This window comes from Rhodococcus jostii RHA1 (assembly GCF_000014565.1).
Taxonomy (GTDB): domain Bacteria; phylum Actinomycetota; class Actinomycetes; order Mycobacteriales; family Mycobacteriaceae; genus Rhodococcus_F; species Rhodococcus_F jostii_A.
Genome location: NC_008268.1, coordinates 2,288,333 through 2,346,003 on the forward strand (window position 1 = coordinate 2,288,333; position 57,671 = coordinate 2,346,003).

Here is a 57,671-nt window from a genome sequence, read left to right on the forward strand (position 1 = left end):
CCTGCCGCTACGGTTGTTCGTCTACGACTGCCCGGACGTCGACGGAGACGGCAAGGCGCTGCGTCGCCGGGGTTGCGTCGTCAACCCGGTCCTCGAAACGTCGGAACGACCCGAGACCATGCCGGATCCGGACGACGACGTCGAGGGCTGCCTGTCGGTGCCGGGCGAGCAGTTCCCCACCGGGCGGGCCGAGTGGGCGAAGGTCACCGGCACCGACGCCGACGGCAACGCCGTCGAGATCGAGGGCCACGGCTTCTTCGCACGCATGCTGCAGCACGAGGTCGGTCACCTCGACGGCTTCCTCTACGTCGACATGCTGGTCGGCCGCAACGCGCGCGCCGCCAAGAAAACCATCAAGCGCGCAGGCTGGGGCGTTCCCGGCCTCAGCTGGGTGCCGGGAACGGTCGAAGACCCGTTCGGGCATGACGACTGACATTCCGCTCGGAAGCCGGGTGGTGCTGCGATATCAGCTGCCACCCGGCCACAGCCATCCGATGACCGACGTCATCGGGGTGCTGGAGAGCGTCGAACCGGTGGTGGTCGTCCGCGCCGCGGACGGCTCGGTCGTCGAGGTGGATCCGGAGCGGGTGGTCGCGCTGAAGGCCGTCCCCGCACGACCGGTGCGCGCGAGCGAGATCCGGTCCCTCGAACTGGCCTCCGCCGACGGCTGGCCGGGTGTCGAGCACGCGTGGATCGACGGGTGGCTCGCCCGCTACGGTCACGGCTTCACCGGACGCGCCAACTCGGCGGCCCCGCTCGGCGACCGCGGGTCGGTCGGCAGCCTGGACGACGACTCCCCCGGTGGCACGCTCGACCGTCTGCGCGAGTGGTACGCCGAGCGCGACCGCCCGCTGCGGTTGCTGATCCCCGACCGTCTGGGCGAGGTACCGCTCGGCTGGAACGTCAGCGACGAAGTGGTCGTGATGGCAGCCGACATCGACAACCTGGCTCTGCCCGAGGGCCCCCGAACCACCACCGTCACCGATCACCCCGATCCGGACTGGCTCGCCCTCTATCGCTACCGCGGGTCCGCGCTCCCCGACTTCGCGGTCGACGTGCTGGATTCGGTCCGCGGCGGCACCCTCGGGTTCGGCCGGATCGGCGCCGCCGACTCGACGCTCCTCGCCGTCGCCCGCGGATCCGTCACGTCCGCGCCCGACGACCGCCGGTGGGTCGGGCTCACCGCGGTCGAGGTCGCGGAGGCTCACCGCCGCCACGGAATCGGCAGCCTCATCTGCGGCGACATGGTCAACTGGGGACGCGAACACGGCGCGACCCACGCGTGTCTGCAGGTCGCCGTCGAGAACGAAGGCGCGCAGGCGATGTACCGCAACCTCGGCTTCGTGGCGCACCACCGGTACCGCTACGCCACCGAACCTGTCGGCTGACGACCTGTCGGAGAGTGCCGCTAGGGTGGCTGCCGTGCGCATCGCAACCTGGAACGTGAACTCTGTTCGTGCCCGTACCGACCGGATCCTGGACTGGCTCCAGCGGTCCGACGTCGACGTGCTCGCGATGCAGGAAACCAAGTGCAAGGACGAGCAGTTCCCGTACGAGCGTTTCCGTGAACTGGGCTACGAGGTCGCACACGTGGGCCTCAGCCAGTGGAACGGCGTCGCGATCGCGTCCCGCGTCGGTCTCGAGGACGTGCAGATCGGGTTCGAGGATCAGCCCGGTTTCCACAAGGACCCGGAGGTCGCGCCCGCACAGGAAGCCCGCGCCATCGGCGCCACGTGCAACGGCGTCCGCATCTGGAGCCTGTACGTCCCCAACGGCCGTGAGCTGGCCGATCCGCACTACACGTACAAGCTCGACTGGCTGGCGAAGTTGCACACCGACGCGGTCGGGTGGCTGGGGCAGAACCCGGACGCGCAGATCGCGCTGGTCGGCGACTGGAACGTGGCCCCCACCGACGAGGACGTCTGGGATCCGGCGCTGTTCGAGGGCAAGACGCACACGTCCGCCCCCGAGCGTGAGGCGTTCCAGGCGTTCGTCGAATCCGGATTCGCCGACGTCGTCCGGCCGCACACCCCGGGTCCCGGTGTCTACACCTACTGGGATTACACCCAGTTGCGGTTCCCGAAGAAGCAGGGAATGCGCATCGACTTCGTGCTGGGATCGCCTGCCCTCGCCGGCCGCGTCGACAAGGCCGAGATCGACCGCAACGAACGCAAGGGCAAGGGCGCCAGCGATCATGCGCCGGTCATCGTCGACCTCGGCGACTGAGAACGCAGCACACCGAGCGCTACGACCGCGCACCCGAACCCGATCAGCACTCCGTGCCCGATGCGCAGTGGGGCGTCGACGTAGAACTGCGGGATGAACAGAGCGAATCCCACTGCCATCGGGCTCCCCGCCCAGCCGGCGATCAGCCGGGATCGGGCGATTGCGACGGCGGCCGCGGCTGCGCCGACTGCGATGAGTAGCAGTCCTGCGGCGAACAGCGTCGCCTGCGCCGCGCCCATCCGCACGCTCTCGGCGAGGGTCGTGACGGTCCCCTCGTCCAGGCCGCTGCCGCCCAGGGCGTGCAGCGCGAATGTTTCGGCCCCGTAGTACGGCAGCGTCAGCCCTGTCCCGATCCACGACGCCGCCACTGCGACCACCGCCGCCCGTTCGCCACCCGTCCGTTTCAGCACGCCGCTGAGCGCGACGAGCGCAAGCCCGAACGCGATGAACCCGCCGACGGCGGCGAGGTGTGCGACGAGCCACCACGGTGAGGCGAACTCGGCCCGTCCGTCCGGCGACCCGCCCGCCGCGTAGGGACGCACCACGGGGTAGACGACGAACAGGCCACCGGCGAGGGTGAACAGCGCCGCGGCGCAGATCCGTGCGATCCCGGTACGACTCTCGATCCGATCCGACACGGTCATGACGACTCCTTCACTGTGAGCACCGCTCTCTATACAGAGCAGTATTCACAGCAGAGTCGCAGATGGCAAGAGCAGTGCTCTCGCAAGTAGGGCTACTCGGCCACCAGAACGTCGAGATGCTCTGGATTCAGCGCCAGGTAGCGCTGGACATACGTGCAGATGGGACGCACTTTCCAGCCACGCCGACGCGCCGAGCCGAGCGCCTCGCCCACGAGGACCGCAGCCAGCCCGCGTCCACCGAACTCTTCCTTGACGACCGTGTGCATGAACGCGACCACCTCGCCCGGCTTCGCGGTGAATCCGGGAATGTCGTCCTCGTCCCGGTAGCCGAGGATGCCGATCAACTCGTCCCCCAGCCACAGATCGAATCGTTCATGGGCAGGGTTGTCGAGCACGCGAGCATCAGCGGCCGTGATGTTCCCCGACGACTCGGAACTGTTCGAAATGTGATTCATGCCACTCATCGAATCAGTAAGGCGGCATCCTCGCGAGCGGAATCGCCGCTCCCGGAACCGTTTCGTTGCCGACGGGTGCTCGATTCGTGCCCCGCCCGTCGTCAGCCCTCCACCGGGACGACGAGGTCGCGGTACTCGGGGTGCGCCGAAACGAAGCGCTGCACGTACGTGCACACGGGCCGGACCTTCCAGCCGTACCCGCGGGCGAGGTCGAGGGAGCGACCCACCATGAGGGCGGCGAGTCCGCGGTGGCCGAAGTCCTCCACGATCACGGTGTGCATGAACGAGACCACCGGCACCTGCCGCCCCCGACTCTTCGGGCCCGGCGGTCGGGCGGCCACCACGCCCACGCCGGCACCGGCGCCGGGCGGGGTGTCCGCGAGGTCGAAATACCCGAGGATGCCGACCAGGTCACCACTCAGGCGTAGCTCGAATCGGTTCTGATCGGCGTTGTCGATCACGTCCACAACCTGCGCGTCCGTCAGCATGGCTATCTCCTGGGGGTGTGTCGTAATCGAAATGTGATGTTCATCACCCTTTATACCGATGCCGGGAACCGCTGTCCAAGTTTCACCCGAATGATTGCTCACAGAGATCTCGGTTACAGTTTGTGTGACAACTACACATCCACGGGGGCTCGCACCAGCGGGCTGAGAGGACGGCTAGGGCCGTCGACCGTCGAACCTGTCCGGGTAATGCCGGCGTAGGGAGCATCATCGATGAGCACAAACGTATCTACAGCCACGTCCGTCACCACGGGACCGATCGAGGGCAGCACCAAGCAGTACCTGCTGTCGGCCGACGACGTCCGGGTGCCGGTCCGGCGCGTCCACCTCACCAACGGTGAGCACCTCGACGTGTACGACACGTCGGGTCCGTACACCGACGCGGACGCCACGATCGACCTGGAAGCGGGACTGCCGCATCTGCGCGCACCGTGGATCGCCGACCGGGAGGGCACCCAGCTCGACGCCGCCCGCGCCGGCGTCGTCACCCCCGAGATGCAGTATTGCGCTGCACGCGAGGGTGTTTCACCCGAGACGGTGCGCACCGAGGTCGCGGCGGGGCGCGCCGTGATCCCTGCCAACCGCTGCCATCCCGAACTCGAGCCGATGATCATCGGCAAGGCGTTCGCGGTGAAGATCAACGCGAACATCGGCAACAGCGCGGTCACGTCGTCGATCGCGGAAGAGGTCGAGAAGATGGTGTGGGCGACGCGGTGGGGCGCAGACACCATCATGGACCTGTCCACCGGAAAGAACATCCACGAGACCCGGGAATGGATCCTGCGCAATTCGCCCGTGCCCGTGGGAACCGTGCCGATCTACCAGGCGCTCGAAAAGGTCGGCGGCGACCCGACCGCGCTCACCTGGGAGATCTACCGCGACACCGTGATCGAACAGTGCGAGCAGGGCGTCGACTACATGACGGTCCACGCCGGTGTACTGCTTCGTTACATCCCGCTGACCGCACGCCGGGTCACCGGCATCGTCTCCCGCGGTGGGTCGATCATGGCCGCCTGGTGTCTGGCCCATCACCGGGAATCGTTCCTGTACAACCACTTCGACGAACTGTGTGAGATCCTCCACCGCTACGACGTCACGTTCTCGCTCGGTGACGGCCTGCGCCCCGGCTCCATCGCGGACGCCAACGACGAAGCCCAGTTCGCGGAACTGCGCACCCTCGGCGAGCTCACGCGGATCGCGAAATCCCATGGGGTGCAGGTGATGATCGAAGGTCCCGGGCACGTCCCGATGCACAAGATCGTGGAGAACGTGCGCCTCGAGGAGGAGTTGTGCGAGGAGGCGCCGTTCTACACGCTCGGGCCGCTCGCCACCGACATCGCGCCGGCGTACGACCACATCACGTCCGCGATCGGCGCGGCGATGATCGCGCAGGCCGGCACCGCGATGCTCTGCTACGTGACCCCCAAGGAACACCTGGGACTGCCGAATCGGGACGACGTCAAGACCGGGGTCATCACGTACAAGATCGCGGCGCACGCCGCGGACCTCGCGAAGCAGCATCCGCGGGCGCAGGAGCGGGACGACGCGCTGTCGAAGGCGCGGTTCGAATTCCGCTGGCACGACCAGTTCGCGCTGTCCCTCGACCCGGATACCGCGCGGGAGTTCCACGACGAGACGCTGCCCGCCGAGCCGGCGAAGACGGCCCACTTCTGCTCGATGTGCGGCCCGAAGTTCTGTTCGATGCGGATCTCCGCCGACGTGCGCGAGTACGCACAGCAACATGGACTCGATTCGGTAGAAGCCATCGAGGCGGGCATGGCCGAGAAGTCGAGCGAGTTCGTCGACGCAGGTGGTCGCGTGTATCTGCCCGTCGAATCCGTCACCTCAGAGAATCGGTAAGGTCCCCTTCGTGAAGCTGCTGCCCCTGACCCCCGACGGCCAGACCCCCGTCCGAGTCCTCACCATCGCCGGCACCGATTCCGGCGGTGGCGCCGGGATCCAGGCCGACTCGCGGACGATGGCCCTGTGCGGCGTCCACGCATGTGTCGCGGTCGCCGCGGTGACGGTGCAGAACTCGGTGGGCGTCAGTGGTTTCCACGAGATTCCGCCGGAGACGGTGGCCGCGCAGGTGCGGTGCGTCGTCGACGACATCGGGGTCGGGGCAGCGAAGACGGGCATGCTGGCATCGACGGCCATCATCGAGGCCGTCGCCGCCGTGTGCACGGAGGTCGGGATCGGCCGCGACCAACCGGTCCCGCTGGTCGTGGACCCGGTGTGCGCGTCGATGCACGGAGATCCACTCCTGCATGCCGAGGCACTGGACGCCGTGCGGAACACGCTGATCCCGATCGCCACAGTGGTCACCCCGAACCTCGACGAGATCCGGTTGATCACCGGCATCGAGGTGGTGGAAGACGTGACCGCGCGCCGGGCAGCCGAAGCGTTGCACGCGCTCGGGGCGCAGTGGTCGATCGTGAAGGGCGGGCATCTCCGGACATCGGCGTCGAGCACCGATCTGCTGTTCGACGGTGACAGGTTCCTCGAGTTCAGCAGTCCCCGCATCGACACCGGCAACGACCACGGCGGCGGCGACACCCTCGCTGCCGCCATCGCGAGCGCTCTCGCCCACGGGTGGTCCGTGCCCGACGCGGTGGCGTTCGGTAAGGAATGGGTCACCAAGTGCCTGGAGGCGTCGTACGACCTGGGCGCCGGTCACGGCCCCGTCTCTCCCCTGTGGCGACTTCGTCACTCGTGAGTACTTCTTGACGTCCGGGGTGGTTGAGAAGTACTCACGGGCGGCGGAGCCGCAACCGCCAGATACCGAGGTCGGAGGGCACCCCGCTGGGCGCGGGGGCGAAGAAGGCGCGTCGCCACGGCTTGACGCCGACACCCAGTTCGTCGAGGGTGCCCGGCTGCAGACTCGACAGCGTGGCGGACGACGCCATCACGTTGCCGTCGCCGCCCAGTCCCATCATGCGTGCCGCGATCGTCACGTCCACGCCGAGCCAGTCGCTGCCGATCTGCCGAGGCACACCGGTGTGGATTCCGACGCGCATGCGGGGGCGGTAGCCGTCCACCTCCACCTCCGCGAGCGCTTCCTGTGCGGCGAAGACGGCGTCGATCGCGCGGTCCGGGCTGGGGAAGACGGCCATCACGCCGTCCCCCAGGCGTTTCACCACGTGTCCTCCGCGGTCGACGATGGGGGTCTCCACGGCTCGGGCGACGTCGCGCAGCAAGGCGAGGGTGGCGCTGTCACCGGCGGGCAGCGACCAACTGGAGAAGCCGACCAGGTCGGTGAACACGATGGTCACTTCCTGCGTTCCCCGACCGCGTCCGGTGCGCTCGAGCAGCGCTTGCCACACTTGCAGCGCGCCGAGGCTCATCTCGCGGGACGCGCCGGGCTGGTGGTCGAGGAAGCGATCCGCGACGCGGGCGATGGCCCGTGCGCTCCCGGGTCCCGCCGTGGACAGCGGGTCGCCGAACGCGGGATCACCGGGCAGCGCGCGACGAAACCTGCGCAGCCCCTCGATCAGCTGCGGCTGCCGGTTGATCGATCCCACCCAGCCCAGAACCTTGTCGCCTCGTTTCGGTGTCTGCGCAGCGTCGAGTTCGGCACTGTTCTCTTCGGCCGGGTCGTCGCTCACGGGAGTAAGGGTAACCCAGCGTCACATGCACAAACTCGTGACGAATCGGACATCACTCCGCGGCCCGCGCCTTCTCCCGGTCCGCGCCGATGGGGACACCGTTCGGTCCGGCGAGGGACTCCGCGTACACCCCGACGGCATACGCGACCGCGGCGGCATTCTTGGCGAGCGCGGCCCGGTTCACGTTCTCGAGGGTGTCGGTCGCGCTGTGGTAGTTCTCGTCGTACACCACATCCGGGGTGCCGCCCCACTTCTGTGCCTGCTCGGGGGTCTTCGTCTCGTCGGCGCCGCTGAACACGCCGCCCGAGGGGATGCCGTGCTCGATGAACGGACCGTAGTCGGATCGGCCGTCGAAGTCCGTGCCGTCCGCGGCGACCCCGTTACCCTGAAGGAATTCGGTGAACGTGCGCTCGATGCCCGCGGAACCCTCCGGTCCGGGCCCCTCACCGACGTTGTCGGAGTTGTCGCCGTCGTACGCCAGATAGCCGGCGTTCTCGGAACCGAGCATGTCGAAGTTCAGGTACAGCGCGATGTCGTTCCGCTGGTCCTCGCTGAGGCTGTTCACGTAGGCCTCCGAACCGAGCAGACCCAATTCCTCGGCCCCCCAGAACGCGAAGCGCACCGCGTTGTCGACGTCGGGCGAACCGCCGAGCTGCACCGCCGTTTCGAGGGTCGCGGCGACGCCGGTGCCGTTGTCGTTGATGCCGGGACCGTCCGGGACGCTGTCCAGGTGGGCGCCGACCATCACGACGTTCTCCACCGAGCCGGTCTTCGTCTGGGCGATGACGTTGCGAGCGGTACTCGACTCGGTGGTGGTGTCGAGGGTGAGGGTGACGTCACCCCCGGCCTGCTCGAGTGCCGCGCCGTCCGCCTTGCTCACTCCGCCGGTGGGCACCTTGCCCATGTCCGGGTCGCCGAGGGTTCCGCCGCTCATCGGTCCGTCCTCGTTGTTGACGACGATCACGCCCGCGGCGCCGCGCTCGGACGCGAACTGCTGCTTGGCCGCGAACGGGCACACCCCTCGGTTGACGAGGACGATCGCCCCGGTGACGTCGAGGCCGTCGTAATCGGTGACCTCGCATCCCGGACTCTCGTCCTTGGGGGCGGGTACCAGGCGGGCGGTGATCCCCTCCGGACCGGTGGACGGCGAATACGCCAGCGCACGCACCTCGAAGTCGCGGTCGCCGGACCTGAGCGCCTCCGTCCGGACGTCGAAGTTGTGGAACTCGAATTCGGGGGTCTCGACGTCGAAGCCCTTGTCTTCCAGCACCTGTGCGACGTAATCGACGCTGGCGGCGTAGCCGGAGGTTCCGGCCGCGCGGTTGCCGTTGTTGTTCTCGGCGATCGTCTGCAGTTGCTCCAGGTGCCCCACCACACCGCCCTCGGTGACCGAGGCCGCGAGAGCGCTCGCGTCGACCGGCGGCGAATCGGGTTCGCTCGTCGACGAGCATCCGGCCACGATCATCGCACCGGCCACTCCGACTGTGAAGGCTCCCCGTAGTCGCATGTCGGGAGCCTAACGCAGAAGCACCGGTGGGCCGGCGCGAATGGATTTCGCACCGGCCCACAGGCTCCCGCCCCACCGTCACCCTCAGCCAGGTCTCCCGACGATCACCTGGCGGAGGAGCGGGGCGAAAGTACTGTATCGGGTGTCAGGCGTCGCGCTTGTTGACGACCACCAGGCCGGCCCCGAAGATCACGAAGACGAACACCGCGAAGTACACCAGGCTGCCCCACGGGCCCCAGTGGAATTCGACCCCCTGCGGCGCCCCCAGAAAGTTGTTGGCGTTGAGGAACGGCAGGAAGGGCATGATCTTCTCGCCGAACGAGCCGAACAGGTTGAACAGGCTCTCGATCAGCAGCGGCCACAGCAGGAGCAGGGCGATCGCACCGGCCGACTGACGCAGCAGCGTGCCGACACCGACGGCGAGAACCACACACAGGAACGCGTAGATCGGGACGCCGTAGATCGACCGCCACGCGTCGTCACCCGACAAGGTGAGCGCCGCTCCGGCCTCGTCACCCGCGGTCGCCTTCGCGATGGCATACGCGCCGAACGTGAGCACGAACGTCAGCACGGCGCCGAACGCGCCGATCAGACCTGCCTTCGCAATGAGGACGGACGCCCGGTTCGGGATGGCCTGGAACGTGGTGCGGATGACGCCGAACCGGTATTCGCTGGTCACGGCGAGCGCCGCGAGGATCATCAGGACCAGCACGCCGAATCCGGAGACCCCGCCGACCGCGTCCGACATCTGCGGCAGGAACGGATCGAAATCCGGTTGCTTACCGTCGGCGATCTGGTTGTTGAAGGAGTTGATGCTCGCCTTCGCGCTCAGCCCGATGACCGCGGCGAGGCCGAGGCCCAGCACGATGATGACGACCGTGCACCACCACGGCGACCTCGTCGACGTGATCTTGATCCGTTCGGCATTGAGAACAGCCATTACAGTGCACCCCTCATCACATCTTCGACGCCCTCTGCGTGGTACTGCACGTCGTCTCCGGTCAACTTCATGAAGGCGTCCTCCAGCGATCCGCGCTGAGATGCCAACTCGTGCAGGACGATGCCCTGCGAACCGGCGATCCCGCCGACGACGTCCGTCGACGAATCCACCACGACGAGCGCCTGCTGCCCGTCCGATCCGTCCTCACGCACGGTGAGCCCGTTGGACGTGAGCGCGCTACGCAGCGCGTCCAGCTGTGGGCTCCGCACGCGCACCGTCGATTCCGACGACTTGCTGACGAACTCGGACACGGTGGTGTCGGCAATCAGCCGCCCCCGGCCGATGACCACCAGATGTTCGGCGGTGAGCGCCATCTCGGACAGCAGGTGACTCGACACCAGCACGGTGCGTCCCTCCGCCGCGAGGCGCTGCATGAACTTCCGGATCCAGACGATGCCCTCCGGGTCGAGCCCGTTCACCGGCTCGTCGAACAGCAGCACCTTCGGGTCGCCGAGGAGCGTGGCGGCCAGGCCCAGACGCTGGGACATGCCCAGCGAGAACCCGCCAGCCTTCTTCCCGGCCACCTCGGTGAGCCCGACGAGGTGCAGCACCTCATCGACCCGGCTCTTCGGCAACGAGTTGGACGCCGCCATCCACTGCAGGTGGGCGCGGGCCGAGCGGTTGGGGTGCACCCATTTCGCGTCGAGCAGCGCCCCCACCGTCCGCAGCGGCTGCACCAGGTCGCTGTACGGCTTGCCGTCGATCAACGCGCTGCCCGCCGTGGGGCGGTCCAGCCCGAGGATCATGCGCATGGTCGTCGATTTGCCTGCACCGTTCGGGCCGAGGAAGCCGGTGACCATACCCGGCTTCACGTTGAACGTCAGGTTGTCCACCGCCTTCGTCGCACCGAAGGTCTTCGAAAGTCCCCTCACTTCAATCATGGTGAGAAGGATGCCCGAACCTGCGGCCGTCGCGCATCGGCCGCAGGTCTACACCCGACTCGTCCCCTGGTACCGGTCGGACCCTGAGCGAGACCCCGACGCGACCCCGAGAACTACGACGACGCCTGAGCCCAGAACCGCTTGGGAATGCGGCCTGCGTGACGTGCCTCGTAACCCGCCACCACGGCCCCGCGCATCGCCGACGCCATGAGTGCCGGGTCCTTCGCCCTGGTCACAGCCGTGGCCAGCAGTACGGCGTCGCAGCCGAGTTCCATCGCGAGGGTCGCGTCGCTGGCGGTCCCGATGCCGGCGTCGAGGATGACGGGGACCCCTGCACCGTCCACGATCATCTCGATGTTGTGCGGGTTCGCGATACCGAGCCCGGTGCCGATCGGCGAACCCAGCGGCATCACGGCCACGCAGCCGGCGTCCTCGAGCCTGCGGGCCAGCACCGGGTCGTCGGTGGTGTACGGCAGGACGACGAAACCGTCGTCGACCAGTTGCTCTGCAGCGCTGACCAACTCGATGGCGTCGGGCATCAGGGTGCGTTCGTCGGCGATGACCTCGAGCTTCACCCAGTCGGTCTCGAGTGCCTCACGGGCGAGTTGCGCCGTCAGCACCGCCTCGGCCGCACCGCGACACCCGGCGGTGTTGGGCAGCGGCGCGATGTCGAGCCGGCGCAGCAGGTCCAGCACACCGGTGCCGCCTGCGGCGTCGACGCGGCGCATCGCGACCGTGGTCAGCTCGGTGCCGGACGCGACGAGCGCCTCTTCGAGCACCGTGAGGTTGGCTGCGCCGCCGGTGCCCATGATCAACCGTGAACCGAACGTGCGGCCCGCGATCGTGAGGCCCTTCTGCACGCCGGGCGTCGCGTCAGCCACCCTGCACCGCCGTGAGGATCTCGATCTCCCAGCCCCGGACCACGAGCTCGTCCCACCGGGCGCGCGGGAACACGGCGCCGTTGACTGCCACCGCGATGCCCTTGGTGGGCAGGTTCAGCACCTCCAGCAGCCCGGTGACGGTCAACGGTTCCGTGAACTCGTGGTCCTCGCCGTTGACGCTGATGCCGATCGGCACCACTACTTGCTGCTCACTCATCTCTACCTCGCTACTTTCTCGAAACGTTCGGGGTCGGCGGCTTTCGCCTCGACCAGTGCCGAGCCCTCCAACAATGCCACCGTCGCGTCGGCGGTCACCGGGGTGAGCAGGATGCCGTTACGGCCGTGTCCCGTCGCCACCACGACCCGATCGGACACCCGACCGATCAGCGGCAGGTTGTCCGGAGTCATCGGACGCAGACCCGCCGAGGTCTCGCGCAGTTCGTACTCGCCGATGGCGGGCATCAGCGCTTCGGCATCGGCGATCAGGTCGCGCACGCCGGCCACCGTGACCTGCGTGTCGTTGCCCGACTCGTACTGGGTGGCACCGACGACGATGCCGTCGGCCCGCGGCACCAGGTAGGCGGGCCTGCCGTGCACACTGCCGCGGATGGTGCGGCCCGGCGCGGGGGTCACCCCGGGACGCGAGCGCAACCGCAGGATCTCGCCCTTCACCGGGCGAACCGGAAGCCCGGGCCACAGGGCCGGCGACGCGATGCCCGCGGTGACGACGATCTGGTCGGTGCCCAGCCGGTCGAGGCTGTGCACGGCCTCCCCGATCAGCTCCACTCCGGCGTCGACCGCGCACCGTTGCAACGCCTGCAACAGCAGCCTGTTGTCCACGGCCAGTTCGTCGACGGCCAAGAGTCCCAACCTGACTCCGCGCCCCAGCATCGGCTCGAGCGCGCGGACTTCCACACGGCTCAGGATCTGCAGTTCCCGCCCCTGGGCACCCACCCATTCGGCGATGGTCCGCAGGTCCTCCGCGTCGGCGCCGTCCAGCGCGACGGTGAGCGAACTCTGCGACGTGAACAGCTCGACGCCGGCCCCGGCCTCGAGTTCCTTCCCGAATTCGGGCCACCGGTCGAGCGACGCGCTTCCCAGTTCGAGGACGCTCTCCTCGCCGGGCCAGCCCTCGGACAACGGGGCGAGCATGCCGCCCGCCACCCAGGACGCCCCCGAACCGATCGACGGGTCGTACAGCCGAACCGACCAGCCGTTGCGGGCTGCTCGCCACGCAATGGACAGGCCGATCACTCCGCCTCCGACGACGGATACCGATCTCGCCATTGAACTCCACCTCACTTCCTGCGCCGGCATGATCCGGGTCAGGTATGACGGTCGGGCTCGGCGTGAGCCCCTCTCAGCCCCACGTTCCCCGGGACTCCCGTGTTGCACTTTCACCGTAGAGGCTACCGTCATGCCGTGACCACCTCGCATCACAGCAACCTCACGGACCGTCGGCGCCGCCTCGGAACAGCACGTTTGTACCTGTGCACCGATGCTCGGCGCGAGAAGGGCGACCTGGCGCAGTTCGCCGAGGCCGCGCTGTCCGGCGGCGTCGACATCATCCAGCTCCGCGACAAGGGCTCGGCCGGAGAGAAGAAGTTCGGCACGATGGACGCCCGGGACGAACTGGCGGCACTGTCGGTGCTCGCGGCCGCGGCCAGGCGGCACGGAGCGCTGCTCGCGGTCAACGACCGCGCCGACATGGCGCTGGCGGCCGGGGCCGACGTGCTGCACCTCGGCCAGGGCGACCTGCCCGTCCCGTACGCACGGACCGTGGTGGGTTCCGATGTCCTGATCGGCCGCTCCACCCACAGTCGCGCGCAGGCCAGTCTCGCGGCGATCGAGGACGGCGTCGACTACTTCTGCACCGGACCGGTGTGGGCCACCCCCACCAAGCCGGGGCGGACCGCGTCGGGCATCGATCTGGTGCGATCGACCGCCGACTCGGAGCCGAACCGCCCGTGGTTCGCGATCGGCGGCATCGACGAGTCCCGCGTTCCGGAGATCCTCGCCGCGGGGGCCTCCCGCATCGTCGTCGTGCGGGCCATCACCGAGGCCCGCGACCCGCAGGCCGCCGCGCGCTCGCTGTCCGCCCTGTTGCAGCAGAACGCGTAGTTACGGCTGGTCCAGCCAGTCCAGCACCGTGGCGGGCGGCAGGACGACGACGGTGGCCGGCAACTGTTCGATCAGGTCGGGGTCGGTGGTGACGACGGCCGTCACCGTTCCCAGCGTGGTGCCGTGGCCGGCCGGTTCGGCGCTGCGGCCGACCGCGTCCAGGGCTTCGAGCACCTCGACGCGCGGCAACCACCCGTAGGTGCCGTCGGGCAGGTGCACCGTGCGGGGCAGGGCCTTCGACAACTGCGCCAGCGCGCCGCGTTCGCCCAGCACGTCGTGCCGGTCGAGCAGCAAACGCACCTCCGTGGTGCGCAGTTGCGGCCACCCCGCTTCGAATCCCGGGTGCAGCGGCAGCCCGGCCACGTCGGTTTCCCGCACCCAGCGCAGTTCGGTGCTCTCGCCGTTCGCGACGGTGGGCAGCGGGCGCTCCGCGTCGGCGATCACCGTGGTGTAACTCCAGCCGCTCGCGGCCTTCATCGTGACGACCTCGGTGCGGACGCGGATGGCCGCGCTCTCGATGCCGGCTTCCTCGTGCGCTTCGCGTACCGCGGCGTGGGTGGTGGTCTCGTGGCTGTCCCGGGCACCGCCGGGCAGCGCCCACGTGCCACCCTGGTGACTCCAGGCCGCACGGTGCTGTAGCAGCACGGCCGGCGTCTCGTCCGGGAGCGGCGCACGCAGCAACAACCCGGCCGCACCGTGCTTGCCCCAATGACGACTGCCGTCCGGCCCGGTTGCCCAGCCGTCACCGTCACCACGCATCGACTACCCCTGTCCGACCTGATGGGTCTCCCTGCAGTTCCCTCACACTAACGGTTTCTTCCGGAACTGCCCGTCGGCAGTCGTGAACCGACCGCTGCTTATATGCTCCCCACAAGGTGCGGCCATGACACGGGAGGGGTGCGAGGTGGTTCTGCGTGAGGCACCGTCGATCGAACCCCACGGCAGCCGCGCATTGTCTGCCGCCGCGGACGACGACGTCGACCCCGCGGTGGCGCGCCGCAAGGAACTGCGCGCGTTCCTCGCATCGACTCCCGCCAAGCTCACCGCCCTCGGCGCCCTCCTGATTCTGCTCACACTCACAGCCGGGTTGGTGGCCGCCTCGACGGCGAACAGCAGGGAAGCCACCCTCGACAGTGTCCTCGCGGAGACCGAACCGCTGTCGTTCTCGGCGCAGAACCTCTACAGCGCCCTGTCCGTGGCGGACGCCGCGGCCACGACGGCGTTCATCTCCGGCGGTCTCGAACCTCCCGAACTCCGCGACACCTACGCGCAGGCGATCGGCACCGCCTCCGCCGACCTCGTGTACGCGTCGGGCGGTCTCGCGGCGAGCGACGTGGACAGCCGCCGACTGCTCGCCTCCATCTCCAGCGACCTCAGCGTCTACGCCGGTCTCGTCGAGACCGCACGGGCCAACAATCGCACCGGCCATCCCGTCGGCGCGGCCTACCTCAGCGAGGCGTCCACGCTGATGCAGACGAGCATGCTGCCGATGGCGCAGCAGTTGCACGCCCAGCAGGAAGCCGCCGTCGCGGACACGCAACGGGACTACTCTCGCCCACCCTGGCTGGCGCTGATCCTGATCCTCGTCGCACTCGTCGCGCTGCTCGTCGCCCAGATAGTCATCGCGAGACTCAGTCGGCGCACGTTCAATCTCGGGCTGATCGTGGCGTCGTCGTGCACGGCGATCCTCCTGGTGTGGATGCTGGTCGCCGGTCTGGTCTCCTCCGTCGACACCAAGCGGGCACTGACCGAGGGCGCCCGCCCGATGCACGAGTTGACCGCCGCCCGCATCCTCGCCCAGCAGGCCCGCACCGAGGAGACCCTCAAACTGGTCCGCCGCGACTCGAACGGCGACTACGACGCCGTCTTCGAGGACAAGTCCGGTCAGCTCGACACCCTGCTGTCGAGCTACCCCCACGACGGCGACCGCGCGGTCGGCCACGACGAGGTGGCGCGGGCGCAGGAGGCGTGGACGCTCTGGTCCTCGGCGCACGACCGCATGAACGAGATCCTCGCCAAGGGCGACTTCGCCTCGGCGGCAACGGTCGCCATCGGACCGGGACCGTCGGATTCCGCGGCGCAGTTCACCGCCGTCGACGACGCGCTCACCGACGGAATCGGCACCGCCCGCGACCGTCTGCGGTCGCATGTCGAATCCGCGGCCCGCGTGCTGACCGCGCTCGGTTCCGGTGCCCTCGTCCTGACGCTCATCGCGTTCGGCGGAATTATCATCGGGTTGTGGCCTCGGTTGCGGGAATACCAGTGAGGGGGCGCCGGATCGCGCTGGTGCTGGTGGCGGCCACGTTGCTGATCGGCGGGTGCGCCGAGTCGAGTCCGGCGCACGTCGGATCGCCGAGCGTGTCGTACACCGAGCCCCCGCTACCCGCGGCCGCGACGCCGGCGCCCGAGACGAGCGCTGCGCCACCGACCCCGGAGAAGGACTGCGGCGATCCCACCGCGAGCCTGCGCCCGTTCCCCGACACCGACGCCGCACCGCCGATGCCGACGGTCGACGCCATCCGCGCGCGGGGGCGTCTGGTCGTCGGCCTCGACACGGGCAGCAATCTGATGAGTTTCCGCGATCCGGCGACCGGGGCCGTCCAGGGCTTCGACGTCGACATCGCCCGGGAGATCGCACGGGACCTGTTCGGCGATCCCGACCGGCTGGAGTACCGCATCCTCACGTCGGCGAATCGCGAGAAGGCACTTCAGGAGTCGATGGTCGACATCGTGGCCAAGACGATGACCATCACCTGCGACCGGAAGGAACGGGTGGCGTTCTCCTCCGAGTACTTCGAGGCACAGCAGCGGGTTCTCGTCGTGAAGGGCTCCCCGATCCGCAGCGCCGCCGACCTGGACGGGAAGCGGGTCTGCGTCGTCCGCGGCACGACGTCGCTGACACGGCTGCAGCAGGTGGCGCCCACCGCGGACATCCTGACGGTCCCCATGTGGTCGGATTGCCTGGTGGTCCTGCAACAACGGCAGGTCGATGCGGTGAGCACCGACGACACCATCCTCGCCGGCCTGGCGTCCCAGGACCCGTATCTCGAGATCGTCGGAGACAGCATGGGCGCCGAGCCGTACGGCGTCGGCATCACCAAGGCGAACGAGGACCTGGTGCGGTTCGTCAACGGCACGCTCGAACGGATCCGCCGCGACGGTACCTGGACCAGGATGTACGACCACTGGCTGTCGATGCTGGGGCCGTCCCCCGCCCCGCCGTCCGCCGTGTACCAGGACTGAGGGGACGCATGCCGCAACATTCGAAGAACCCGGAGTCCACCGACCCGGACATCGCCACCCAGGCCGCCGTCCGGGAGCCGGAGGAGGAGGCCACGCAGGCCGCGGTCCGGGAAGAACCGGACGAGGGTCCGGCCACCCAGGCGACGCCGACGTCCCGGCCGTCCGGCGCGTCCGGCACCGGCCGCTCGACGCGCTCACCGCGCACCCGGTCCGGGCAGCGCCTGCGACTCGGCGGCGGTCTCGTCGAGGTTCCCGTCGTGAAGACGCTCGACCCGGCGTCCGCCGTGATGACCGACCCGAAAGTCCCCGAGAGCAAGCGCTTCTGCTGGAAATGCAACAAACCGGTCGGCCGCACCAGTGCCACGTCCGAGGGCTCCGAGTTCGGTCTGTGCCCCTCGTGCGGAGCCACGTACGACTTCCGGCCGCTTCTCGGCCCGAACGAGTTTATCGGCGGCCAGTACGAGGTGCAGGGCTGCATCGCGCACGGCGGCCTCGGCTGGATCTACCTGGCCATCGATCGCAACGTCAGCGACCGGTGGGTGGTTCTCAAGGGCCTGTTGCACTTCGGCGACGCCGAGGCTCAGGCCGTGGCCGTCGCCGAACGCCAGTTCCTCGCCGAGGTGGCCCACCCGAGCATCGTGAAGATCTTCAACTTCGTGGAGCATCCCCGATCGGACGGGACCCCGATGGGGTACATCGTCATGGAGTACGTGGGCGGTCACTCGCTGCGGGACGTCCTGTCGACGCACGAGAAGCCCGAGCGCATGCCGGTCGAGCAGGCCATCGCCTACGTGCTCGAAATCCTTCCCGCACTGGCATATCTGCACTCCACCGGCCTGGTGTACAACGACCTCAAACCGGACAACGTGATGGTCACCGAGGACGCCCTCAAATTGATCGACCTCGGGGCCGTCGCGGGCATCGAGGACTACGGCTACCTGTACGGCACACCCGGGTTTCAGGCGCCGGAGATCGTCAAGACCGGCCCGACCGTGGCGTCCGACATCTACACGGTGGGGCGCACACTCGCCGTCCTGACGCTCGACATGCCGTCCGACAAGGGCCGGTACCTCGACGGGATCCCGTCCCCCGAGCAGGCGCCGCTCCTCGCGGAATACGAGTTCTTCCACCGACTCCTGTTGCGCGCAACCGACCCCGATCCGAGCCGGCGTTTCGCGTCCGCCGAGGAGATGGCGGGTCAGCTCACAGCGGTACTGCGGGAGGTGCTCGCGCAGCAGACCGGTGAGGAGCATCCCGGACTGTCGACCGTGTTCAGCAAGCAGAGAACGACGTTCGGCACGAACGAGGCCGTCGAGCAGACCGACGTGTACGTCGACGGCGTCGAACGGGACGAGAATCTCGATCCGCACTCCGTGGCGCAGGCGTTGGCGGTGCCCCTGATCGACCCGACCGATCCCAACGCCCCACTCCTGGCCGCCGCGGTGCACAGCGAACCGCAGCAGACACTGGAGTCCATTCGGCACGCGCGCGAGAACGGTATCGAACGAGTCGTCGGCGACCTCGACGTGTCGTTCTCCCGGGAACTCACACTCGCCGAGATCAAGGCGCACCTCGATCTCGGTGACGCCGCCACCGCCACCGAACTCCTCCGCGCCGTGGAGGGCGACATGGGCGGGAACTGGCGCGTCGACTGGTACGCCGGACTCGCGACGCTCATCGACGGCGAATACGAGACGGCGTTCTCCCGCTTCGAATCCGTGCTGAAGGCGATGCCCGGGGAGACGGCTCCCAAGCTTGCTCTGGCCGCCACCGCCGAACTGATTCTGCAGCACTGGGAGAGTTCCGATCCCCATCAGTGGCGGACGTTCGCCGAGAAGTACTACCGGACGGTGTGGCGGACCGACCACAGCATGGTGAGTGCGGCATTCGGGCTGGCGCGGCAACTCACCCAACGCGGCGACCTACCCGGCGCCATCGCCGCCCTCGATCAGGTTCCCGCGACCTCCCGGCACTTCACCATGGCCCGGATGACGAGTGTGCTGATGCTGTTGTCCGGCAAGCCGATCGAGGAGATCGACGAAGCAGCCCTCCGGGAGGCCGCACTCCGTGTCGCCGCGCTCGCACCCGAGGAGAGCCGGGCACTGCAGATGCGCACGCTCGTCTTGGGCACCGCACTGGACTGGATGCGTGCCGGTCACACGTCGGCGACGGAACGCGAACAGATCCTCGGTGTGCCGTTCACCGAACGGGGCCTCCGCAAGGGTGCCGAGGCAGGCCTGCGGGCGCTGGCCCGCAACGCCCCCGAGCGCACTCACCGGTACACGCTGGTGGATCTCGCCAACGCCATCCGGCCCAAGAGCCTGCTGTAACGCTCAGGCCCCGATCAGGTCCGCCGCAGCACGGGCGATCGCGAACTCCTCGTTGGTGGGCACGACCAGCACCTCCACGTCGGACTCGTCCGCCGAGATACGTCGTGCGTCCCGGGAATCCGCGCGGTTGCGGTCGTCGTCGACGACGATGCCGAGGCGCCCCAGCCCGGCCAGGCTGTCGCGGCGGACGTCGACATTGTTCTCGCCGACTCCTCCGGTGAACGTGATGACGTCGACGCCGCCCAGTTCCACCAGGTAGGCGCCGATGTACTTGCGGAGTCGGTGCACGTACACGTCGTACGCCAACGCCGCGGCCTCGTCGCCCTCGCCGACGAGCGTCAGGAGCGCCCGGAAGTCGTTGACCCCCGACAGGCCTTTGAGTCCGGAGTGCCGGTTCAGGAGGTCGTCGATCTGATCGACACCCATCCCGCTGCGGTGCAGGTGCAGGATGACACCGGGATCGACGTCCCCGGACCGCGTGCCCATGACGAGCCCCTCGAGCGGGGTCAGCCCCATGCTCGTGTCGACGGCCCGTCCCCCGCGGATCGCGGACGCCGAGGCACCGTTCCCCAGGTGCAACACGATCTGGTTCAGCTCGGACAGATCCCTGCCGAGTAACTCGGCCGCCTGGGCCGACACGTACTGGTGCGACGTGCCGTGGAAGCCGTACCGCCGGATGGAGTGCTCCTTCGCGACCTGCCGGTCGATCGCATACGTCGACGCCTCCGCGGGCAGGGTGTGGAAGAACGCGGTGTCGAACACCGCGACGTGCGGGATGTCCGGCAGCTCCTCCCGCGCCACCTCGATCCCGATCACATTCGCCGGATTGTGCAGTGGGGCAAGGTTCGAGAGTTCCGAAATGGACTGCACCACCGCGTCGTCGATGATCGTGGGTTCGAAGAACACGTCGCCGCCGTGGACGATGCGATGACCGACCGCGACGATCCCCGCCTCCCTCAGCGGTCGGCCCACCTCGGCGACGATGTCCGACACCATCTTCAGCCCGGCCCGGTGGTCGGCGATGTGAACGTGACGCTCCGCCAATCCGGTGCGGTGGTGATAGACGATGCGCCCCTCGGGCTCCCCGATCCTCTCGACGAGACCGGACGCCGAGGCCTTACCGGTGTCCGGGTGGATCAGCTGGAACTTGATCGACGACGAACCGGAATTGACTACCAGTACGGACCCCTCAGTCACTTCTCTGCTCCCTGCGCCTGGATCGCGGTGATGGCCACGGTGTTCACGATGTCCTCGACCAGCGCCCCTCGCGACAGGTCGTTGACGGGCTTGTTGAGGCCCTGCAACACCGGACCGACGGCGATGGCGCCGGCACTGCGCTGCACGGCCTTGTAGGTGTTGTTCCCGGTGTTGAGGTCGGGGAAGATGAAGACCGTCGCCTTCCCGGCCACCGCCGAATCGGGCATCTTCTTGTCGGCCACACTCTGCTCGATGGCGGCGTCGTACTGAATGGGGCCCTCCACCAACAGGTCCGGGCGACGCTCGCGGACGAGTTTCGTCGCGGAGCGCACCTTGTCGACGTCCGCGCCGCTCCCGGAGTCGCCGGTCGAGTACGACAGCATCGCGATCCGCGGATCGATGCCGAACTGAGCCGCCGTCTGCGCCGACGAGATCGCGATGTCGGCCAACTGTTCGGCGGTGGGGTCGGGCACCACCGCGCAGTCCCCGTACGCGAGTACCCGATCGGACAGGCACATCAGGAACACGCTCGACACCGTGGACACCCCCGGTTGCGTCTTGATGATCTCGAACGACGGCCGGATGGTGTGCGCCGTGGTGTGCGCGGCACCGGAGACCATGCCGTCCGCGATTCCCAAGTGCACCATCATGGTTCCGAAGTACGAGATGTCGGCCATCACCTCGCGGGCCCGCTCCACGGTCATGCCCTTGTGGGCGCGGAGCCGCGCGTACTCCTCGGCGAACGGCCCGGCGTGGTCGGACGTCCGGGGGTCGAGAACCTGTGCGTCACCGAGGTCGACGCCGAGTTCCGCCGCGCGGCGCCGCACCTGCACCTCGTCGCCGAGAATGGTCAGCGCCGCCACCTGCCGCTGCAACAGTCTCCCCGCCGCGCGGAGGATGCGGTCGTCGTCGCCTTCCGGCAGCACGATGTGCTTGCGGTCGCGGCGGGCACGGTCGATCAGCTGGTATTCGAACATCTGCGGAGTCACCACCGAGGGGATCGGCAACTTCAAGCGCTCCAGCAGTGTGGGTGCGTCCACCCGCAGTTCCATGACGCTCAGGGCGGTGTCGATCTTGCGCTGCGAACCGACCGCCACCCGGCCACGGGTCTGCGCGGCCGCACTGGCCGTGTCGAACGTGCCCAGTCCGGTGGTGAGGATCGGCAACCGCGGCTTCAGGCCGGCCATCAGCTTCGCGATCGCCGGGTGCGGCATCAGGCCGCCGTTCATGATGATGCCCGCCAGCGACGGGAAACCTTCGGCTTCATGCGCATTCACCATCGCCAGCAGCACGTCGGAACGGTCGGCCGGGGCGATCACCACCGTGCCCTCGGTCAACCGTTCGAGAATGTGCTCCGCCGTCATTCCGCCCACCATTACCCGCAGCGCCTCGCGGTGGAGAAGCTCGGGGTCGCCGCTGAACAGGCTGCCGTCGATCGACTCGAGGAGTTCGGCCATGGTCGGCGCGACCAGCAGCGGGATCTCGGGCAGGCTCCACGCGGGCACACCGGTGGACGCCAACGCGGCGGTGACCGCATCGAGCTCATCCGGGTCGCAGCGGTTCGCGACCACAGCGAGCGGATGGGCGTGGTGAGAAGTCAGTTCACCGATCGCGAGATGGGCGAGTTGCGCGACCTCCTCGGGGGTGCGCCGCGCTCCCTTCACGGCGAGCAGCACCGGTGCGCCCAGGTTGGCGGCGATCCTCGCGTTGTAACCGAGTTCGCTCGGGCTCGCCACGTCGGTGTAATCGCTGCCGATCACCACGACGGCGTCGCACTGCGCCGCCACCTGGTGATACCGGGAGACGATCTCGCTGAGCGCCCCGTCGGGATCGGCGTGGACATGCTCGTACGTGACCCCGAGGGCCTCCTCGTAGCCGACGTCGGCCGTCGTGTGTTCGAGCAGCAACTCGAGGATGTAGTCGGTTTCCTGCGTCGATCGGGCGATGGGACGGAAGACGCCCACCCTCGCCGCCGACGCACAGAGCATCTGCAGGACACCCAGCGCGATGGTGGACTTGCCGGTGTCCCCCTCCGGTGAGGCGATGTAAACGCTCGAGGGCTGGGATCGGGCGGGCGGATTCACGGGTGAGGGTGTCGCTGGCGCAGCCATGGCCATAGCGTATCCGGCCACCGCCGCCCGTCGATTGACACCGCACCCGCCGGGCGGTCAGATGGCCTATGGCCGAATCACCCTTCCCGACGTCCGGTGGGGCAGCGCGAACAGTGTCCTCCGCGAGCGGGGTTGTGTACGGGGCGGGCGGACCATCCGTCACCTTCCTTCGCATAGTTGCTGGCCTCGCAGAGCCCGGACCCGTTGTCCGCCGTCGTGGCACCGGATTCTCGGTGTGAGCGGATGTGGTCGTGATGCCGGATCGGCGCGTCGCACCACGGGGTGCGGCACGTCTGATCCCTCAGGTCGATCAGCTGTCGCAGGCTCTTCGGGAACGTGCGGGATTGCGATTCCATCGCCGTCAACGAACCCAACTGCGGGCACGCGTACACCCGCCGCAATGCTGTCTCGGTGTCACGGTCGACGGCGTCGGCCATCAACTGCCGGCACCGGCCCGAACCCCTGCAACTGCGCGGCCTCGTGACCACCGGCCAGCAGAGTCTCGTCCGAGAGCACCAGATTCACCGCCACCGGAACACCCGACGCCACCGCCTGCCCGGTGCCGCGGTCGAACAGCAAGTCCACCATTAGCTGATTGCGGGTGCGGCCGCCACTGTTCCCGGGGCAATCAAGCTGTCCGCATTCCGTCCCAACGTCGCTGTAGACACACCGCCTGCTCCACCGGCATCAGCACGCTCAGATACGCCATCGAGTCCGGCGCCGGCCGTGTCGTCACCCGACGCTCCGACACCGTCGAGAGTGGCCGGGTCCGAGCACAACCGGCGGTCCACGATCGCCCGATCCGTCGCCGACCGACATGCAGTCTCCCGCACCAGCAGGGTGGCTCGCCATTCGTTCAACCGGCCCTACCGCAACATCGCCAGGGTGTGCGGCATCTCGTGCACCAGCGCCTGCGCGAATTCGAGATGCCGGCCGCCGCGGTTCGGGGATTCTCTGCGCGCCAACGCAATCTGCGAGGCGATGCCGCGGTCCCACTCCACCCGTGGCACCCCCGCAGCCCTGCGATCTGCACGGATAGACGTGACGACGCCGTCGGTGATCACCGCCTGCGCCGCGCACCCGACCGATTTCAACGCCTCGATCGCGTCGAGCCACTCGATCCCCAACCCCGCGTCACCGTCGACGGAAACCCTCCGCAGCCGCGCCGTGAATACACGCAACTCCTCCAGATCCTGCGCCACCAATTCCCCCACAACCAACCTCCCCCAAGGCCATTCGAAACTTTGTTCGACTCTGGCAACAGCTCGTGAACAATGGCAATAGCCGCACGCCGCAAAAGTGCGTGCAGCCCAGCGCCGTACGGCGCTATACAAGAGATCGCGCGCCCCGCGCCGAGGAATGGAGAAGTAGTTGCCCACGAATACCGCACCGGATCCGATGACCCTGCACCCAGTTTCGGGTCAGCCTCGGGTGGTCCTGCTCAAACCGCTGATCGAGAACCCGCTGATCGAGGTCGGGGAGTACAGCTACTACGACGACCCCGAGTTCACGGAGGAGTTCGAAACACGCAATGTCCTGCACCATTACGGGCCGGAGCGGCTGATCATCGGCAAGTTCTGCGCATTCGCGACCGGGACGACGTTCATCATGAACGGCGCGAATCATCGCATGAGCGGAGTCTCGACCTTCCCGTTTCCGATCATGGGAGGGTCGTGGGCCCAGCATTCCGATCTGCTCGCCGATCTACCGTCGCGCGGCGACACCGTCGTCGGTAGCGACGTGTGGATCGGAGGCAATGCGACGATCATGCCCGGGGTGCGTATCGGGCACGGCGCGATTGTGTCGACCGGTTCGGTGGTGACGCGGGACGTGCCGGACTATGCGGTCGTGGGCGGGAATCCGGCCGTCCACATCAAAGACCGCTACTCGGAATCCGAGATCGCCGCGCTGGTGCGGATCGCGTGGTGGGACTGGCCGATTTCCGTCGTCACCGATCATGTGCGAACCATCGCCGCAGGCACCGTCGAGCAACTTCAGGATGTCGGCGACGGACTCGGCTGAATCAGCCGCGCGCCGCCTGCGGTGCGTCGGCGTCGAGGTCGAGTTCGCCGTCGTCGGCGAACACGAGGCGTCCGTCGTCGAGAGCGACGGCCCAGCGGTGCACGGGCGCCCAATCACGTCCGAGGAGTCCCTCCGACTGGGACAGGTCCGCGAAATCTTCGATCACGACACCGGGCGCGGGAGCGTCGGAGTCGCGGCGGACCCGAACGCGAGCGCCGACGACGACGTCGGGGCTGTGGGGCTGGGCGGCACTCTTCTGATCAGACATGGGTTCATTCCGCTTTCTGCAGGGTGATGCCAGGGCAAGGGATCATCCGGGCCCGCTGCCGAGAACTCACTACAGACGATCGGCAAATTTTGAGCAAGCCTTGTGTCGGAGTTGTGGGGATCATCACCGAGATCTTGACGTCCGAAGAACTACCGTGATTTGTCTACTCTTTATACACCAGAGGCATTGACGTAAAGAGCTTTCTTCGACATGATTAGGTGTAACTGCTAGACACACTGACATGGAGGATTTCATGGCACGCTCGACGCTCGCTATCCGCAATCCGAAGATCACGGATCGCCAGGACACCGGCGACCGGCTCCTCCAGTCCTCCGCCCGCATGTCGTACGACCCGACGGTCGAGGTCGACTGGGACGCGCCCGTCCCCGACGACCTGTACGGCCTCACGCCCGAGTGGTCCTCGCTGTACGGCACGCCGATGTGGGACGAGATGACGTTCGAGCAGCAGATCACGCTGACGAAGCACGAGGTGTCCTCGATCATGGGCACCGGAATCTGGTTCGAGATGATCCTCCAGCAGATGGTCATCCGGGACATGTACGCCAAGGACGCGTCGCAGGCCCATTTCCAGTTCGCACTGACCGAGGTAGCCGACGAGTGCAGGCACTCGGTGATGTTCGCTCGCACCGCCGAGAAGTTCGGTTGCCCCTCCTACGTTCCCCGCAAGTCGGTAGTGACGCTGGGTCGCGGGTTCAAGGCGCTCGCCTCGGGGGAGGTCGCATACGCCGGCATTCTCGTCGCCGAGGAGATCCTCGACGTCATGCAGCGCGACTGGATGAAGGACACACGCGTCCAGCCGATCGTCCGCGTCACCAGCAAGATTCACGTGGTCGAAGAAGCCCGGCACATGCGCTTCGCCCGGGAGGAGACACTGCGACGAGCCCAGGGTATGAGCAAGGCGCACCGTGCGGCGAGTCGCGCCTGCATCGCGATCGCGTCGAATCTGATCGTCTCCAGCATGATAAATCCCGCCGTCTACGCGGCGGCCGGACTGGACACCGAACGCGCTCTGCGTGAGGCGAAGAACAACCGGTTCCGGGCGGACAAGATCCGTGAGAGTTCGCAGCCGCTCATGCGGTTCCTGGACGACGCTGATCTGCTGGGCGGTCCTTCCCGGCACCTCTTCAAGCGCGTGAACATGCTCTGAGGCCCTTCGGGCCCGTGCGTGGTTGAAGAGTCCCTGTACTCGTCAACCACGCACGGGCGGCGAAGCCGCCTACCCCCGCAGCCGCGGCGCGAGGTCCCGCTCGAAGAGTTCCAGGAACCGCTTCTGATCGTGCCCGGGAGCGTGGAACACCAGGTGGTTCAACCCGGCATCGAGATACGGGCGGATCTGCGCCACCGCCTCATCCGGATCCGACGCCACGATCCACCGCTTCGCCACCTGCTCGATCGGCAACGCATCCGCCGCCCTCTCCATCTCGATCGGATCGTCGATCGAATGCTTCTGCTCCGGTGTCAACGACAACGGCGCCCAGAACCGCGTGTTCTCCAGCGCCAACTCCGGATCCGTGTCGTACGAAATCTTGATCTCGATCATCTTGTCGATCTCCGCCACATCACGGTCGGCCTTCTCCGCCCCCTCCGCGACCGCAGGCATCAACTTCTCCGTGTACAACTCCATGCCCTTACCGGACGTGCAGATGAACCCGTCGCCGCTCCGACCGGCGTACCGGGCCACCACCGGACCACCGGCCGCGATGTACACCGGAATCCCACCCTCGGGCACGTCGTAGATCGACGCCCCCCTCGTGGTGAAGTACTCACCCTCGAAATCGACCCGATCACCGAGCCACAGCTCACGCATCAACCGGACCGCCTCCCGCAGCCGCGCGAACCGCTCCTTGAACTCCGGCCACTCCCCCGCAAAACCCGTCGCGATCTCGTTGAGCGCCTCACCGGTACCCACCCCGAGCATGATCCGCCCCGGATACAGACACCCCATCGTCGCGAACGCCTGCGCCACCACCGCCGGGTTGTACCGGAACGTCGGCGTCATCACCGACGTCCCCAACTGCAACCGTGACGTGCGCTCCCCGACCGCCGTCATCCACGCCAACGAGAACGGCGCATGACCGCCCTCGTGCCGCCACGGCTGGAAATGATCCGACACCGTCGCCGAATCCATACCGTGCGCCTCCGCCAGAACACCCAGCTCCACCAACTCCCGCGGACCGAACTGCTCCGCGGACGCCTTGTAACCGAGCTTGAGTTCGTGGGCCACCGTGTACTCCTTCGTCTTCACGTCCGGTTCGCGAGATGCAAACCTCTTCTGCAGGTTAGAGCGCGGCCACCAGGCTGGCGAGCGCCGCTCCCAGTGCCACCACCGTCAGTGTCACCGCGAACAGCCACAACTCGTGGGGCGGCGGCATCGGTGCGCCGTCACGCAGGGCCTTCTCGACCTGCGACCACCGCCGCATTCCGACGAGGGCGGCTGCCGCGGCGAGACCGATCAGGATCAGGCCGAGGGTCGTCCGCACCCACCCGGTGCTGAATTCGGGGACCAGGTGGATCATCGCGATGCCACCGGCCAGGAGCGCGAGCGAACTCCGCATCCAGGCGAGGAACGTCCGCTCGCTTGCGAGGGTGAAACGCTCGTCGGGCCGGTCGTTGTCGGTCACCGAATCATCTTTACACCGGTTCACGGGAACCGCACCAAGCAGGTGCCCCGCAGTCCTAGATTGGAAGGGCAGGCCACAGCCAGGGGGCGTCCATGCGACCGTTCGAAGCTCTGCGATCCGCGTTCTCTCTGCGTGTACTGGCGGTGATGCTGCTGGTCGTTTCCGGGTGGGCGGCGCTCGGCCCGCCGTCGGTTTCGGCGGAGCCCCGCATCACCAGGGTGGACGTGTATTCGGAGTCGATGGGCCGGTGGGTGGCCAACGACGTCATCTCTCCCGCATCTGACGGTCCGGCGCCGACCTTCTACCTACTCACCGGCATCGGCGGCGGGTCGGACGGGATCTCCTGGTTCAACAACACCGGTGTGCGGGACTTCTTCGCCGACAAGCATGTCACCGTGGTAATGCCGATCGGCGGCCAGTACAGCATGTACACCGATTGGGATGCCGACGATCCGGTCCTCGGCCGGAACAAGTGGCAGACGTACCTGACGAGCGAACTCCCCGCGGCCGTCGACAGCCGGTTCGCGACCACCGGGTCGAACGCCATCGGCGGGGTGTCGATGGCGGGCGGCGCGGTACTCGACCTCGCCGTGCAGGTTCCGGGGTTCTACCGGGCCGTCGGCTCGTACAGCGGGTGTGCCGCGACGAGCGGACTGCTGGGCCAGGCGATGGTGCGGTCGATGGTGGAATTGCGGGGCGGCGGCAATGCGGCCAACATGTGGGGCTCCGTCGTGGACCCGCGGTGGCGGGTGCACGACCCGATGCTGAACGCCGAACGTCTGCGGGGCACAGAGTTGTTCGTCTCGAGCGGCAACGGACTTCCCGGCAGCATCGACAACCACGACCCGGTGCTGGTGGTGCCTCAGACGATCGGCGGCAGCGTCGTCGAGATGGTGACCAACGTGTGTGCGGCCGCGTTCCAGTCGCGGCTGAATTCGCTGGGGATTCCCGCCACGTTCGCCTACGTCTCGCAGGGCACGCATTCGTGGGGGCTGTTCGAGACCGAGTTACGGGAGTCCTGGCCCGTCATCGGCGGTGCGATCGGGGCGTGACCCCAGGGAGCGCTCCAGGATCGGCCCGATGACCGCGAGCGCTTCCGGCGTGGTCATCCGCAGGTGGTCGCATTCCACCTTGTGCTCGACGATCACGCCGGTGATCGCGGGCTGCCACACGCTCGGCGACGGCCGTTCGCCTTCTTCCCCGTCGGCGGAATGCGCGGCGCTGAAGAACACCAGGTCGCCGTCGAACACCCGCGGCCGGTATCCGGTGGAGATCTCCTTCGAGTTCTCCAGGCCGGTGCTGATGCGACCGAGGAGGGTCGACGCGAACGCGGGGTCGCGGCCGAAGGATCGTCCGAGCATCTCGACCAACTGCTCGCGGTACGACGTGCCGGTGTCGCCGCCCTCGCCCTCGAACTCGACACCCAGCCCGTGCAGCCACTCCTCGGCGTTCACCTCGAGGTCACCGAAGTTGTCGCCCTCCGCGACGTAGCTGTCCATCATCGCGAGTGTGCCGACCTCGGCGCCGGACTCACGGAGTTCGACGGCGACGGCCTGGGCGATGACGCCGCCGAGGGACCAGCCCAGTAGGTGGTAGGGGCCGTGGGGCTGCACCGCGCGCATCTCGACGACGTACCGGTGGGCGAGCTGCGCCATCGACTCGAACGTCGTTCCGCCGCTGAGGATCGGCAGCTGCAGCCCGTACACCGGACGGTCGGGCGAGACGTACTTCATCAGTCCGGCGTATCCCAGCGCAAGCCCGCCTGCCGGGTGCACGCAGAACAGCGCGGGTTGCGCACCGGACGCCCGGAACGGAACGACGACGTTCAGCACGTCGTCCGCGGGCACGCTTCCGAGGGCTGACGGGTCGACGATGCGGCGAGCCAGGCCCTCCGGGCTGGGGTTGCGGAAGATCCACTGCAGGACGACGTCGGTGCCGAGCCGGTCGCGGAGCGCGGACGCCACCCGGGTCGCGACGAGCGAGTTCCCGCCCAATTCGAAGAAGTCGTCGTCGGCCCCGACGCGGTCGATGCCGAGGACGTCGGCGAAGACCTCCGCCACCGCCTCCTCGACCGGGGTGGCGGGTGCCCGGAACTCTCGGGGCGCGAGCACCGGTGCGGGTAGCGCTCGCCGGTCGAGCTTGCCGGTGCGGCCGACGGGCAGCCGGTCGAGCACCACCAGCTGGGCCGGCACCATGTACGGCGCGAGGTGGGATCCGGCGTACCGGAGTACCTCGGCGGTGTCGATACTTGCACCGGCTTCGGCCGTCACGTATCCCACCAGCCGGTCGCCGGTGCCGCTGTGCACGGTGACCGCCGCGCGGCCGACACCGTCGCAGCGGGCCAGCACCGATTCGATCTCGCCGAGTTCCACCCGCTGGCCACGGATCTTCACCTGGAAGTCGTTGCGTCCCACATACTCCAGCCTGCCGATCTCGCTCCACCGCACGAGGTCGCCGGTCCGGTACATGCGGGAGCCGGGTTCGCCGAACGGGTTCGCCACGAAGGATCCGGCCGTCAGCGCCGACCGCCGGTGGTAGCCGCGCGCGAGCCCCGGCCCCGCGACGTACAGTTCCCCGATCACGCCCACCGGAACGGGCTGCAACCAGGTGTTCACCACGATCACCTCGACGCCCCGCCCGGGACCTCCGACGTTCACCGGTTCGTCGGGGGACAGCACCTCGCTGACCGTGGTCTGCACTGTCGCCTCGGTGGGTCCGTATCCGTTGAAGACGAATCGTCCCAGGGTCCAGCGGTCGGCCAGTTCGGGTGGGAACCGCTCGCCCGCGACGGCGAGAATCCGCAGGGACGGGAGGTCCTCGGGACGGAGGGTGTCCAGGATCGTGGGGGTGAAGAACGCGTGCGAGACGTGTTCGCTCGCGAGGAGTTCGGCCAGTTCCCGTCCCCCGAGGACGGTCGGTGGCACGACGACCAGTGTCGCGCCGACGGCGAACGCCATCAGCAGTTCGAACAATGACGCGTCGAAGCTCGGCGACGCGAGATGCGACACCCGCGCACCGTGCATGGACGCGAACCGTTCCCGTTCCTCGACTGCGAGATTCGCGAGTCCGCCGTGCGTGAGCACGACCCCCTTCGGTGTTCCCGTCGACCCCGACGTGTAGAGCAGGAAAGCCGCGTGTTCGACCCTCAGCGGGCGGAGACGATCGGCGTCGATCACCGGGTCGCCGGAGTATCCGTTCGCCACCTCGGGATCGTCGAGCAGCAGCCACGGCACCACCCCGGGCAACCGGTCACGGTACGCCGTCACCGTCAGCCCGAGCACCGCACCCGAATCCTCGAGCATGCCGCCGGTGCGCGCGGGCGGCAGGGTGGGATCGACCGGCACGTACGCCGCCCCCGATTTCGCGACCGCCCACACCGACAGCACCCATTCGATCGATCGCGGCACGCCGATCGCGACGAACGCGTCCGGACCGGCACCTCGGCGGATCAGGGCCCTGGCCAGCCGGTTCGACCGCTCGTCGAGTTCCCGGTACGTCACGATGACGCCGTCGCACGACACTGCGGTGGCCCCCGGGGCGGGCGCGGCGCCGGCGGTGAGGACGTCCGGGAGGGTGCGTTCCGCGACCGCGGGGAAGCCGCGCACGGGCACGAGTTCGTCCCGTTCGAGGGCATCGAGGATCTCGAGGTCGCCGACCCGGATCGACGGGTCGGTGACGGCCGCATCGAGCATTCGGACGAACCGGTCGGCCAGGCCGGCGACGGTTTCGGCGTCGAAAAGGTCGGTGGCGTAGGTGAAACCGGCGGTGATGCCTGCCGGCGTTCCGTCGTCCGTGTACTCCTCGGACAACGTCAGTTGCAGGTCGAACCTGGCGATCGTGGCACCGAGGTCGATGCCCTCGACCTCGACGCCGGGCAGCGAAAGGTCGGGGCGTTCGACGTTCTGGAACTCGAGCAGCACCTGGAACAGCGGTGAATGTGCCGTCGAGCGGGGCGGATCGAGCGCTTCGACGACCTTCTCGAACGGCACCTCGGCGTGGGCGTACGCACCGAGATCGACGTCACGCACCTGCTCGAGCAGTTCGGAGAACCGGCTCGCGTCGGAGACGAGGGTCCGCAGCACCACGGTGTTGACGAACATTCCGACGACGTCGTCGAGTGCGGCCTCGCCGCGCCCGGCCACCGGGGTGCCGACGGCGATGTCCTCGGTGCCGGACATCCTCGCGAGGAAGGCGGCCAGCGCGGCGTGCGCGACCATGAACACGGTCGACTGGTGCGTGGACGCCGTCGCCAGCAGCCGGCGGTGCAGACCGGCGTCGATCTCGAATCCGACCCTGCTCCCGTCGGGCGTGCGTTGCATCGACCGCGGGCGGTCGGAGGGCAGGTCGAGGGCGGCGGGGAGACCGGCCAGCGTGGTGCGCCAGTAGTCCAGTTGCTGCGACACCATCGACTGCGGATCGTCTTCCGCCCCGAGGAGTTGGCGCTGCCAGAGCGTGAAGTCGGCGTACTGGACCGTCGGCGGATGCCACTCCGGGGCGTGCCCGGCCGCCCGCGCGGTGTACGCCACCATCATGTCGCGTGCGAGCGGGACCATCGACACGCCGTCCGCGACGATGTGGTGGACCACGACCAGCAGCACCCTGTCGGTGTCGGAGGTCTCGAACACGGCGGCCCGCAAGGGGATCTGCCCGGTGACGTCGAACCCTTCCGAGACGGCCGCCGACAGCCGTTCCTGCAACTCCGCGTCACTCGACACGGTCGCGACGGGCAGGTCCGGCACCGAATCCGCAGCCGCGAGGATCACCTGCACCGGTTCGTCGCCGGCCATCGGAAACCGGGTGCGGAGCGATTCGTGACGCTCCACCACATCGGTCATCGCGGACCGCAGTGCGTCGAGGTCGAGTGCGCCGGTGAGCCGGAACGCCATGGCGATGTTGTAGGCGGGCGAAGAGGTGTCGAACTGGTTGAGGAACCACATGCGGGTCTGGGCCAGGGACAGGGGAATACGCTCGGGGCGCGGCGCCGCCCGCAACTCCGGCCGGTGCGTCAGCACTCCTGCTTTCGCCGCGCGCTCCGCGAACCCTGTCACGGTGGGCGCCTCGAACAGAGCGTGCACGCCGACGTCGACGCCGAGAGCGGCATCGACCCGTGCAACGACCCGGGTGGCCGACAGCGAATCTCCGCCCAACCGGAAGAAGTTGTCGTCGGCACCGACGCGGTCGACACCGAGGACGTCGCCGTACACCTCGGCGATGACGGCCTCGAACGGGGTTGCCGGAGCCCGGAATCGACGCACCGGAGCGTCCGGTGCGGGGAGTGCGGCACGATCCAACTTCCCACTCGCCGTCACCGGCAACTCCCCCAACACCACCACCACCGACGGCACCACACCCCCCGGCAACACCGACCCCGCAAACTCCACCACCACACCCGGATCCACCCGCACCCCCACCTCCGGCACCACATACCCCACCAACCGACCACCCTCACCCACCACCACCACCACCGCAGCCGCCACCCCCGGACACCGCCCCAACACCGACTCCACCTCCCCCAACTCCACCCGCTGCCCCCGCACCTTCACCTGAAAATCAGCCCGCCCCACAAACACCAACGACCCCAACCCATCCCACCGCACCAAATCCCCCGTCCGATACAACCGCGAACCCACACCCCCGAACGGATCCGCCACAAACGACGCCGCCGTCAACCCCGCCCGCCCCAAATACCCCCGCGCCAACCCCGCACCCCCCACATACAACTCCCCCACCACACCCACCGGCACCGGCCGCAACCACCCATCCAGCACCACCACCTCCACCCCCACCGCCGGACCACCCACCGTCACCACACCCCCCGCCACCAACGCATCACTCACCGTCGCCTGCACCGTCACCTCAGTCGGCCCATACGCATCGAACAACTCCCGCCCCGGCGCCCACCGCGCCACCAACTCCGACCCCAACACCTCCCCCGCCACCACCAACACCCGCACCGACCCCAACGCCCCCTCCTCCACCGTCGCCAACACCGACGGCGTCACAAAACAATGCGTCACCCCATTGACCCCCAACCACTCCCCCAACGCCGCACCCCCGAACACCCCCGGCGGCGCCACCACCAACCGCGCCCCCACCGAAAACGCCATCAACCACTCGTACACCGACGCATCAAAACTCGGCGACGCCACATGCGACACCCGACACCCCGACCACAAACCAAACCGAACCCGCACCTCCTCAACCAAATTCGCCAACCCCCCATGCGTCACCACCACCCCCTTCGGACGCCCCGTCGACCCCGACGTATACATCACATACGCCGCACACCCACCCACCAACCGCCTCGTCCGCTCCCCATCCGACACCACACCCCCCGACACCCCCTCCACCACCGACACATCATCAACCCGCAACCACTCCACCACCGACGGCAACACCACCCCCGACACCGACAACCCCACCACCGCACCCGAATCCACCAACAACTCCCGCACCCGCACCTCCGGCAACACCGGATCCACCGGCACGAACGCCGCCCCCGACTTCACCACCGCCCACACCGCCACCACCAACTCCACCGACCGCGGCACCGCCACCCCCACCACCAACTCCGGACCCACACCCCGCCCGATCAACACCCGCGCCCACCGATTCGACCACTCATCCAACTCCCCATACGACAACTCCACACCCCCACACGACACCGCCACCCCACCCCCACCCAACCCCACACCCCCCGCCAAAATCTCCGGCAACAACCGCACCCCCACACCCACCCCACCCCGCACCGGCACCAACACCCCCCGCTCACCCGAACCCAACACATCCACACGAGCCACCGTGACATCCGGATCGGAGGCCATCGCCTCGAGCACCCGGGTGACCCGGCCTGCCATCGCGTCGACGGTGGCCCTGTCGACCAGGTCGGGTCGGTAGTGAAACGTCATGCGCAGCTGCGTGTCCACCGAGAAGGCGACGCTCAGCGGATAATGTGTGGCGTCGACGCCGCGCACGTCGACCACCCGGATGCCGGCGAGGTCGGTGTTCTCGGTCAGGCCTCCCCGGTCGATCGGGTACGACTCGAAGACGGTTGCCGTGTCGAACCCGATGTCGGGGCCGGCTGCTCGCTGGATGTCGGCGAGACCGAGGTGGTGGTGGTCGAGGAGGGCTGCCTGTTCCGCTTGTGTCCGGTCGAGCAGTCGGCCCAGCGTTTCCCGGGGGTTCAGCGTGATGCGTGTGGGCACGGTGTTGACGAACAATCCGATCATCGATTCGACGCCGGTCAGGTGCGGCGACCGCCCGGACACGGTGCTTCCGAACGTCACGTCGTGGCGGGACGTCGCAGCGCCGAGCACGATGCCCCACGCCACCTGTGTCACCGTGTTCAGTGTCGTGTTGCGGGTACGCGCCAGGGTGGTGAGGTCGGCGGTCAGATCCTCGGGCAGGGTGAACAGGGCGCTCTCGGGAGGGGCCGACAGCGGCCGTCCCCGTGCGTCCGCCAGCAGCAGTGTCGGACCGTCGACGCCGGCGAGCGCGGTCGCCCACGCCGCTCGTGCTTCCGCGGGGTCCCGGCGATGCAGCCACGACAGGAAGTCTCGGTAGGGCCGGGGTCGCGGCAACGCCGACCCATCGTCTCCGGCCATGTAGAGCGCGAGCAGTTCGCGGATCGCCAACGGCATCGACCATCCGTCGAGGAGGGTGTGGTGATTGGTCCACACGAGCCGCGATTCGTGGCTGCCGGTCGTCACGAGCAGGAACCGCACCAGTGGGGCCCGGGTGGTGTCGAACGGCGCGGCCCGGTCGGCGGTGAGGGCCCGGTCCAGTTCGGCGGTGCGCGCGGCCTCGGGCAGGTCCGTGAGGTCGATCTCGCGGAACGGCAGGTCGACGGCAGCGGGAACCACCTGGACGAAGGTTCCGTCTCGGGCGGGGACGAACGCCACCCGCAGATTCGCGTGCCGATCCAGCAATGCCTGTGCGGCGCGGCGCATCCGGTCCGGGTCGACGTCCCCCTTCAGGTGCAGTTCCACCTGCACCGTGTACGCGTCGATCGACGGTTTCGCGAGCAGGGCGTGGAACAGCAACCCGGCCTGCAGGGGTGCGGGCGGCCACACGTCGGTGAGCGCGCCGAAGCGCTCCTCCCAGGTGTCGAGGTCGCTCTGGGTCACGTCGACGAGGGGAACGTCCGACGGTGTGAGTCCGCCTGCGTCCCCGCCGCGAGCGTGGGACACCAATGCGGACAACGCTTCCCGCCACCGTTCTGCCAGCGTGTCCACCTCGGCATGTGCGAGCAGGGTGTCCGGGAAACCGAACCCGACCCGGAGTCGTCCGCCGATCACGATCGCGTTGACCTCGATGGCGGCAGACGCCGGCATGTCGGGGTCCGGGACGTACCGCAGGTCGCCGAACCCGTCGGCGGGGCTCCAGCCGACCGCGGTGTCGTGATCCGCCGAATCCGGAACCTGTCCGAGGTAGTTGAAGCTGATCTGCCCGGGTTCGGTTCTCGGCAGGCTGCCGGCCGTGTCCGGATTCAGGTAGCGGAGCAGTCCGTAGCCGATCCCCATGTCGGGCACTGCCCGGAGGTGTTCCTTCACGCGTTTCACGGCGCTGCCCATGTCGTGGCCGCCGGTCAGCGCGTCGTCGAGGTCGATACCCTGGAGATCGACGCGGACCGGAAAGACCGTGGTGAACCAGCCGACGGTGCGGGACAGGTCGGCGCCCGGCACCACCTGCTGCTCCCGGCCGTGCCCTTCCAGCCGGATCAGCATCGACGTTCCCGGGATCCCCCGCTCGGCTCGCCACCTCGACGACGCCACCACCAGCGCCGTCAGCAGGACGTCGAGGACACCCCCGTGATACAGCCCCGGCAGGCGTGTGAGCAGAACAGACGTATCGTCGGGGGCGGTCTCGACACTCACGTCCCGCAGCGCAGTCGCGAGGTCCCGGCCCGGGTCGAGGGGGCGTTCGGTGATCGGCGGGTCGGGGCCGTCGACGACGTTCTGCCACCACACCAGTTCGGCGGCTCTCTCGCTTCGGATAGCTTCGTCGGCCAGCGCGTGCGCCCATCGGCGCATCGACGTCGCCGGTTCCGGGAGGGACGGCACGCTCCCTGTGCTGACCTGGTACCAGGCGGCGGCGAAGTCGGGCAGCAGAATCCGCCACGACACCCCGTCGACCGCGAGGTGGTGCGCGACCACGATCACTCGTCCCGTCCGGGCCGGGGGCGCGGCGGAGGGCTCCGGGTCGAGCCACACGAACTGGACGACCACCCCGTCGGACGGGCGCAATCTCTCCACGGCCGCCTGGTGTTCGGTCGCGAGCAGGTCTGCCAGCGTGCCGGGATCGGTCGCCGGGTCGAAGGCGATGCGTCGGACCAGTGTGTCGGCGTCGATCTCGGTTGCGGCACGAGTCTCCATCTGCCACTGCCCGTTCGCGTCCTGGTAGAGCCGCGACCGCAGCATGTCGTGTCGTGCGAGCACCGCCGTGATCGTCGCGAGGAGCCGGTCGGGGTCGATGCCGTCCGGGAGGTCGAGCAGCACGCTCTGGCTGAACCGCTCGAAGTGCCCGCCGCGCTCGATCAGGTACCGGACCACCGGCGTCGGCGGGAACGTGCCGATTCCGCCGCCCGCGAGTTCGGCGAGGGCGATTGTGGTCTCACCGTCCGCGATCTCCGATTCCGCCGCGAGCGCGGCCACGGTCCGGTGCTCGAACACCTGCTGCGGCGTGAACACCAATCCTCGTGCCTTGGCACGGGATACGAGCCGGATCGACAGGATGCTGTCGCCGCCCAGCGCGAAGAACGACTCGTCCAACCCGACGTGGTCGAGCCCGAGTACCTCGGCGAACACCGACGCCAGCGTGTGCTCCGCCGCTGTCCGTGGCGCGCGGTGTGGTCCGCGGGCAACGACGGGTGCGGGGAGTGCGGCACGATCCAACTTCCCACTCGCCGTCACCGGCAACTCCCCCAACACCACCACCACCGACGGCACCACACCCCCCGGCAACACCGACCCCGCAAACTCCACCACCACACCCGGATCCACCCGCACCCCCACCTCCGGCACCACATACCCCACCAACCGACCACCCTCACCCACCACCACCACCGCAGCCGCCACCCCCGGACACCGCCCCAACACCGACTCCACCTCCCCCAACTCCACCCGCTGCCCCCGCACCTTCACCTGAAAATCAGCCCGCCCCACAAACACCAACGACCCCAACCCATCCCACCGCACCAAATCCCCCGTCCGATACAACCGCGAACCCACACCCCCGAACGGATCCGCCACAAACGACGCCGCCGTCAACCCCGCCCGCCCCAAATACCCCCGCGCCAACCCCGCACCCCCCACATACAACTCCCCCACCACACCCACCGGCACCGGCCGCAACCACCCATCCAGCACCACCACCTCCACCCCCACCGCCGGACCACCCACCGTCACCACACCCCCCGCCACCAACGCATCACTCACCGTCGCCTGCACCGTCACCTCAGTCGGCCCATACGCATCGAACAACTCCCGCCCCGGCGCCCACCGCGCCACCAACTCCGACCCCAACACCTCCCCCGCCACCACCAACACCCGCACCGACCCCAACGCCCCCTCCTCCACCGTCGCCAACACCGACGGCGTCACAAAACAATGCGTCACCCCATTGACCCCCAACCACTCCCCCAACGCCGCACCCCCGAACACCCCCGGCGGCGCCACCACCAACCGCGCCCCCACCGAAAACGCCATCAACCACTCGTACACCGACGCATCAAAACTCGGCGACGCCACATGCGACACCCGACACCCCGACCACAAACCAAACCGAACCCGCACCTCCTCAACCAAATTCGCCAACCCCCCATGCGTCACCACCACCCCCTTCGGACGCCCCGTCGACCCCGACGTATACATCACATACGCCGCACACCCACCCACCAACCGCCTCGTCCGCTCCCCATCCGACACCACACCCCCCGACACCCCCTCCACCACCGACACATCATCAACCCGCAACCACTCCACCACCGACGGCAACACCACCCCCGACACCGACAACCCCACCACCGCACCCGAATCCACCAACAACTCCCGCACCCGCACCTCCGGCAACACCGGATCCACCGGCACGAACGCCGCCCCCGACTTCACCACCGCCCACACCGCCACCACCAACTCCACCGACCGCGGCACCGCCACCCCCACCACCAACTCCGGACCCACACCCCGCCCGATCAACACCCGCGCCCACCGATTCGACCACTCATCCAACTCCCCATACGACAACTCCACACCCCCACACGACACCGCCACCCCACCCCCACCCAACCCCACACCCCCCGCCAAAATCTCCGGCAACAACCGCACCCCCACACCCACCCCACCCCGCACCGGCACCAACACCCCCCGCTCACCCGAACCCAACACATCCAGCCCGGCGAGCGGTGTATCCGGTGCCCCGACCGCGGCGGCGAGGATGTGGGAGAGGCGCTGCGCGTCGCCGGGTCCGTGCACGTCGACGGTCCAGGACCCGTCGCGGTCGTCGACGTCCACGACCATCCCGTCGCCGCCGGAGTCCCATCGCTTCACGACGGCGACGGCACCCTCGCCGATGCGCTCGACGCCGAGCGGTTCCCGCATGCCGCCCGCCACCGGGCAGGAGTCCGCCGCGCCATCTTCGGAAGCGAGGTACCGGTGTCGTCGGGATCGCCGGAGCTGCAGACCCACGTGCCGTGTCAGCGTGTCGAATGTGAGTTGCGGTGCGAGGGAAAGTCTCACGGGTGTGGTGGATCCGCGCGACCGGTGCCCGACCAGAACGTCGTCGACGGCGGTGCGGCTGTGCAAGTACACCGCCAGCGCGGCGAGCAGGACAGCGTCGGGACCACCGCCGCTGCGGCGTGCGAGCCGCACGAGCGCGCCGTCGGCGGGAACGGTGAACGGGCCGAGGTTCTCCCCTCCGGCGATCGGTTCGGGCGGGGTCTCGTGTCGCGACGCTCCGGCGAGCAGGTGCTCCCAGTAGCGGCGGTCGTCCGCCCACGCGGCGCTCTCGCGGTATCGCGCATCGGCGGTCAGCGGAACGGAGGGCGACACGAACGGCCGGGACTCGGGCGGCGAGGTGGGAGCGGCGGCCCCCGTCTCGTAGGCCTCGGCGGTGCGGCGGACGATCACCGTCATGCCCGGTTGGTCGTTCACCAGCCGGTGGTAGCGCTGGAACCACCCGTATCTGCCGTGGGGCAGCCGGAACAGGACGTGCACGTACAGCGGTCCGGTGCCGGGTTCCATGGGGCGGTTCAGCTCGTGGTCGATCCACGTCGTCACGAGTCGGCCGGGATCGTCGGACGCGGCGGCGTCGAGGACGTCCGCGCCGGTCACCGCGGCGCCGGTGACCTGGCCGGGTTCCGGGCCGTCGAGCACGAAAGTACTGTGCAGGCCGGTGCATTCGGCCAACGTCTTCTGCAGTGCCCGGCAGAATCGGTCTTCGTCGAGCGGCCCGTCGAGTTCGAGATACTGACCGAAGGAGGCGTCGCGCGCCCCGGCACGGAGCACCGCGAGCTGGTCGTAGGTGAGGGGCAGCACCTCACCGGTACTCATGGAATCCTCGCCCGGTCTTACGCCCGAGATGACCGGCCTCGACCAGGGCGACGAGCGACTCGGGCGGGCGGTAGTGGTCGTCACCGGTCAATTCGCGCAGCGCGGTCATCGTGTCGTGGACGTTGTCCAGGCCGATCAGGTCCGCGGTCCGCAGTGGTCCCATCGGGTGGCCGAGGCAGCCTTCGAACAACGCATCGGTGGTCTCCGCGTCGGCGATTCCGTCGCCGAGCGCGGCTGCCGCCTCGGCGATGCACAGCATGAGGACACGGTTGAGCAGGAATCCGGGTCCGTCGCCGACGACGATGCCGGTCTTGTTCAAGGAGGCGAGGAGCGCCAGCGCACGGTCCAGCGACTGCGGCGACGTCCGCGGTCCCCGCACCACCTCGACGGTGTCCTTGAGCGGGGCGGGGTTCATGAAGTGCAGTCCGACAACCCGTTCCGGCCTCGTGGTGGTGTCCGCGAGACGGTCGACGGGGATGCCGGAGGTGCACGACGCGAGTAGCGCGTCGGGTGCGCACACACGGTCCAGTTCGGCGAAGACCTTCTCCTTGAGGTCGATTCGCTCGGGGACGCATTCGATGACGACGGCGGCGTCTCGCAGATCGGTCATCTCCCCGGTCCAGTGCACCCGCGCGGTGACCTCGGCGGGTTTCGGGCCACCGGCCCTGCCGAGCAGTATCGCCAGCCGCAGCGAGTCGCGCATCCGCGACCGGGCCTGGTCGACAGCCTGCGGGTCGGGGTCGACGACGATCACGTCGTGGCCGGCCTGCGCGAGACATTCGGCCACCCCGGCGCCCATGGTTCCCGCCCCGACCACACCGACGCTCATCACGCTGCCACTCGTCATCGCACTGCCTCCGTGGTGAAGCCGGTGTCGTCCTGGTGCACGTACTCCATTGCCACCTCCTGGGTGGGCAGGTCGGGGTGAGCCTCGAGTCCGGGCAGCAGCCGCTGGAGGTCGGTGAGCATCGCGGTGGCCGTGCTCCGGTCGAAGAGGTCGGTGGCGTAGTCGAGTTCGAGGGTGAGCGCCGTGGTGCCGCGGGTCCACGACAGCCCGAGTTCGACGGGTGACAGGTCGGCCGGCTCGGCATTGTCGTCGCGCTCTCCGTCGTAGCGCACCGGGAAGTGCTGCGTCGCCGTGCCGGCCGCGCGATTCTCCGAGGACAGCTCCCGGCGTACGGTCTCCACCAGTTCCGGGTAGGTGGGGTCGCCGGACAGGTCCACGGCCACGAGCCGCGGCGGGGCTTCCGGCCCTGTGGCCGTGCCCACCGCCACCTCGTCCTGCGCCGTGTACCAGGCGAGGAGGGTGAGCCAGGCGGCGAGCAGTTCCGGATGCCCCGGCTCTCCGTCGAGCGCCGCAGTCACCCGTGCGGTCGAATAGCGCGGCGGTTCCGCACCGGTCGAGGGCTGCCGCGGCCGATCCGCCGGGACCAGGGGCGGCGACACCAGTCGCGACGCCGGCGCCGGAGCCGCGCCGGTCAGGAACACGGAAATGGGGTGTGTACGCGGAGAATCCGCGACACCGTCGAGGATGCGAACGTACTCGGCGCACAACGCGGCGGCAGTTTGCTCGGTGAACAGTTCCGTGCTGAACTCGAGCCCGGCCGCCATGCCGTCCTCGCCGGCCCGCTCCGTGGTGACGAGGGTGAGATCGAACTTGGCCGTGCCGGATGGCACCCCGCCGAACGCGATGGCCGCGGGATCCTCCTGGTCGAACAGCGTCTCGGTGAGTCCTTGCTGCGACTGCAGCGCCGGCAGTTCCTGGTGGACGTGGCAGACGTCGAACAGGGGTGTCCGGCTCAGGTCCCGGTCGCCGGTGAGTGCGGTGACGACGCGGTCGAACGGGATCTCCTGGTGTTCGAGGGCGCCGAGCACCACATCACGCACGCGTGCGCACAATTCCGCGACGGTCGGGTCCCCGGACAGGTCGGCGCGCAGCGCCACCGTGCTGTTGAAGTACCCGATCATGCCGGACAGTTCCGGTCGGTTACGTCCGGTCGTCGGTGTGCCGACCACGAGGTCGCGCTGGCGGCTGCGGCTCGCCATGAGGAGGTAGAACGCGGAGAGCAGCACCACGAACAGCGAGACGGACTCCCTGCGTGCCACGGCCCGCAGGCTCCGTGTCAGGTCCTCGGAGACGGTGAACGTGTGGAACGCGCCGGTGAAGTTCTTTCGCTCCGGGCGTGGGAAGTCGGTGGGCAGCCGGAGCAGCGGAACGTCCTCCAGGACGGTTCTCCAGTATTCGAGTTCGGGGTCGAGCGCGGCGCTCGCGATCAGTTCCCGCTGCCACAGGGCGTAGTCCCAGTACTCGATGGGGAGCGGGGCGAGGTCGGCGCGGCGACCGGCGCGGCGTGCCGCGTACAGGGCGGGCAGTTCCTGCTCGAAGATCCTCGGCGAACCCCCGTCGTTGACGGAATGGTGGGTGGTGACCTGCAGGACGTGCTCGTCGGGGCCGATCCTGATGAGCAGTGCCCGCACGAGCGGGTCGGTGGCGAGGTCGAACGGTGCCACCGCGGCCTCGTGTACGAGTGCCCGGGCCGCGGCCACCGGATCCGGTTCGCCCGACACGTCGGCGGTGCGGAAGAAGTCGCCGAGGGATTCGCGGATCCGCAGTTCCGGCTCCCCGTCCACCTCGACGTAGTTGGACAGCAGCACCCGATGCCGTGCGGCGAGATCGTCCCACATACCCCGGACGGCGGATTCATCAATCGGCCCGTGCAATTCGCTGACCATCGGCAGGTTGTAGATGGTCGTGACGGCGTCGAGTTGGTGATGGAACCACATGCGTACCTGACCGAAAGACATCACGTGCCGCCCCCGCGGCATGATCGGGGGCAGCCCACCGGACGCGGACGTGCCGTCCGCGAGGAGTGCGGCGAAGTCTGCGACCTTCGGCCGCTCGTACAGGTCGATGAGTTTGGGCCGGACCCCGTATCGGTCCGACACCCGGTCGACGAGTTGCATGCCGATGAGCGAGTTTCCACCGAGGTCGAAATAGTCGTCGTCGGCGCCGACGTCCCTTTCGCTGTGAAGCAGCTCGCGCAGTGTCGTCTGCAACCAGTCGAGGCTGTCTTCCGGCGCGGCCGTCGCCGATTGCGGGCTCGGTTCCGCCGACGGATTGTCCGGGGCGTCGGCCCAGTCGGGTTGGCCCGGGAGGTCGAACCAGCACCGCGAACCGCGCAGCGGGTGTCCGGGTAGGCGCACTCGCCAGGCAGAGTCGTCACCGCGGTCGACGGCTGCCCAGTCGAGGTCGATTCCGCGCTCGTACAGCCCGGCGAGGAGGTGTGTGACCGCGTCGGATGTGTCCGTCGCGCGAAGTATTTCGGCATCTGGCGTGTCGCGGAGGGCATCGGCGAGCAGTGCCCCGAGGCGTCCCTCCGGGCTCGGCTCCACGAAGACGACGGGTCCGTCCGCGAGCATGCCCTTCGCGACGGCGACGAGCCGGTCCGTGTCGATCGAGGGATCCGCGGCCGCGGCGGTGATGTCGGCGGCCTCCACCGCCGACAGTGCGTCCCGCACATACCGGGCCGCGTACCGGGACACGCCACCGCTGAGGACGGCGTCGACGGTGACGCCGGCGGCGCGGAGGTCCCGGTGGACGGCGATCTGGCCTGCGAGGAGGTCCGCCTCGTCGCCGGTGGCGGGAAGCTCCGACGGCAGGCTGCGGCCACGCAATGCGGGCGGCATCCGGTCGGGTGACAGCAGCAACGCCACGGCGGGGCGTTGCCGGGTGGGCGGTGCGGAGTCCTCGCCGCGGGCGACGAGTTCGGCGGCGCGCGCAGCGAGCGACTGCGAGAGTTCGGCAATGCTGCGTGCGTGCACCGCCACCCGGTGGTCGTGGTGCGGGCGGCCGCGGTTGAGGGTGAACGCCACATCGTCGAGGTCGTGCCCGCGCACGGCCGTCGCCAGTTCGGCACACAGCGTCGCCAGGGCGCCCACGCTCTTCGCCGACACCCCGACCAGCCGAGTCGTCGTGCCGGCGCGGGATCCGGCGGCACGCTCCGGCGGCTGTTCCACCACGCAGTGTGCGTTGATGCCGCCGAGGCTGAACGAACTCACCCCGGCCCGCCGGGGTCCGGTCTCGTCGCTCCACATCCGGGCCTCGGTGACCACCTCGATTCCGTTGCCCGCGAGGTCGACTCCGCCGGTGGGTCGTTCGAAGTGCAGCGACGGGTACAACTCGCCGTGCTCGACACTCAGGATCGCCTTCACGAGACCGGACACCCCGGCGGCGTGGTCGAGGTGACCGATGTTGGTCTTCACCGAACCGATCGGCAGGACGCCGGGACGGTCCCGGAACGCGGACGTGATCCCTTCGAGTTCGACCGCGTCGCCCAGTGGAGTTCCCGATCCGTGGGCCTCGAGGTACCCGGCATCGTCCGGGGTGAGACCCGCCTTCTGCCAGGCCCGGGAGATGACGGCCACCTGCGCCCGCGCGCTCGGGGAGCTGATGGTTGCGGACGAATGCCCGCTGGATACCGTTGCGGTGCCGCGGATCACGGCGTGGACCGGGACGCGATCCGCGCGGGCGCGGGCCATGGTGGTGAGGAGAAGAGCCGCCCCACCCTCCCCGACCGCGGTGCCGTCCGCGTTCGCGTCGAACGCGCGGCAGCGCCCGCCGGGAGACATCAGTTCCGCGGATCCCTCCGCCATGTCCGCGCGGAGGCCGTTCACCCGCAGACTGACTCCGCCCGCGAGGGCGAAATCGGCGTCACCCGACCGCAGCTCCCGGCAGGCGTGCTGCACCGCGATGAGCGACCCGTTGCACCCCGAATCGACGGCGTAGCAAGGTCCGGTGAGGCCGAGCTGGTACGCGATCCGGGCCGGCACCGCGAACGGAACGTTGCCCAGGGTGCTCAGCACACCCGGTTCCGCCCACATCGCCGGATACGTCGAGGTGGCGGCGCTGAACACCACCGCCGTCGCGCTGTCGCGGAACTCGGCCACCGAATAACCGGCGTCCTCGACCGCCTGATACGCGAGGACCAGTGCGAGACGCTGCTGCGGGTCGATCAGCGACGCTTCCCGTTTCGACAGGGTGAAGAACGCGTAGTCGAACGTGGAGATGTCCTCGACGAAACCCATCGCGTGGTAGTGGGAGGGAGGCCCCAGCCCGGTCGCCTTCGCCCGTGACCGGGACAGCGGACGCACCGAGTCCCGGCCCGCCGCGAGGTTGGCGCGGAACTCCGCCAGGTTCGCTGCCTCGGGGTAGCGCGCGGCGATGCCGACCACGGCGATGTCGTCGTCACCCGGTGTGGGATGTCGCACGCTCACGGTTGTCTCCTCCCGGCTCGTCAGAACTCGTAGGTGGCGGGCGCGGGCGCCTCGCTCGTGTCGGTGGACTGCGCAATCGCTTCGGCCTGCGCCGCCACGGTGACGAGGTCGAACAGCTGGCCCACGCGCAGAGCCCCGGGCCACTGTTCGTCGAGACGACGCTGCAGTTCCACGACGCGATGCGAGTTGCCGCCGACGTCGAAGAACCCGTCTTCGGAACCGAAGTCGTCGTGCCCCAGCACCGCCGCCCAGTGCTCGGCGACCGACCGTTGCAGCGCGCTCCAGCGTTGCCGCGACTCGCCGCGCGCAGGCTCCGTGTCGGAGACGAGTGCGCGCAGCGCGTTCTCGTCCACCTCGCCGTCCGGCGTTCGCGGGACCGCGCCGAGTGCGACGAACCGCGTGGGGACCGATCGGGCGTCGAGCCGTCCGGCGCTGAACTCCCGCAGGTCTTCTGCCATCGGGAGCACGGCCGCCGCGGCCGCCGGGACCCAGAAGGCGGTGACACCGGTGGCGGTTGTGAGGACCACCGCTTCGCGGACCGCCGGGTGACTCTCCACGACGTCGGTGACCGACCGTGCCGGGGATCCGGTGGCGCCGACGCTCAGCAGTCGTCCGGACCGATGCCATCGCGCGAGTGCGCCCGTCCGGACCATCCGGGTGCCCGGGGCGCCGAACGGATTTGCCACGAACGTCGTGGCCGCCGCCCGCGCCGAGGTGTGGTGCTCCCGCGTGTCGGCCAGGTACACCGCACCGGTCACGCCTTCGGGGGTGAGCTGCAACCGGGGATCGAGCACCACGGTCTCGGCCGCCGCACTCCATTCGCGAATCCGGGTGAGCTCGTCCGGGGCCAGCACGTCGACGTCTCCGACGGCGACACTCGGATCTGCAACGACTGCGGCGAGAATCCTGGTGAACCGGTCGGCCAGGGCCTGCACGGTCGCCGCATCGAAGAGGTCGGTGGCGTAGGTGAATCCCGCGGTCATCCCTTCCGGTGTTCCGCACTCGTCGTACTTCTCCCGCACCGTCAGTTGCAGGTCGAAGAGCGACACCTCGACGTCGGGTTCGAGGACTTCGGCCTCCAGGTGCGGGAGGGCGAGATCGGGGTGTTCGGTGTTCCGGAACTCGAGCAACACCTGGAACAGGGGTGAATGCGACTGGGACCGAGGCGGGTTCAGCGCTTCCACCACCCTCTCGAACGGCACGTCCGCGTGGGCGTAGGCCGCGAGGTCGGTCTCACGGACCCGGGTGAGCAGTTCGTCGAAGGTCCCCGACACGTCGGTCCGCAGCACGAGGGTGTTGACGAACATTCCCACCACGTCGTCGAGGACGGCCTCGCCGCGGCCGGCGACCGGCGACCCGATCACCACGTCGCCGGTACCGCCCGAGCGGGCCAGCAACACGGCGAGCGCCGCGTGCACGACCATGAACACGGTGCACCGCCGGGTCCGCGCCAACGCCACCGTGTCCCGGTGCAGGTCGGCGCCGATCCCGAACGTCACCCGGTCGCCGGAGGCAGAGCGCCGCGGCGGGCGGTCACGGTCCGTGGGCAGATCGGTGACGGCCGGCGCGTCGGCGAGGTCGGATCGCCAGTAGTCCAGTTGCCGCGAAAGCAGGGAGTCCGCGTCGTCCTCCGAGCCGAGGAGTTCCCGCTGCCACACGGCGTAGTCGGGGTACTGCACCGGCAGCGGCTCCCATCCCGGCGTGCAGCCCTCGGACCGTGCGGTGTAGGCCGTCATCACGTCGCGGGCGAGCGGAGCCATCGAGAACCCGTCGGCCGCGATGTGATGCACCACGACGACGAGAACGTGCTCGCGGTCGCCGAGTTCGAACAGCCTGGCCCGCATCGGGACTTCGGTGGCGACGTCGAAACCCGCGGACACGAGTTCCGAGATCTGTTCGCGTACCGGATCGTCGGACGCCGACGAGGTGAGTTGCGCGACGTGGCCGGCACCGACGATCACCTGGGTGGGTCCCGAATCGCCGTACGGGTACCGGGTGCGCAAAGATTCGTGCCTGTCCACCACGTCGGCGAGGGCGGCGGTCAGTGCGTCGACGTCGAGGTCACCCGACAGCCGGACGATCATTGCGACGTTGTACGCGGGTGAGGACGGGTCGAACTGATTGAGGAGCCACATCCGGTGCTGCGCCCACGAGAGCGGCACCGGGTCGGGGCGCCGGGGCACCGTCACCGCGGGCCGGGCTTCGCCGCCCGCGCTCTCGCGCGCGATCCGTGCCGCGAGCGCCCGTACGGTCGGGGTCTCGAACACGTCCCGCACACCGACGTCGGTGCCGAGCGCGGAGTTGATCCGAGCGACCACCTGCGTCGCGGTCAGGGAGTTGCCACCGGACGCGAAGAAGTCGTCGTCTGCTCCGACGACGCCGGTCCCGAGAACCTCGGCGAACACGTCGGCCACCGCGGACTCGAACGGTGTGCCGGGTGCGCGGAAGATGCGGGGCGCGAATTCGGGGTCCGGCAGCGCGTGCCGGTCGACCTTGCCGTTGGCCCCGAGCGGCAGCCGGTCGAGGACCGTCACCGAGGCCGGCACCATGAAGGGTGCGAGCACGGATCCGGCGAACTGCAGCACCTCGGTCGTGTCGAGGTCCGCGCCGTCCTCGGCCGTGACGTATCCGGCGAGGACCGCCTCGGCCGCGGGCGTGCGGCGCACCACGACCACCGCCTGCGCGACACCGGGGCAGCGGGTGAGCGCCGCCTCCACCTCCCCCGGTTCGACCCGCTGTCCGCGCAACTTGACCTGAAAATCGTTGCGGCCCAAATATTCCAGCCTGCCTTCCTTCGTCCACCGCATCAGATCGCCGGTGCGATACATGCGTGAGCCCGGGCGGTCGAACGGGTTCGCCACGAACGAGGCCGCGGTGGTTCCTGCCCGCCGGTGGTAGCCGCGCGCCAGACCCTCCCCCAGCACGTACAGCTCACCCACCACACCGACCGGCACCGGACGCAGCCACTCGTCGAGGACGAGTTCGCGGACACCGCGCATCGGGTGACCGATCCGCACGGGGTCGCCGGGTGTCATCGGGTCGCCGATGTTCGACATCACCGTCGTCTCGGTGGGGCCGTAGCCGACGAGCAGGGTGCGCCCGGACGCCCAGCGGGCCAGCAACTCCGGCGGGCAGCGTTCGCCGCCGACGACGAGCGCGCGAAGCAGGCGCAGACCCCGCGGGTCGATGGTGGCCAGGACCGCGGGGGTGGCGAACGCGTGTGTGATCCGCTCGGCCGCGAGCAGTTCCGTCAGTGCGGCGCCGCCGTACACGTGGGGGGCCGCGATCACCAGTCGCGCACCGGCACCGAACGCCATGAGGTATTCGAGCATCGTCGCGTCGAATCCGGGTGACGCGAGATTCAGGACGCGCGAGGCATTCGTCGTCGCGTACCGGGCGCGCTGATCGATCGTGAAGTTCTGCAGCCCCGCATGGGGAATGACGACGCCCTTCGGTGCCCCCGTCGACCCGGACGTGTACATCAGATACGCCGGATGGCCCGGTCGCAGCGGCACGACCCGGTCGTCGTCGGTGATCGGACGGGACTCCCATCGCCGCGTCGGACCCGGATAGTCGAGGAGCAGCCACTCCACGCCGTCGGGCATCCGGTCGCGCTGTTCGGCGACCGTGAGTCCCGCCACCGCCCCGCAGTCGGCGAGGATGTCGGCGATTCTCCCCGGCGGCAGATTGGGATCCACCGGGACGAACGACGCACCCGATTTCGCCACCGCCCACACCGACACCACCAGTTCCACCGACCGGACGAGCCCGATCGCCACGTGGTGCTCCGGTCCGATTCCGCGGCGGATCAACACCCAGGCCAGCCGGTTCGACCAGTCGTCGAGTTCGCGATACGACATCACCGCGTTGCCGTAGGACAGCGCGACGGCGTGTGGGTCCCGGGCGGCCGCGGCGGAGAGGATCTCCGGCAGCAGCCGGGTCGTGCCGGTGGGCCGCCCGCACACCGGGACGAGGGCCTCGCGTTCGCCGGGAGACAGCAGATCGAAGCGGGCCAGTGGAACGTCGGGGTCGGCGACCACCGCGTCGAGGAGCCGCACGTATCGTTCGGCGAATTTGCGGACGGTCGCGGTGTCGAAGATGTCGGTGGCATAGGTGAATCCGGCTCTGATCCCGGCGGGTTCCCCGTCCTCTCCGAATCGTTCGGCCAGGGTCAGCTGCAGGTCGAACGTGGAGACGGAGACACCGAGGTCGATCTCCTCCACGTCCAGTTCCGGCAGGCTCGGAGTGGGCCGCACGACGTCCTGGAATTCGAACAGCACCTGGAACAACGGCGCGTGGGCCGTGGTGCGCGGCAGAGCGAGCGCCTCGACCACCCGCTCGAACGGCACCTCCGCGTGCGCGAACGCCTCCAGATCGCAGTCCCGCACAGCGGCGAGCAGCGCGGTGAACGAGTCGGCGCCGTGCACCGGGGTGCGCAGCGCCAGGGTGTTGACGAACATCCCCACCACGTCGTCGAGGACGGCCTCGCCGCGGCCCGCCACCGCGGATCCGATCACCACGTCGGTGGTGCTTCCCAAGCGGGACACCAGGACCGCGAACGCTGCGTGCGTCACCATGAACACGGTCGCATCGTGTTCGCGGGCAAGGGCAACCACCTTCCGGTGCAGGCGGTCCCCGATCTCGAACGACTCCCGCGCGCCGGCGAGCGACCGGTGTTCGGGACGTGCGCGATCCATCGGCAGGTCCGTCACCACCGGCGCGTCGGCGAGCGCGGAACGCCAGTACCCGAGCTGGCGGGACATCAGGGAGCCGGGATCGTCCTCCGATCCGAGCAGCGCCCGCTGCCAGATGCTGTAGTCGGCGTACTGCACCGGAAGCGGCACCCAGTCCGGCGCGTCTCCCCGAGCCCGGGCCGTGTACGCGGAGGTGATGTCGCGGGCCAGCGGGCCCAGCGACAGCGCGTCCGCAGCGATGTGATGCACCACCAGGGCCAGGGCGTGATCACGCGACCCGACCTCGAACAGGTGCGCCCGCAACGGAACCTGCGCGGTCACCTCGAAGCCCGCGGACAGCGCCGCCGCGAGCCGGTCCCGCAGGTCGCTCTCCCCCGACACCGTGACAGCGCGGAGCCCGGGCACCGCGGCCGACGCCGGGATCACGGACTGCACCGGCGTGTCACCCCGCATCGGGAAGACCGTTCGCAACGCCTCGTGCCGATCCACGACGTCCGTCAGCGCCGCGTGCAGCGCCGCGACGTCGAGAGGGCCGCGCAACCGGAAGGCCGCCGCGATGTTGTAGGCGGGCGACGTCGTGTCGAACTGGTCGAGGAACCACATCCGCGTCTGCGCGAGCGACACCGGCGCCGCCGCGGACCGGTCCGTCGCCACCAGCGGCGGCCGGTCCGCCGAGGCCGCCCGGCTCACCCGAGCCGACAGCGACCGCACCGTCCGCGCCTCGAAGACGTCGCGCACTCCCACACCCGCACCGAGCACACCCTGAATCCGCGCCACGACCTTCGCCGCGATCAGCGAATTGCCGCCGAGCGCGAAGAAGTCGTCGTCGATCCCGACCGCGGGCACGCCGAGCAGCGCGGCGAAGATGACCGCGAGCGACTCCTCGACGGGAGTGCCCGGTGCCACGAATTCGGCGCGGGAAGCCGTGACGGGCGCCGGAAGCGCCGCCCGATCCAATTTCCCGTTGCCGGTGAGCGGCAGCCGCTCGAGGATCGTCACCGAGGCCGGGACCATGTACGACGGCAACGCGCCTCCGGCGAATTCCAGCACGGCCTCCGAGTCGACGATGGCCCCCGCCTCGGGCACCACGTACGCCGCCGGGGCCGGGCCGGTCACCGCATCCTCGTGCAGGGTCACCACCGCCTGCGCGACCCCGTCGCACCGGCCCAGCACCCATTCCACTTCGCCGAGTTCCACCCGGAATCCGCGGATCTCGACCTGCAGGTCGTCCCGTCCGAGGTAGTCGAGACTCCCGTCGCGTCGCCACCGCACGACGTCCCCGGTCCGGTACATCCGGGCGCCCGACCCATCCGCGACGAAGCGGGACGCCGTGAGCCCGGCGCGGCCCAGGTAGCCGCGAGCGACCTGCGGTCCCGCCACATACAGTTCGCCGGCCACACCGATCGGCACCGGACGCAACCGCGCGTCCAGCACCGACACTCGGAATCCGGGAATCGGCCGCCCGACCTTGCTCGTCCACGCGGCGGCGGCGAGCCCGCGACCGAGCGGGAGGTGCGTGACGTGCACCGTCGTCTCGGTGATGCCGTACATGTTCACCAGCACGGGTGCGTCCTCGCCGTGGCGGGAGTACCAGCGTTCGAGTTGCCCGAAGTCGAGCGCCTCGCCGCCGAGCACGACGTAGCGCAGCGGCGGTGGGCCCGCGCCGTCCTCCGTATCGGTGGCCTCGATCAGCTGCGAGAATGCCGTCGGGGTCTGACTCAGCACCGTCACCCGATCGCGGCGCAGCAGTGCGAGGAACGCGGCGGGCGACCGGGTGGTGTCGAAGTCGACGACGACGAGCGTCCCGCCGTGCAGCAGCGCGCCCCACACCTCCCAGACCGAGAAGTCGAATGCCGGGGAATGGAACATCGTCCACACGTCGGTGTCCCCGAACCGGAACAGGTCCCTGGTGCTCGTGAAGAGCGAGACCACGTTGCGGTGCGACACCGCGACGCCCTTCGGTCGTCCCGTCGATCCCGACGTGTAGACGACGTAGGCCAACGAGTTCGGATCGACCGGTGGCCGTTCCGCGTCGGTCAGCGGGTCCGCGGAGTTGCCGCCGAGATCCGTGTCCGTCGAATCGAGGAGCAGGACGGGGACGTCCGACGCCGGCAGCGCGTGTGCGGTGTCGCGGGTGGCCAGAATGCACACCGGGTGGGCGTCGTCGAGGACGAGCGCCGAGCGCTCACCGGGATGGTCCGCATCGATCGGGACGTAGGCGGCCCCGGCCTTGACGACCGCCACGAGCGCGACGACGAGCGCCGCCGAGCGCGGCATCGCGACCGCGACCGAAAACTCCGGACCCACACCCCGCGAGAGCAGGTGTCGTGCAAGCCGGTTCGACCGGGCGTCGAGGTCGCCGTAACTCAGTCGCTCGCCACCCGACACGACGGCGGTGGCGTCGGGGGTCCGCGCTGCCCGGGCGGCGAACAGCTCACCGAGTGTCGTCTGGTCGGTGGCATCGGCCGGACGGGCCGACCAGTCCGCCAGCACAGCGCGTTCGGCCGGTTCGACCAGGTCGATGTCGCCGATCACGGCGGACGGATCCGCGGCGGCGGCCTCGGCGGTCCGCACGAACCGCCGAGCGAGTCCCTCCACGGTGGCGGCGTCGAACAGGTCTGTCGCGTAGGTGAATCGGGCCGTCGTGTCCGACACCGTCACCCGCAGATCGAGGTCGCCGAGTTCCCCTCCGGTGGCCGAGAATTCGAGCAGCACCTGGAAGAGCGGTGCGTGCGACCCGGACCGCAGCGGGTCGAGCGCGTCCACGATTCGCCGGACGGGCACTCCGCGGTGGGCGAACGCCTCCGCGTCGGCGTCCCGGACGGTGCCGACGTACTGGTCGACGCGATCCGAGCCGCGCACGTGGGTCCGCAGCACCACCGGGTCGGTGTCCGTCCGCCTGCCGATGACGACGTCGTCGGTACGGGCCGACCGTGCCAGCACCAGCGCCAGCACCGCATGGGTCACGGTGGCGGCGTCCGTGCGGTGTGCGGCGGCCAACGCGTCCAGCCCGCGCCGCAGATCCGGGTCGAGTGCGACGTCGACGGCGGCGCTGCGGTGGGACGGTCGTGCGGGCCGCGGACGGTCGGTGGGCAGGTCCAGCACCGGGGGCGCGTCCGCCAGTGTGCGCGTCCAGAAGTCGAGCCGGGCCGTCTCCTCGTGGACGGTGGTGAGCGCGGCGTCCGCGTCGGCCGTGACGAAGTCGCCGAGCAGTTCCAGGAATTGCCGGTGATGCGCGCCGACCTCGTCGGCGTCGTACCGGTTGGGGTTGGCCAGGAAGTGGACGAAGGTCCGGACCGGTGTGCCGCTCCGGTACACGTTGACGAGCAGGTCTTCGACCGGCCCGGACGTGACGATGTGGTATTCGCCGACGAGCGGCCCCAGAACCAGTTCCTGGTGGAAGAGCATGACGTTGACCATCGGACCCGACAGCGACTGCGCCGCAGCGGCACCCGCGTCGCGCCGGATGTCGCCGAGCCCGAAACGCTGGTGTCGCAGCACGCCCATCAGGTCGAGTTGCACCCGTTCCACCAACTGCGCCACCGTGTCCCCGGGGCGGATCTGCACGGGAAGCGGCACGACGCCCGCCACCATTCCGCCGGAGCGTCGCAGGGTCGCGGTGGTGCGCGCCGACACCGGGATCTTCACGAGCACGTCCCGGTGTCCGGTCGTTCTCGACAGGTAGCAGGCGAATGCGGCGACGATCTTCGCGGTCCCGTGGGCGCCGGCGTCGCCGAGCGCCCGCTCCGCCGCGTCCGGCAGGGGCGCGGTGACGTCGGTGCTCGTGGCGACCGCGGGCCCGGTCCGTCGGGCCAGGCTCGATCCGGGTCCGAGGCCGCCGACCCGTTCGGCCCAGAACTGCCGGTCCGCGGCGAAGCGGGACGACGACCGGTACTGCTGATCGGCGTCGTACAGATGCCGGGGGTCCACGGCCTCGTTGGGCGGCAATTCCCGGTCGAGCACCTCCGCGGTGTACCGGGCCGCGATGCGGTTGAGCATCGTCATCGCACCGTAGCCGTCCAGAGCAACGTGGTGAATCTTGCTGTACCACAGGTAGTGCGCGTCGCCCACGCGAAGAATCGACGATTCGACGAGGCGATCGCGCGTCGGATCCAGTGGGGTCTCGCAGTCGGCGCGCATCCATCGGCGGGCGGCTTCCACCGGTTCGGCGTCCCCGCGGAAGTCCCTCAGGCCGATCGACCGGTCCGCCGACGGATCGACCAGTTGGAACGGCTGACCGTCCCTGTCGATCAACCGGAGAAACGGCGACCCGAATTCGTCGGCGGTCGCGACGGTGGCCACGCGCAGGAGGTCGACGTCCAGGTCGCCGTGCACCTCGACGTACTGGGCGATGCACAGCGGCACGCCGGGGGCCAGTTGCTGGGCCAGCCACGCCTCGTATTGGGCCGACGACAGCGGGAACGGTACTTCGGCGCTGCCGGCGGCCTCGGTATGGTGCTCACGCAACGCCACCACCTCCGCTGGGCAGCAACCGGCGCAACGCCGCCTCGTCCACCTTGCTGCTCGGTGCGAGCGGAAGGGCACCGAGCGCGAGGAACCGGTCGGGCACCGCCTGCGCGACGAGTCGCTCGGCGCAGTGCGCGATCAGGTCGCGTGGTGTGGGTAGTACGGTGGCCGCGGGCGCGGGCACCCAGAACGCGGTCAACACCGTCTCCCCGTGTTCGTCGGCGGTCGCGAGAACCACCGCCTGGTGGATCGCGGGGTGACTCTCCAGCACGGCCTCCACCGCGTGTCTCTCGACCCGGGCGCCGCGCACTTTCACCTGTCCGTCGAACCGGCCGCAAAATTCGATGTCGCCGTGCGGATCGACCCGTGCGAGGTCGCCTGTGTGATACATACGCGCACCGGGCCGCGCCGCGAAGGGGTCGGCGACGAAGCGGGCCGCGGTGGCGGCCGGGCGGGACGCGTAGCCCTCGGAGATCTGCGGACCGCCGACGTACAGGTCCCCGACCGCTCCGTACGGCACCTCGACCAGTTTCGCGTCGAGGACGTAGGCGGTGCTCGCGCCCAGTGGTCTGCCGATCGGCGCGATCGAGGCGGGCACGTCGCGCACCGGATGAGCCAGGCAGCTGACGGTCGTCTCGGTCGGACCGTACTCGTTGCTCAGTGGGACCCCGGGCAGCACCGCACGATGTTGTTCGACGAGCGTGCCCGGAAGGGCCTCTCCCGCAAGCGTCACCAACCGCAGACGGTCGCGCAGCGGGGTGAGATGCGGCAGCAGCAGCCGGTAGAACGAGGGGGTCGCGACCAGGTGGGTGGTCTGCCACGTCCGGGCGAGCGCGGCGACGGCCTCGGCGTCCATCAATTCGCGAGAGTCCGGGAGCACGCTGGTGCCGCCGGTGCACAACGCCCACAGGGTCTTCAGCAGGGAACCGTCCCACGTGAGGCGGAACGCGGAGAACGTGACGAGATCGCCGTCGTCGAAGTCGTAGTTGCGACCGTCGACCATGCTCGCGAGGTTGGCGCGGCTCGCGACGACGGCCTTGGGGATGCCAGTCGACCCGGACGTGGTGATCACGTAGGCGGCGGTGCCCGCAGGCACGTCCTCGGGTAGATCGGCGAGTTCGGCGACGGGCCGGTGCCCGGCGTCCCGGTCGTGCAGTGCGGGAACGCGTCCGACCGCGCTGCGGGCCAGGTCGTGGATCCACGCCGGCGACGTCTTCGGATCCGCGGACCCGAAGACGACGGCACCGCAGTCGATGTCGCCGAGGAGTGCGCGGAGCTGACCCACCGGATGCCCGGGCTCGATCACGCACCACGCCGCGCCCAGCCGCAGCGCGGCGATCATCCCCACCACCGTCTCGACGCTCTGCCGCTGGTGGATCAGCACCACCTGCCCCGGCCGCACGCCCACGGCGGCGAGTTGCCGCGCCAGTGCCTCGCTCGCCGAATCGAGTTCGCGATACGTCAGCGCCCGGTCGCCCACCACGATCGCGATCCGGCCGGGAACCCGCGCGCACTGGCGGAGGATCCCGGTCATCACCCCACCGTTCGCGACCACGTCCGTCATGGCGCCACGTCTTCCGAGAGGACCGCGACGTGATCGGCGTTCGGTGCCGCCGCACTGCGAATGTCATTGCACAGCAGCAGCATCCGATCGGGGTTCGGGTCGACGACGTCGAAGCCCGCGAATCGCAGGGTCACCAGCATCACCCGGTTGACGTCCGTCGGCACGAACTCGGCGAGCGCCCGCCTGCCGTGGGCGCGTGCCCGCTCGACGACGTGCCGGATCAGCGCCGTCCCGACCCCACGGGACATCACCCGGCACGACATCAGCAGCAGTTGCAGGACGGAATCGTCGCCGCGGATCTCCGAGACCGCGAGACCGATCGTGCCGTACCCGCCGAATCGGTCGCCGAGCGACGCGACGAGCACCTCGTGGTCGTCCGAGGCGCACAGCCGGCGCAGTTCGTCGATGCCGAAAGTTCGTCCCGTCGTGTTGAGTTGATGAGACCGGACCGTCAGTTCGTGGGCGCGTTCGAGGTCGTCCTCGGCCGCCCGGCGGACCGTCATGACCAGTTCGAGCGAGGCCAGGAACTCGGAGTTTGACCCGTGGAATTCCTGTTCGCTCACCTGACGGATCCGTTCGGCGCGATACAGCGACCTCCGCTGCCTCGCCTCCTCGGTGACGGCGGGCGGCGTCAACTCGGGAAGGTCGGGGAACGACGCGATCTGCTCGGCGGGATAGCAGCGCACCGGCGGAAGCGCCTCGGACACCTCGGCCCGCTCGACGGGATCGTTGTCGACGAACGCGATGGTGTCGAGACCCAGATTCAGTGTCTCCGCGATGCGGCGCACTGCCTCCGACTTCGGGCCCCAGCCGACGTCGACGGCGCAGAACAGTTCCTCGATGCCGTGCATGCGCAGGTGCGCGGCGGCGGGTTCGTATTCGCCGCGGCTCGCCACGGCGTGCAGGATGCCGCGGCGGTCGAGCACATCCAGGGCGCGGAGGGCGTCCGCTTTCGGCACCGGGGCGTCCTGTTCGAGGACGACGCCGTCCCAGATGGTGTCGTCGAGATCCCAGACCACGCACTTGACCGTCTGCTCCATCGTGATCACTTCCCGTGCCCGGGTCGATCGGGCAGGCGTCGGAGCAGTGCGCTGCTCCAGGCCGCGACCGGGCTGCTGTTCATGATCACGCAGTAGTCGCCGGGCGCCTGTGCGGACGCCGCGCGCTCGAGGTTCGCCGCGACGTCGACGGATCCGAGGTGGCCGAAGTGGGCCAGGTTGTGGCGGCAGACGGGATCGATGGTGACGTCGAGTGCCTCCTGCCAGAACGTGAACGCGCCCAGCGACAGGTTCTGCATGAGGAACACGCCGATCGCGTCCTGCTGCAGCCCGTTCCGGGCCAGCAGGTCCGCGTTGATCTCCGTGAACCGCTTCCGGCTCTCGACCGCGAGGCGGAACGAGTACGTGGGTTCGTCGGCGCATTCCTCGACCCAGTCGGCTTCGCGCACGTCGCGGTAGTCGATGTGGAACAGGTCGGCGTATTTTC

General features: G+C 69.1%; 35 protein-coding genes, 1 pseudogene and 2 riboswitches (2 of these 38 running past the window's edge). Of the genes and pseudogenes, 12 read left to right on the forward strand and 24 right to left on the reverse strand.

The genetic code is table 11. The annotated features are described in order from the left end of the window. The 3 genes in view from RHA1_RS10620 to RHA1_RS10630 are tightly spaced (at most 34 nt apart) and all read left to right on the forward strand, a layout consistent with a single transcriptional unit that may run on beyond the window. Positions 1-433 carry the 3' portion of a peptide deformylase gene (locus tag RHA1_RS10620; protein WP_011594978.1) on the forward strand. Its footprint begins 158 nt before the window's first position, so the window shows 433 of its 591 coding nt (coding positions 159-591); its start codon lies off the left edge, out of view; its stop codon occupies positions 431-433. Beyond that, positions 423-1,388, forward strand: a complete 966-nt coding sequence (locus RHA1_RS10625) for an N-acetylglutamate synthase, CG3035 family (RefSeq protein ID WP_011594979.1) — start codon at positions 423-425, stop codon at positions 1,386-1,388. The genes RHA1_RS10620 and RHA1_RS10625 overlap by 11 nt, the downstream gene beginning before the upstream one ends. Positions 1,389-1,422: 34 nt before the next feature. Then, complete coding sequence (locus RHA1_RS10630; RefSeq protein WP_009474844.1) at positions 1,423-2,226, forward strand: exodeoxyribonuclease III; 804 nt, start codon at positions 1,423-1,425, stop codon at positions 2,224-2,226. Here RHA1_RS10630 and RHA1_RS10635 read toward each other — a convergent pair. The 3 genes from RHA1_RS10635 to RHA1_RS10645 form a co-directional block, all read right to left on the reverse strand. Next, a complete protein-coding gene (locus RHA1_RS10635) occupies positions 2,193-2,870 on the reverse strand; it encodes a hypothetical protein (protein WP_011594981.1) in 678 nt (225 codons plus the stop codon). The genes RHA1_RS10630 and RHA1_RS10635 overlap by 34 nt on opposite strands. Positions 2,871-2,962: 92 nt before the next feature. After that, complete coding sequence (locus tag RHA1_RS10640; RefSeq protein WP_011594982.1) at positions 2,963-3,325, reverse strand: GNAT family N-acetyltransferase; 363 nt, start codon at positions 3,323-3,325, stop codon at positions 2,963-2,965. Positions 3,326-3,426: 101 nt separating this feature from the next. Continuing rightward, positions 3,427-3,813, reverse strand: a complete 387-nt coding sequence (locus RHA1_RS10645) for a GNAT family N-acetyltransferase (RefSeq protein WP_011594983.1) — start codon at positions 3,811-3,813, stop codon at positions 3,427-3,429. Positions 3,814-3,944: 131 nt separating this feature from the next. Further along, positions 3,945-4,052, forward strand: a riboswitch (TPP riboswitch). On the opposite strand from RHA1_RS10645, the gene thiC reads away from it, so the two are divergent. Both thiC and thiD read left to right on the forward strand, forming a co-directional pair. Then, the gene (gene thiC, locus RHA1_RS10650) at positions 4,045-5,691 is read left to right on the forward strand and encodes a phosphomethylpyrimidine synthase ThiC (protein ID WP_009474848.1); all 1,647 of its coding nucleotides are present in this window, start codon (positions 4,045-4,047) and stop codon (positions 5,689-5,691) included. Its footprint overlaps the riboswitch before it by 8 nt. Before the next feature lie 10 nt (positions 5,692-5,701). Further along, entirely contained in the window at positions 5,702-6,547 is an 846-nt protein-coding gene (gene thiD / locus RHA1_RS10655) for a bifunctional hydroxymethylpyrimidine kinase/phosphomethylpyrimidine kinase (RefSeq protein ID WP_011594984.1), read from the forward strand. 34 nt (positions 6,548-6,581) lie between these two features. On the opposite strand, the gene RHA1_RS10660 is transcribed toward thiD, so the two are convergent. The 7 genes from RHA1_RS10660 to thiO all read right to left on the reverse strand — a co-directional run bounded on the left by RHA1_RS10660 (position 6,582) and on the right by thiO (position 12,992). Continuing rightward, positions 6,582-7,436, reverse strand: a complete 855-nt coding sequence (locus tag RHA1_RS10660; RefSeq protein WP_011594985.1) for an adenylate/guanylate cyclase domain-containing protein — start codon at positions 7,434-7,436, stop codon at positions 6,582-6,584. 52 nt (positions 7,437-7,488) lie between these two features. Next, positions 7,489-8,943: a M20/M25/M40 family metallo-hydrolase gene (locus RHA1_RS10665; RefSeq protein ID WP_041811337.1), complete on the reverse strand. Its 1,455-nt coding sequence runs from the start codon at positions 8,941-8,943 to the stop codon at positions 7,489-7,491. A 145-nt stretch (positions 8,944-9,088) separates the two neighbouring features. Then, the gene (locus tag RHA1_RS10670) at positions 9,089-9,883 is read right to left on the reverse strand and encodes an ABC transporter permease (protein ID WP_009474852.1); all 795 of its coding nucleotides are present in this window, start codon (positions 9,881-9,883) and stop codon (positions 9,089-9,091) included. Continuing rightward, a complete protein-coding gene (locus RHA1_RS10675; RefSeq protein ID WP_011594987.1) occupies positions 9,883-10,824 on the reverse strand; it encodes an ABC transporter ATP-binding protein in 942 nt (313 codons plus the stop codon). Before RHA1_RS10675 ends, RHA1_RS10670 begins: the two co-directional genes overlap by 1 nt. A gap of 113 nt (positions 10,825-10,937) precedes the next feature. Beyond that, positions 10,938-11,705 (reverse strand): thiazole synthase, encoded by a 768-nt coding sequence (locus tag RHA1_RS10680; protein WP_011594988.1) that lies wholly within the window; start codon positions 11,703-11,705, stop codon positions 10,938-10,940. Continuing rightward, positions 11,698-11,922, reverse strand: coding sequence for a sulfur carrier protein ThiS (gene thiS, locus RHA1_RS10685; RefSeq protein WP_005251712.1), 225 nt, complete (start codon positions 11,920-11,922; stop codon positions 11,698-11,700). Before thiS ends, RHA1_RS10680 begins: the two co-directional genes overlap by 8 nt. Before the next feature lie 2 nt (positions 11,923-11,924). Then, positions 11,925-12,992, reverse strand: a complete 1,068-nt coding sequence (gene thiO / locus RHA1_RS10690) for a glycine oxidase ThiO (RefSeq protein ID WP_029539287.1) — start codon at positions 12,990-12,992, stop codon at positions 11,925-11,927. Next, positions 12,991-13,103: riboswitch (TPP riboswitch) on the reverse strand. Its footprint overlaps the gene before it by 2 nt. 24 nt (positions 13,104-13,127) lie before the next feature. Between thiO and thiE the strand changes: the two genes are divergently transcribed. After that, a complete protein-coding gene (gene thiE / locus RHA1_RS10695; protein ID WP_005264846.1) occupies positions 13,128-13,826 on the forward strand; it encodes a thiamine phosphate synthase in 699 nt (232 codons plus the stop codon). Here the strand turns inward: thiE and RHA1_RS10700 are convergent, their stop codons facing one another. After that, the gene (locus tag RHA1_RS10700) at positions 13,827-14,585 is read right to left on the reverse strand and encodes an NUDIX hydrolase (protein ID WP_011594991.1); all 759 of its coding nucleotides are present in this window, start codon (positions 14,583-14,585) and stop codon (positions 13,827-13,829) included. A 145-nt stretch (positions 14,586-14,730) separates the two neighbouring features. Between RHA1_RS10700 and RHA1_RS10705 the strand changes: the two genes are divergently transcribed. The 3 genes from RHA1_RS10705 to RHA1_RS10715 are packed head-to-tail and all read left to right on the forward strand — an operon-like array spanning position 14,731 to position 19,399. Further along, positions 14,731-16,092, forward strand: coding sequence for a GlnX family signal transduction membrane protein (locus RHA1_RS10705; RefSeq protein ID WP_491731727.1), 1,362 nt, complete (start codon positions 14,731-14,733; stop codon positions 16,090-16,092). Then, entirely contained in the window at positions 16,089-17,069 is a 981-nt protein-coding gene (locus RHA1_RS10710; RefSeq protein WP_011594993.1) for a glutamate ABC transporter substrate-binding protein, read from the forward strand. Before RHA1_RS10705 ends, RHA1_RS10710 begins: the two co-directional genes overlap by 4 nt. Positions 17,070-17,077: 8 nt before the next feature. Beyond that, the gene (locus tag RHA1_RS10715) at positions 17,078-19,399 is read left to right on the forward strand and encodes a serine/threonine-protein kinase (protein ID WP_011594994.1); all 2,322 of its coding nucleotides are present in this window, start codon (positions 17,078-17,080) and stop codon (positions 19,397-19,399) included. Between the two features lie 3 nt (positions 19,400-19,402). Here the strand turns inward: RHA1_RS10715 and RHA1_RS10720 are convergent, their stop codons facing one another. From RHA1_RS10720 to RHA1_RS49330, 3 genes and pseudogenes are all read right to left on the reverse strand, one after another. Then, entirely contained in the window at positions 19,403-20,596 is a 1,194-nt protein-coding gene (locus RHA1_RS10720) for an acetate kinase (RefSeq protein ID WP_011594995.1), read from the reverse strand. Then, a complete protein-coding gene (gene pta / locus RHA1_RS10725) occupies positions 20,593-22,713 on the reverse strand; it encodes a phosphate acetyltransferase (protein WP_011594996.1) in 2,121 nt (706 codons plus the stop codon). Before pta ends, RHA1_RS10720 begins: the two co-directional genes overlap by 4 nt. Positions 22,714-22,784: 71 nt before the next feature. Next, positions 22,785-23,921 (reverse strand): annotated as a pseudogene (locus RHA1_RS49330) (13E12 repeat family protein). Positions 23,922-24,105: 184 nt separating this feature from the next. Here RHA1_RS49330 and RHA1_RS10740 point away from each other — a divergent pair. Further along, positions 24,106-24,729, forward strand: coding sequence for a CatB-related O-acetyltransferase (locus RHA1_RS10740; protein ID WP_011595000.1), 624 nt, complete (start codon positions 24,106-24,108; stop codon positions 24,727-24,729). A gap of 1 nt (position 24,730) precedes the next feature. Here the strand turns inward: RHA1_RS10740 and RHA1_RS10745 are convergent, their stop codons facing one another. Continuing rightward, complete coding sequence (locus tag RHA1_RS10745; protein WP_011595001.1) at positions 24,731-24,997, reverse strand: hypothetical protein; 267 nt, start codon at positions 24,995-24,997, stop codon at positions 24,731-24,733. 253 nt (positions 24,998-25,250) lie between these two features. On the opposite strand from RHA1_RS10745, the gene RHA1_RS10750 reads away from it, so the two are divergent. Next, positions 25,251-26,165 carry an AurF N-oxygenase family protein gene (locus RHA1_RS10750; protein ID WP_011595002.1) on the forward strand — a complete coding sequence of 305 codons (915 nt, stop codon included), beginning with the start codon at positions 25,251-25,253 and terminating at the stop codon, positions 26,163-26,165. A gap of 69 nt (positions 26,166-26,234) precedes the next feature. Here RHA1_RS10750 and fgd read toward each other — a convergent pair whose 3' ends face one another. Further along, positions 26,235-27,242 (reverse strand): glucose-6-phosphate dehydrogenase (coenzyme-F420), encoded by a 1,008-nt coding sequence (fgd, locus tag RHA1_RS10755; protein WP_011595003.1) that lies wholly within the window; start codon positions 27,240-27,242, stop codon positions 26,235-26,237. A gap of 55 nt (positions 27,243-27,297) precedes the next feature. Beyond that, complete coding sequence (locus tag RHA1_RS10760) at positions 27,298-27,639, reverse strand: YidH family protein (protein WP_005264833.1); 342 nt, start codon at positions 27,637-27,639, stop codon at positions 27,298-27,300. A 92-nt stretch (positions 27,640-27,731) separates the two neighbouring features. Here RHA1_RS10760 and RHA1_RS10765 point away from each other — a divergent pair, with 92 nt between their 5' ends. Beyond that, positions 27,732-28,691, forward strand: a complete 960-nt coding sequence (locus RHA1_RS10765; RefSeq protein WP_009474870.1) for an alpha/beta hydrolase — start codon at positions 27,732-27,734, stop codon at positions 28,689-28,691. On the opposite strand, the gene RHA1_RS10770 is transcribed toward RHA1_RS10765, so the two are convergent. The 7 genes in view from RHA1_RS10770 to RHA1_RS10800 are tightly spaced (at most 20 nt apart) and all read right to left on the reverse strand, a layout consistent with a single transcriptional unit that may run on beyond the window. After that, a complete protein-coding gene (locus tag RHA1_RS10770) occupies positions 28,647-40,187 on the reverse strand; it encodes a non-ribosomal peptide synthetase (RefSeq protein ID WP_011595005.1) in 11,541 nt (3,846 codons plus the stop codon). The two genes, RHA1_RS10765 and RHA1_RS10770, sit on opposite strands and share 45 nt — an antisense overlap. After that, positions 40,174-41,034 (reverse strand): 3-hydroxyacyl-CoA dehydrogenase family protein, encoded by an 861-nt coding sequence (locus tag RHA1_RS10775; protein ID WP_011595006.1) that lies wholly within the window; start codon positions 41,032-41,034, stop codon positions 40,174-40,176. Before RHA1_RS10775 ends, RHA1_RS10770 begins: the two co-directional genes overlap by 14 nt. Then, positions 41,031-45,461, reverse strand: a complete 4,431-nt coding sequence (locus tag RHA1_RS10780) for a condensation domain-containing protein (protein WP_011595007.1) — start codon at positions 45,459-45,461, stop codon at positions 41,031-41,033. Before RHA1_RS10780 ends, RHA1_RS10775 begins: the two co-directional genes overlap by 4 nt. Before the next feature lie 20 nt (positions 45,462-45,481). Then, a complete protein-coding gene (locus RHA1_RS10785) occupies positions 45,482-54,628 on the reverse strand; it encodes a non-ribosomal peptide synthetase (protein WP_041812370.1) in 9,147 nt (3,048 codons plus the stop codon). Further along, on the reverse strand, positions 54,615-56,186 hold the full coding sequence (locus RHA1_RS10790) for an amino acid adenylation domain-containing protein (protein WP_050787282.1): 1,572 nt from the start codon (positions 56,184-56,186) through the stop codon (positions 54,615-54,617). The genes RHA1_RS10785 and RHA1_RS10790 overlap by 14 nt, the downstream gene beginning before the upstream one ends. Next, on the reverse strand, positions 56,183-57,235 hold the full coding sequence (locus RHA1_RS10795) for an HAD-IIIC family phosphatase (protein WP_011595010.1): 1,053 nt from the start codon (positions 57,233-57,235) through the stop codon (positions 56,183-56,185). The genes RHA1_RS10790 and RHA1_RS10795 overlap by 4 nt, the downstream gene beginning before the upstream one ends. Further along, positions 57,232-57,671: the 3' end of a 3-oxoacyl-ACP synthase gene (locus RHA1_RS10800; protein ID WP_011595011.1), read on the reverse strand. Its footprint extends 571 nt past the window's final position; the window shows 440 of its 1,011 coding nt (coding positions 572-1,011); its start codon lies beyond the right edge, outside the window; it ends in the stop codon at positions 57,232-57,234. Before RHA1_RS10800 ends, RHA1_RS10795 begins: the two co-directional genes overlap by 4 nt.

What these genes read in the sequence shown, in the direction of transcription:
- RHA1_RS10625 (WP_011594979.1), top strand. Translation starts at nt 423, where the DNA reads ATGACGACTGACATTCCGCTCGGAAGCCGGGTGGTGCTGCGATATCAG.
- RHA1_RS10635 (WP_011594981.1), bottom strand. Translation starts at nt 2,870, where the DNA reads ATGACCGTGTCGGATCGGATCGAGAGTCGTACCGGGATCGCACGGATC.
- RHA1_RS10640 (WP_011594982.1), bottom strand. Translation starts at nt 3,325, where the DNA reads ATGAATCACATTTCGAACAGTTCCGAGTCGTCGGGGAACATCACGGCC.
- RHA1_RS10645 (WP_011594983.1), bottom strand. Translation starts at nt 3,813, where the DNA reads ATGCTGACGGACGCGCAGGTTGTGGACGTGATCGACAACGCCGATCAG.
- thiC (WP_009474848.1), top strand. Translation starts at nt 4,045, where the DNA reads ATGAGCACAAACGTATCTACAGCCACGTCCGTCACCACGGGACCGATC.
- RHA1_RS10665 (WP_041811337.1), bottom strand. Translation starts at nt 8,943, where the DNA reads ATGCGACTACGGGGAGCCTTCACAGTCGGAGTGGCCGGTGCGATGATC.
- RHA1_RS10670 (WP_009474852.1), bottom strand. Translation starts at nt 9,883, where the DNA reads ATGGCTGTTCTCAATGCCGAACGGATCAAGATCACGTCGACGAGGTCG.
- RHA1_RS10675 (WP_011594987.1), bottom strand. Translation starts at nt 10,824, where the DNA reads ATGATTGAAGTGAGGGGACTTTCGAAGACCTTCGGTGCGACGAAGGCG.
- thiS (WP_005251712.1), bottom strand. Translation starts at nt 11,922, where the DNA reads ATGAGTGAGCAGCAAGTAGTGGTGCCGATCGGCATCAGCGTCAACGGC.
- thiO (WP_029539287.1), bottom strand. Translation starts at nt 12,992, where the DNA reads ATGGCGAGATCGGTATCCGTCGTCGGAGGCGGAGTGATCGGCCTGTCC.
- RHA1_RS10700 (WP_011594991.1), bottom strand. Translation starts at nt 14,585, where the DNA reads ATGCGTGGTGACGGTGACGGCTGGGCAACCGGGCCGGACGGCAGTCGT.
- RHA1_RS10715 (WP_011594994.1), top strand. Translation starts at nt 17,078, where the DNA reads ATGCCGCAACATTCGAAGAACCCGGAGTCCACCGACCCGGACATCGCC.
- pta (WP_011594996.1), bottom strand. Translation starts at nt 22,713, where the DNA reads ATGGCCATGGCTGCGCCAGCGACACCCTCACCCGTGAATCCGCCCGCC.
- RHA1_RS10740 (WP_011595000.1), top strand. Translation starts at nt 24,106, where the DNA reads ATGACCCTGCACCCAGTTTCGGGTCAGCCTCGGGTGGTCCTGCTCAAA.
- RHA1_RS10745 (WP_011595001.1), bottom strand. Translation starts at nt 24,997, where the DNA reads ATGTCTGATCAGAAGAGTGCCGCCCAGCCCCACAGCCCCGACGTCGTC.
- RHA1_RS10750 (WP_011595002.1), top strand. Translation starts at nt 25,251, where the DNA reads ATGGCACGCTCGACGCTCGCTATCCGCAATCCGAAGATCACGGATCGC.
- RHA1_RS10765 (WP_009474870.1), top strand. Translation starts at nt 27,732, where the DNA reads ATGCGACCGTTCGAAGCTCTGCGATCCGCGTTCTCTCTGCGTGTACTG.
- RHA1_RS10770 (WP_011595005.1), bottom strand. Translation starts at nt 40,187, where the DNA reads ATGAGTACCGGTGAGGTGCTGCCCCTCACCTACGACCAGCTCGCGGTG.
- RHA1_RS10775 (WP_011595006.1), bottom strand. Translation starts at nt 41,034, where the DNA reads ATGACGAGTGGCAGCGTGATGAGCGTCGGTGTGGTCGGGGCGGGAACC.
- RHA1_RS10790 (WP_050787282.1), bottom strand. Translation starts at nt 56,186, where the DNA reads ATGACGGACGTGGTCGCGAACGGTGGGGTGATGACCGGGATCCTCCGC.